This is a genomic window from Candidatus Roseilinea sp. NK_OTU-006, assembly GCF_012931985.1.
Classification (GTDB): Bacteria; Chloroflexota; Anaerolineae; order J036; family Brachytrichaceae; genus JAAFGM01.
The window spans coordinates 1-57,671 of record NZ_JAAFGM010000003.1 but is presented as its reverse complement, the minus strand read 5'-3'; the positions used below and the strand labels follow the sequence as shown (position 1 = coordinate 57,671).

Sequence of the window (57,671 nt, the reverse complement as noted above, 5' to 3'; positions counted from 1 at the left end):
TTCTCGTTCGGCTTCCCGGAGCGCTGCGAAGCCACGGTGGAATTGCACGGCGGCGCGGAGATCGAGCGCGCCGTAGTCCGGCACGCCGGCGCCGAATGCGGCCAAGGCGCGCACACCGCCTTCCTTCAGCTCGCCGCCGAGATGTTACATCTGCCGGTCGAGAAGATCGAGTTGGTGCTCAGCGACACTGCGACCAGCGGCAGCAGCGGCAGCGCGTCCGCCTCGCGCCTGACGTTCATGGCGGCGCACGCCATCCAGGGCGCGATCGCCGCGGCCCTGGACAAATGGCGTGACGAGGAGCGGCCGGCCATCGCGCATTACGTCTACCGCCCGCGCCCTACGACGCCGATGGACGAAGCGACCGGCCAGGGCGATCCGAACATTACCTATGGCTACGTCGCACAATACGCCGAGGTCGCAGTGGACGTAGAAACCGGCCACGTCCGCGTGCAGCGCATCGTATGCGCCGACGACGTAGGGCGAGCCGTCAACCCGCAACAGGTCATTGGGCAGATCGAAGGCGGCGTGGTGCAGGCGCTGGGCTGGACCAGCCTGGAGAACTTTGTCATGCGCGACGGACATGTGCTGTCTTCGCACTTCAGCACCTACCTGATCCCCTCGGTGCTCGACGTGCCCGATCGCGTTGAGGCGGTGCTCGTGGAGAACCCCGACCCGCAGGGTGTGCTGGGCATCCGCGGCATGGCCGAGATGCCGTTCCTCGTCGTCGCGCCGGCAGTCATCGCCGCGATCCACGACGCGACCGGTGTGTGGATCAACGATCTGCCGGTCACGCCGGAACGGCTGCGCCGAGCGCTCAAAGCGGCGCGCTAACATGCCGACGCCGCGCTGCGCCTCTCCCTTGCCAACCACAGATGCCGACTGAAAGCGATCGCCCGATCATCCCCCCCACGCTCGCCGCTGCGGCTGCTGCTGTGCGCGCCGGCACCTGCTCACCGGTCGCCCTGGTCGAAGATGCCCTTGCGCGCGTCGCGCGTTTCCAAGACTTGAACACAATTGCCTTCCTCGACGCCGACCGCGCCCTGGCCGAAGCGCGCGTGCTTGAACGAGAAGCGCGCAGCGGGCCTATCCGTGGCCCGCTACATGGCGTGCCGATCACGGTCAAGGATCTGTTCAACGTGCGCGGCATGCCCACGAAAGCCGGCGCGAATGCGCCGCTGCCGCCTATCGAACCCGACGAGGCAATTGCCGTGACACGGCTGCGCGAAGCCGGCGCGATCATCCTCGCCAAAACCAACATGCAGGAGATCGCGCTGGGGTTGAACGGGGAGAACCCCTGGACCGGCGACGTGAAGAACCCGCACGATCCGGCGCACCAAGCAGGCGGTTCGTCGTCCGGCTCGGCGGCTGCGACGGCGATCGGCATTGGCTATGGCTCTTTGGGCAGCGACACCGCCGGCTCGATCCGCTTGCCGGCCTCGTTTTGCGGCGTGGTAGGCTTCAAGCCATCGTTTGGCGCAGTCTCGCTCGAAGGTGCGCTGGCGCTGATCCCCAGTTGCGATCATGCCGGGCCGATCACCCGCACGGTGGCCGATGCCGCGACGATGTTCGCGGTCCTGTCGGCTCGCCGCGGCGCTCCGCCGGCTCTGTGGGACTTCGGCGATGGCGCGCCGCGCTTCGTCGTTCCGCGCGCCTATCTGGCAGGCGCGCTGACGCCCGATGTGCGCGCTGCGTTCGAGGCGTTCGTCGCGCGCCTGGAGGCCGTCGGCGCATCGGTCGCCGATGTCATGCTGGACATCGGCAACGCCGGCGAGGCTTTCCTGCCTTTGCGCGCGGAGTCGGTGATGGTGCATCGCCGCGCGCTGGAGACGCAGCCGGAGGCGTTCGCGCCCGGCGTGCGCGAAGCGCTGATGCGCGGCTATCAGTTCAGCGCAGTGCAGTACTTGGAGGCTAAACAGCGCCAGGGGGAAATGCGCGCGGCGCTCCACCGTGCGCTGCAAGACGCCGATGCCCTGTTGATGCCATCAGCGCCATGCGTCGCCCCGCTGCGCGGTACGGTGGAGATCGGCTTGGAATCTGGCGCGAAGAACCTGCGCCAGGCGATCCTGCACCTGACCGCGCCGGCGGCCTTTGCCGGCGTGCCGGCGCTGTCGCTGCCGTTCGCACAGTGCGATGGGTTGCCGGTCGGCGTCCAGGTGATCACACCCTTCGGCGAAGATGAACGGGCGCTGCATGTTGGCGCGTGGATCGAACGCGCGCTGGTGGAGTGACCGGCTCACTTGGGCGGGCTGGCGGTGCGCCGCACGCCTAACATGTCGGCACGATGCAAGACGACAGCCCAACTTTCATGCGACCGCATCGCCTGGTGCGAGGGTGGAAATGAGCATCTCGCCTGGGTAAACTTCGCGCTGCATCACTGCGTCTTGAACGGGCACATCGGCGAACTGAGCGATCAATCGAGCGCCATCTACGACAAGTGATCCGGGGCATCCCCTGGCGCGCCGTTACAATCGAGGTTGGGGATGCGCGCGCGGATTGTTCGTTTGGCGCTTTTCGTGCTTGGCCTGGCCACCGGCGCAACGCTGGCCGTGCGCTGGGTTACACGCCGCGCTGCGCTCATCACGCCGCCGGCTTGCGCGCCCCTGTTGCTCAGCCCGCTGCGCATGGCCTACCGCGCGCCATCGCGACTCTTGCGCTTCCTCGAGCCGAAGCCCGACTGGACGGTGCTGGACCTGGGCTGCGGCAACGGCGCGTTCACGCTGCCGCTCGCGCGCTATGTGCGCCGCATACACGCGGTGGACGTGCAGCCGGCAATGGTGGCAGCCTTGCGCCGCCGCCTGTGCCGGGCGGGCCTCGATAATGTCGTCGTGCACGTTGCGCCGGCCACCCGACTGCCGTTCGAGGCGCACACCTTCGACGCGGTGCTGATGATCTCTGTCCTGCCGATGTTGCACGACCGCAGCGCCGCGCTGAGCGAAGCGCGGCGCGTGCTCAAGCCGGACGGTGTCCTCATCGTCGGCGAAGAGTGGATCGAGCCGGAATATGTCGGTTGGCGCACGGTGATGCGCTGGGCCGAAAGCGCCGGATTCACGCTGCGTGCGCATACGTCGAACCCACTGTGCTACACGTTGAAGTTGGTTCAGAGGTCAGAGGTCAGAAGTCAGAATCCAGAAGTCAGAGGTCAGAAGTCAGAATCCAGAAGTCAGAGTCCAGAAGTCAGAGTCCAGAGTCCAGAGCCGAGCGCATAGCCCTCAACAGCTCACAGTTCGTAGCTCGCGGCTCGTAGCTCACAGCTTCTCACAATGAGCTTGAACCTCAGCTTCGATCCGCTCACGAATCCGGCCTCGCTCTGCTTGAGCGCGCCCATCCTGGCGCTGTTCGCCTTCCTGGGCTATGTGGCCGTCGCGTTCATCAAGGACCAGGCCGACGCGCGACAGCAGCAAACCCGCACGGAGGCGGCGCTGGCGACGTTCAGGGTAGATCGGATGTCGCAGGCCGAATTTCGCCAGTTTGTGGCCGGCCTGCTGCAGAAGCAGGGCTACACTGTGCGGCTTCCGCCGGGCCATGACGAGGCCGAGCGAGACTCTGGGCTGGAGTTAATCGCCGTCAAAGACCGGGCGTCGTATGTCGTCTGCGCCGTGCGCTACAACAAGCCACTCTCGCCCGGAACGATCCGCTATGCCAACGACCGCCGGGCGCGCTACGCATGCGACGCGGCGATGGTGATTACCAACGGCGCCTTTGGCGCGGATGCGCGCAAGTTGGCCCAGGAGACTGGCTGCGCCCTGGTCGGCCGCGCGGAGTTAGCCGGCTGGGTCGCAGGGGAGGAGGCTCAGTGACCGCTCGCCTGCGCCCGCACCAGCGCAGCGTAGTAGCCTCCCGGCTTGTTCACCAGCGTCTGGTGGTTGCCCACTTCGACAATTCGGCCGTGCTTGAGCACCACGATCTGATCGGCCTTGCGGATGGTCGAGAGGCGATGGGCAATCACGATGGCCGTCCGCCGGCCGTGCGGCGAATCTGCGGCTGCCATCAGCTTTTCAAACGCATCTTGAATCAGCCGTTCGGTCTCGGTATCCACCGCGGAGGTCGCTTCGTCCAGCACGATCACGCGCGGGTTGGCCAGGATGGCGCGCGCAATCGAGAGGAGCTGGCGCTGGCCGACGGAGAACTGCGAGCCGCGTTCATGCGCCACCGTCTCGTAGCCGTCGCTCAGTTGCATGATGAAGTCATGACAGTTTGCTTGCTTAGCCGCGGCGATCACCTCTTCCATCGTGGCGTCGGGACGACCGTAGCGGATGTTGTTAGCGATGGTGTCGCTAAAGATGAACGGCTCTTGCAACACCACGCCGATCTGCGAACGGAGCGATTGCTGCGTGACTGCGCGCACATCGTAGCCATCCACCGTGATGCGCCCGCCGGTCACGTCGTAGAAGCGGCACACCAGGCTGGCCAGCGTTGTCTTGCCGGAGCCGGTTTGCCCGACCAGGGCGACCAGTTGCCCCGGCTCAATACGCAGCGAAACATCCTCCAGGACGTTGCGCGATTCGTCGTAGCCAAAATCCACATGGTCGAAGACGATCTCGCCTTTGATGGGCGGCAGGGTGACGGCATTGGGCGCATCGGTGATCGTCGGCTGGGTGTCCAGCAACTGGAACACCTTGTCGGCCGAGGCCAACGTGGCCTGCAGCACCACGTACATGTTGGTGAGCGTGCTGATCGGCGCCCACAGGTTGTTGATGTAGGCCGTGAAGGCGACCAGGGTGCCGACGGTGAGCGCTTCGCCGCCGACGCCGAGCCGGTTGGCCGCGATGAACAGCACGATGACCAGCGCGACCGAGCGCGTGATTTCCACCAGCGGCGAGAACCACGATTGCAATCCGATCACCTTCATCCACTCGGTCACCACGCGCTGGTTGGCCGCCTGAAATTGTCCGAGGTTGACGTTCTCGCGGACGAACGCCTGGATGACGCGCATGCCGGCGATGTTCTCGGCGAGGAAGATGTTGAAGCGCGTCATGTTCTCGCGCACGCGCTCCCACCCCTCGTATAGCCGTGGGCGCATATACAAGCCGATTGCGGTGAGCACCGGCAACATGCACAGCGCAATCAGCGTAAGCATCGGGTTGATGGCGAACATCAGCACGATCACAATCAGGCCGGACATCACGTCGTTGACCACGTTGGCCACTTGGTTGGTGAGGAAGTCGTTCAGCGTGCTGGCGTCGCTGATGAAGCGCGTCATGGTCTTGCCGACCGGCTCGTTCTCGTGAAACTTGAAGGACAGACCGGCGACATGGCGGAAGAGCTGCCGGCGCAGGTTAACCAGAATGTCCCAGCTAATGCGCTGGATCAGTTGCGACCGCACATACACCCCGCCCCAGTTCACGGCGTGCATCACCACCGCCAGGAACAGCAGCGGCAAAAAGCCATCCGGGTTGCCGACGGCGATGTGCTCATCAATCAACTTGCGGTCAACGAATGGGTAGAGCTGCGCCAGCGTGACACACACGACGTAGATGCCCAGGGTGACCAGCATGCGGAGGCGATAGGGCCGCAGGTATGAGAACAGCCGGCTCAGTGTGTGATGCGGCGGCGAAGAGGGCGGTTCGTCCTGGTCGGCGCGCCCGAGGGGTTTGGCCAAACTGCGGAGCATCACAATCCTAACAAATGCCCACCGTCTGTGGGGCGGTGGGGAGTGTCTCACTCATGGTCTCGGCGGCGCTCATGCGCTGCATCTCCAACACGTGGCGGTAGTAGCCGCTGCTGCGGGCCAGCTCGGCGTGCGTGCCCTGCTCGACGATCCGTCCCTCGCGCAGCACGATGATGCGATCGGCCTGCTCCACAGTGGATAGTCGGTGGGCGATGAGGATGGTCGTCCGGCCGCGCATGACTGTGCGGATGGCGGCCTGCAGCAGCTTCTCGGTCTCGGCATCCACCGCCGACATCGAGTCGTCCAGGATCAAAATGCGCGGGTCGAGCAGGATGGCGCGGGCGATGGCGATGCGCTGGCGTTGCCCGCCGGATAGCCCGATGCCGCGCTCGCCGATCTTGGTGTCGTAGCCGTCCGGCAACTGGACGATGAAATCGTGCGCCTGCGCCAGTTTTGCGGCGCGTTCAATCGCTTCGCGCGGCGCGTCGGGTCGGCCAAAGGCGATGTTCTCGGCGATCGAGGCCGAGAATAGCAGCGCATCCTGCGCCACCATACCGATCTGCCGGCGCAGATCAGCCAAATCGAGCGTGCGCACGTCATGTCCATCCACCAGCACCCGGCCGGCCCTCGGGTCGTAGAAGCGCCCGATCAGGTGCACCAGTGTGCTCTTGCCGCTGCCGGTCGCGCCCACCACGGCGAGCGACGAGCCGGCGGGGATGCGCAAGTTGATATCCCGCAGCGTGTTCGCCCGCGACGTGGGGTAGCGGAAGCTCACCTGCTCGAATTCGATCTCTCCGCGCAGTTCACCGCTCAGGCGCTGTGGGCGCGCCGGGCTGCGGATCGTCACCGGCTCGTCGAGCAGCTCGAAGATGCGCACCGACGCCGTCGCCGTTTGGCTGAAGGCGTTGAGCTGCGTGCCGAGCGCATTCACTGCGCCGAGCAGCAGCAGGCTCAAGCTGATCGCTGCGACCAGCGCGCCCAGGCTCAGGCTGCCGGCCATCACCATGTACCCGCCCACCCCGATCATCAAGAGTTGCATAAAGCGACCGATGCTGCCGATCACGGCCCAGCGTCTGTTCCACAGGTCGTTGATGCGTAGGCTACCGGCGCGCACCTCGGCCACGGTCGCCATGAACTTGTGTTCCTCCTGCGCCTCTTGCGCGAACGCTTTGACCACTTTCACGCCGGCCAAGCTGTCCTGCAAGGTCGCCGACATCTTGGCAAAGCGTTGATGCTGAAGCGCCCAGGGCTCGCTCAGGCGGCGATGCGCCGCATACATGGCGAGGCCGGAGGCGACCATCGGCCCTGCAGCAAGCAGCGCCAAAATCACGCTCTGCTCAAACAGAGCAACAGTCGCCAGCACGATCGTCATCGCATGATTGAGCGACTCGACCAGGATTTGGGATAGGAAGATGCGCGTGCTCTCCACGTCGCTGCTCACCCGGCTCATCAGCCGGCCGGTCTGCTCCTTGTCGTAGAAGCTGTAGGGAAGCACGAGCAGCTTGCGGTACAACGCCGCGCGTACGTCGGTCATCACCAGTTGGCCGAGTTTGTTCTGCCCATACGAATAGAAGTAGGTCGCCGCTGCGCGCGCGCCGGTGACGAGCAACAGCAAGGCCAAATAGGGCAACAATAGCTCGAGCCGCTGTGCGCCGATCACATCGTCCACGATGGCCTTGATGACCAGCGGCGCGACGGTCAGCATTGCCGAGAGGAAGAAGTTGACGAGAACCAGGGCGATAACGAGCTTCCGATGCGGTTTTAGGAAGGCGAGCAGCCGGAGCATACGGGGATATCAACCTCGAACGCCGGCGATTATAGGGAGGATGCGCGGAATCTGCCAGGGGTTAACGCAATACTCAGCTTACTGCATATCATGGAGAACTGGCAGCATGCGTTGAGATTCAGGAGGTGACTAAAAATGTCGCGCACAACGATAGGTTTCGGTATCGCATTGATCGTCGCCGGTTTGGGCGGATACCTGCTGGGCGGCGCCTCCAGCTTCACCGCGCTGATCCCCGCGCTATTTGGCCTGGCGCTGGTTGGATTGGGCTGGTGGGCTGGTCGGGGCAACGAAAAGACCGCCATGCACATCGCGGCGGTCGTCGGCCTAATTGGGACGTTGGCGCCGCTATCGCGCATCATCCCCGGCCTGACCGCCGGCGGCGAACTGGGCGTCGCGTTCTGGTCGAACGTCGCGATGTTCGTGATCAGCGGTGCGTTCTTCGCCCTGTGCGTGAAGTCGTTCGTAGATGCCCGTCGGGCGCGCGCAGCGACGGCGAAATAACCGCAGCACTCACAAGGCGGACGAATCCGCAGGCAACCCGCAGCGATGCTAGCCTCATGTCGGCTTCGCTGCGGGTTGTACAAGTCTCCGGTCGCTGGCTAACCTCGCTCGTCTGCTCTCGCTGAGTCCGGCGTCATGCCTGGGCAGACGCCACCTTTGCCAGCGCGCGATGTCGCCAGACCAGCAGCGCCGCCGCGCCGCAGATCGCCAGGAATGACAGCACATGCACCACGTTGAACGGCGTGCCCGGGAAGAACCACGAGTCGGTGCGCAGGAACTCGAGGAAGAACCGACCCAGCGGATACCAGATGGCATACATGAGGATCAAGTCGCCATCGCGCAGTTGCTTCTCGAACCGGCGCGAGATGATGTTCAGCAGCGCAAATCCCACCAGGTTCCAGATCGCCTCATAGAGGAACAGCGGGTGGAAGCGCGTGCTCTCCGGATAGCGCATTAGATCGTCGAACGGCGGGATGCGATGGGGCGGGTCAATCCGCAGGCCCCACGGCAGCGTTGTGGGCGGCCCGTAGAGTTCCTGGTTGATGAAGTTGCCCAGCCGGGCGATGGCTTGGCCGAGCGGCATGCCCAACGCAGCGCCGTCGAGGTAAATCGCCGCCGGCAAGTTCCGCCGGCGCGTGTAAAGCAGCAGCGCAAGCGCGCCGCCGATGAACCCGCCGAAGATATGCAACCCGCCTCCCATCACGTTGAGGATTTCGAGCGGGTGGGTCAGGTAACGCTCGATGCCGTTCGGCCCGCGCGGCGATTGGATGAACACGTAGTACAGCCGCGCGCCGATCACCGCACCGACCAGCACCCAAAGCAACCCGTCCCACACGTTGCTGCTGCGCTGCGCTTTGCGCTCCACGTAGCGTGCAGCGATCGCCGCAGCGACGATGAACGCGGTCACCATCAGCACGCCATACCAGCGCAGCGAGAGCGGACCGATCTCGATCAACACAGGGCCAACCGGTGGATACATCGCATTCACTCCAGATAACCCAAATCCCTCAAGCGGTTCAGCACGAGCGGATCGTCGCTCGTCACGGCTTGTTCTGCCGCTTGGCGCCCCGACTGCCGTAGCGCGAACGCGCGCAGGCGCTCTCGCAGCGCCTCAACCTGCACCGGCAGTTTGTCGCACAGGTTCTCCATCTCGCCGGGATCGCGCGACAGGTCATACAGTTCGAAGCGATCAGCGCCGGTCTGGATGAGCTTATAGCGCCCGCTGCATACAGCGATGCGCCGCTGATCCGCGCCGCGCCGGCGGGCCAGCTCCGGCTTGCGGCGTATGAGCATGTGCTGTACGTTCAGCGGCAAGATGGCTTCGGAGAACGCCTCGCCCTGCTCCGGGTCACTTGCACCGACGTTCACCAGCGAGAGCGCCCGCTCTACCGGAGAGGCGACGCCAGCAGCGGCGAGCGCCGTGTGGAACAACCGTCGCGACGATACGAAATGGTCCACGCCCGTCCCAGGCGCAAATTCGCCCGTCGGGTCACGCACGAGCAGCGGCACATGGATCAATTCGTTGTAGAGCGAGATGGTATGGCCGACCAGTTGCCGCTCGCCCAGGTGCTCGCCGTGGTCGGATGTGACGATGAACAGCGTACGCTCGAGCGCGCCACTTGCGCGCAGTCGGTCGAAGAACGCGCCGACCATTTCATCCTGCCAAGCCGCCTGCGCGTCGTACATGCCGTCCAACAGCGCTTTATGCTCCGGCGCGATCTCCTCTTCCAGCGGCGCGAGCCATCCGAAAGCATCGCTGTTGAAGCGGCGCAGATACGCTTGCAGCTCACGATTGCGGAAGAACTGCGGGGCGAAGCGCTCCACCAGCCGGCGCGGCGCGTGATACGGCATGTGCGTATCCATCAGATTGATGAAACAAAAGACCGGCTGGCGCGGCGAAAGCCCCTCGCGCCGGATGAGCAGGTGGGCAGCGTCGCTGAGTGAACGCGCCGAATTGCCCTTCAAGCTCAGCGCCGCCTGCCAGATTGGGAAGAAGAGCGGCGTGAACGACAGCTCGGTCAGCCGCTCCGAATTTGCAACGACGCCCTGCACGCTGGAGACGGATTCGGCGAATTTACGCTTGAACCATTGCCGGTATTTGTCCAGCAGCCCGGACTGCGGGCTGGCCTGATTGGGATGCGTAGTGATCAGGCCGACGTAGTTGAGGAAGCTCTGGAAGCCGCGCCGCAGCCCATTGTTCACCACGCCGACGAGCGGGTTGTTGCAAAAGGCGGCCGTGAAATAGCCACCGTCACACAGGCGCTCGGCCAGCGTGGGCAGCGCATCGGCGAGCACGCTGGTCGTTTGGAACATGCCGTGGACGGACGGATACTCGCCCGTAAAGAGCGAGGCGTGCGCCGGAATGCTCCATTGCGCAGGCGCGATAGCCCATTCGAAGCGCGTGCATTCTTGGGCGAATGCGTCGAGGTTCGGCGAGGTGGGGGTGGGGTAGCCGAGGCAAGCGAAACGATCTACCCTGCGCGTGTCGAGCACGAGCAGCACAATATCGGGTTGGCGACGAGCCATGTGGCGGGAAGTATAGGCATGTTGTGTTTAAGCGGATTTAATATGGGTGCATTCGTGTATAGGGGCAACGGGCGCATGGTCGAGCGCGGACTCCGTTCCCGCACCTCGATATGCCGCGAATGGGGCCGAGCGCGCCCTCGCGAACACGTCTCCCTTATTTTGGCGAATGCGCCCTCTAATCCACCGGCGGGGGGCGGATATAGAATTCGCCAGCGTGAAGCTGCCATCCTTCTTCCGGCGTTCGCCCCCGCGCGTCTTTGTCGTGGGGCTGGACTGCGCCGCGCCCGAGCTGGTGTTCGACCGCTGGCGCGACGATTTGCCGAATCTCTCGCGCCTGGCCGCCGGCGGCGTATGGGGCGAGCTAAAGTCGTGCATCCCGGCGATCACCGTGCCGGCGTGGAGTTCGATGCTCTCTTCGCGCGATCCTGGTGTGCTCGGCATCTACGGCTTTCGCAATCGCGCCGACACGTCCTATGGGCGCATGTTCACGGCGAACGCGGAGCACGTCAAAGAGAAGCGCGTGTGGGATTACCTGACCGAGGCCGGCAAGCGCAGCGTGGTCATCGGCGTTCCGCAGACCTTTCCGGTGAAGCCGCTCAACGGCTGTCTGATCTCAGACTTCCTGACGCCGGGCCGGCACAGCCCGTTCGCCTATCCCCCCCGCCTGAAAGACGAGGTGCTGCGCATCGCGCCGGACTACGCGTTCGACGTCAACGAGTTCCGCACCGAGGACAAAGATTGGCTGCTCCGACAGATCTACGCGATGACCGAAGCGCGCTTCAAGGTGGTGGACGCGCTGCTGAGGAGTGAGCCGTGGGACTTCTTCATGGTGATGGAGATCGGTGTGGATCGCATTCATCATGGCTTCTGGCGCTACCATGACCCGCGCCACTGGCGTTACCAAGCCGGCAATCCCTACGAGCGCGCCATTCACGATTACTACGTCTATCTGGACGCCAAGATCGGCGCGTGGCTAGCGATGCTCCCTGAGGATGCCATCGTGCTGGTGGTGTCCGACCACGGTGCGAAGCGTCTGGACGGCGGCATCTGCCTGAACGAGTGGCTGTGGCGCGAAGGCTACCTGGCGTTGAAGGAAGCGCCGCAGCCAGGCCAGATCGTCACGCTGGAGAAGCTGATCGAGCGCGACGCGGTGGACTGGTCACGCACACGGGCCTGGGGCAGCGGCGGCTACTATGGGCGCGTCTTCCTCAACGTGCAAGGCCGCGAGCCGGAAGGCGCAGTTGCCCTCACCGAGTATGAGGCCGTGCGCGACGAATTGGCGGAGAAACTCGCGGCGATCCCAAATCATCGCGGCGAGGCCATCGGCACGCGCGTTTTCAAACCGCAGGAAATCTACCAGCAGGTCAACGGCGTCGCGCCGGACCTCATCGTGTATTTCGGCGATTTGTTGTGGCGCTCGGTCGGCTCGCTGGGCCACGGCCGCATTTACACCTTCGAGAACGACACCGGGCCGGACGATTGCAACCATGCGCAGAATGGGCTGTTTATCTGGCGCGACCCGCGCCGGCCCGGCAACGGTCGCAAGGTTGAGGGCGCGCAATTGATGGACATCGCGCCGACCGTGCTCCGCGCGTTGGGCCTGTCGGTGCCCGGGCACATGCAAGGGAGGGCGCTGATCTGATCAGCGGCCGCGCCCGCCGAACACGCGGTTGACCTCGAAGACGTTCCTGACCTGCTTGAGCCTGTTCATCACCGGCGTGACCTGATCGGCGCTGGCCAGCTCCGCCTTGAGCCACACCTGAACTTCGCCGTGTTGCAGGTCGCGCTTGGCAATGCTCACGTCGGTGATGTTGATCTTGTTCTCGGCCAGCACGTGGGTCAGCTCGGCCAACAGGCCGGTGCGCTCGGCAGCGATGACCATGAATTGCACAGGATACGTTTCGTCGGGATGGCCGACGTAGACGACCTCGATCAAGCGCTCTTGCTCGGCGTTCAAGATGTTCTTGCAGTCGCGCCTGTGCACCTTGACGCCCTGGCCGCGCGTGACGTAGCCGATCACCTCATCGCCGGGCAGCGGGTTGCAGCACTGCGCCGGCGTGCAATACATGCCGTGTACGCCGGCGACGATGAACTGACCGCCCTTTGTCAGGGTGTCGCCGTTGCGCTTGGGCCGGATCAGGTTGGTCAAGCCGGCCAGGCCGGGCAGCCGTTCCTCGCGCTGCTTCTGCCGGCGGCGCTCCTCCTCCAGCACGCGCGACGACACGCTCATCAGCGTGATGGTGCCGTAACCCACCTTCTCCAGGAAGTCATCCTCTTTGCCGGGCTCGACCTTGAACAGGCGATACACGTCGGCCAATTTCATCCAGTCCGACACGCCTATGCGCTTGAGTTCACGCTCGATCATCTCGCGGCCGGCGGCGATGTTTTGCGCGCGGTCTTGTCTGCGGAACCACTGGCGCACCTTGTTTCGCGCCGCCGAGGTCGCGATATAGGACGGGTCGTGCAGCCAGTCGCGGCTGGGCTGGGCGTTCGGCCGGGTGATCACTTCGACCTGGTCGCCGTTCTTGAGCTTGTAGGTCAGCGGCTCCATGCGCCCGTTGACTTTTGCGCCTCGGCAATGGTCGCCGATCTCGGTATGGATGCGGTAGGCAAAGTCAATGATGGTAGAGCCAGCGGGCAGTTCGATCAGCTTGCCTTTGGGAGTGAAGCAGAAGACGGTGTCCTTGAACTGGTCGGTCTTCAGCGCGTCCACGAACGACGCGGCGTCTTCCGCCTCGCTGCCGATGGACTTGATGGCCTCGCGCAGTTGCTCGATGTGTTTTTGATATGCGCCGCTGATCTGCGCGTCGTCTTTGTAGAGCCAGTGGGCGGCCACACCGTACTCGGCGGCCCGGTGCATCGCCCGCGTGCGGATTTGCACCTCCAGCGTCTTGCCGTCCTCGGTGATCACCGCGGTGTGCAGGCTTTGGTAGCGGTTGTCCTTCGGCACGGCGATGTAGTCGTCGAACTCACCGGGGATGGGCTTCCACAGGCGATGCACGATGCCGAGCACGATGTAGCAGGTCTGCACGGCCGGCTGGGCCATCAATTGCGCTTGCTCCGCCAGCTTGCGTTCGCGGTTCTTCGCAGCGCGATCCTGCTGCGCCTCTTTCTGCAGCTCGTTGACGATCGCATCCACGTTCACTTCGCTGCCCTCGTCGTCCACCGGCAGGTCGGGCTGCGGCTCGGACTCGGGCGCTTCGTCGCTGCCATCTTCGATGATGACGCGGATGGCTTGTGTGTCGTTGATCTGGTCGAACGAGGTGTGCTTACGCTGCATCTTGCGCCAGATGCTGTAGATCTGCTTGGCGCGGCCGGTAATTTCGACATGGTAGATGCCGGCCTCGGCCAGCGCGTCGCGCAGCGCCAGAATGTAACGGCGCACCCGTCGTTCGCGCTCCTCGGCGCCGGCTTCGACCATGCGCGAGAGGAAGGCATACTGCTCGGGGTCGGCGTAGCGGAAGCCCAAGTCTTCGAGCTGCGTTTTCCACTCCCAGATGCCCAGGCGGTTGGCCAGCGGCGCGTAGATGTCCAGCGTCTCACGCGCGATGCGGCGCTGCTTCTCCGGCGGCAGCGCGTCCAGCGTATACATGTTGTGCAGCCGGTCGGCCAGCTTGATCAACACCACGCGCACGTCCTCGGCCAACCCCAGCATCATCTTGCGCAGGCTTTCGGCGTCGCGCTCGGTGCGGTAGTTGAACGTCTGCGACGCTTCATCTTTTGCGCCTTCGCCGACGGTGAACTCGCGCTTGATGCCTTCGCGCTTGCTGAGCTTCGTCACAGCATCCACGAGCTTGGCGATCTCATCGCCAAACTGGGCGCGGATGTCGTCCACCGTGACCGACGTATCTTCTGCCACGTCGTGCAGCAGCGCCGCCGCAACAGTCGGAGGATCGAGCTTGGTCTGGGCGAGGATGCCCGCCACGGCTAGTGGGTGCGTGATATACGGCTCGCCGGTCGAGCGCTTCTGGTCAATATGCGCAGCTTCGGCCAAGCGGTAGGCACGCTCGACGAGCACAAGGTCTGCGCTGCTGCTCCTTGGCGCCATCAGCCTGAGCAGCTCATCGAGAGATTGGACCGTACGGTGCTCCTCCATCGTGCTTGGGCGCCTCGCTCGCCTTTCACACCCTCTATTCTAATCCTCAAATGTCGTAGTGGTATCCTCCTGCCCATGAGCGTTACCTATGGCTTCGAGCTGGTCCGCGAAGAGACCCTCGCCGAGATCAACTCGACGGCGCGGCTTTATCGCCACGTCAAGACCGGCGCCCAGTTGCTTTCGTTGATTAACGACGACGAGAACAAAGTCTTCGGCATTGCATTTGCTACGCCGCCGCAGGATTCGACCGGCCTCCCTCACATCCTCGAACATAGCGTGCTGTGCGGCTCGCGCAAGTATCCGGTCAAGGAGCCGTTCATCGAGCTGGCCAAAGGGTCGCTGAACACCTTCCTGAACGCGATGACCTATCCCGACCGCACCATTTACCCGGTCGCCAGCCAGAACGTCAAAGACCTCTACAACCTGATAGACGTGTACCTCGACGCGGTGTTCTACCCGCGCATCACGCCATGGACGCTCATGCAGGAAGGCTGGCATTATGAGCTGGAAGAACCGAATCAGCCATTGCAGTTCAAGGGCGTCGTCTTCAATGAGATGAAAGGGGCTTATTCGTCGCCCGACAACGTGCTTGCCCGCACGATCCAGCACACGCTCTTCCCCGATACCGTCTATCGGTTCGACTCCGGCGGCGACCCGGCCGTCATTCCCGACCTGACCTACGCGCAGTTCAAGAAGTTCCACGAGACATACTATCACCCCTCCAACGCGCGCATCGTCTTCTACGGCAACGACGACCCGGAAGAGCGGCTGCGCTATCTGGATGCCTGGTTGAGCGCGTTTGACCGCATCGAGGTGAAGCCGGAGATCGGCTTACAACCGCGCTGGCAGGCGCCGCGACGTATCGTCGAGCGCTACGATGCCGGCGACGAGCCGCAGACCAAGCGCGGCATGGTTTCGATCAATTGGCTGCTGACCGACGAAAGGGACCCGGAGATGACGCTCGCCCTCAACATTCTGTCGCACATGCTGGTGGGCACGCCGGCCTCGCCCTTGCGCAAGGCGCTGATCGACAGCGGGCTTGGCGAGAACTTGACCAGCAGCGGCTATGATGATGAGCTGCGCCAGTCCACGTTCTCCGTCGGATTGAAAGGCATGAATCCTGCGGACGCCGATAAGCTGGAGCAACTCGTGCTCGACACCCTGTCCAAGCTGGCCCGCGACGGGTTCGCGCCGGATCAGGTTGAGGCCTCGGTCAATACCGTTGAGTTCCGTCTGCGCGAGAGCAACTTCGGCAGCTTTCCGCGCGGTATCGTCTTCATGACCATGGCGCTGCGAACCTGGCTCTACGGCGGCGATCCGTTTGCGCTGTTGGCCTTCGAGCGGCCGCTGCAGTCCATCAAGGCGCGCCTGGGGCGCGGCGAACCGGTCTTCACCGACTTGATCCAAAAATACTTCCTCGATAACCCGCATCGCACGACGGTGATCCTGATCCCCGACGCAACCATACGCCAGGAACTGGCCGCCAAAGAGCGCGCCCGGCTGGATGCAGCGCGCGCACAAATGAGCGACGCCGACCTTCAGCGCATCCTCGCCGACACTCAGACGCTCAAGGCAATGCAGCTCACGCCCGACCCGCCCGAGGCGCTGGCGGCCATCCCTTCGCTCAAGCTCAGCGACCTGGATCGGAAGAATAAAGTAATCCCGATTGAGATCTTCAAAGAGGCAGACGGCACGACCATCCTCTATCACGACCTGTTCACGAACGGCATCGTCTACCTGGATCTTGGCTTCGATCTGCGCGCCCTGCCTCCCGAAGACGTGCCGTATGCTGCGCTCATCGGCCGCGTCCTGTTGCAGATGGGCACCGATAAGGAAGATTTCGTCAAGCTGCTGCAGCGCATTGGGCGCAAGACCGGCGGCATCAGCTCCAGCACGTTGAACACCATCTCGCGCGAGGGTCGCCAACCCGTCGGACGCTTCTTCCTGCGCGCCAAGAGCACCGTCGCCCAGTTCGACGACCTGCTCGACATCCTGCGCGACGTGCTGCTGAACGCCCGACTCGACAACCGCGAACGCTTCAAACAGATCGTGCTGGAGAACAAGGCCAGCATAGAGGGCGGCCTCGTCCCCAGCGGCCATGCGTTTGTCAACGTTCGCCTGCGGTCGGTTTTTAGCCAGACCGACTGGGCTGCCGAGCAGATCGGCGGTGTGAGCCAGCTCTTCTTCTTGCGCCGGCTGGCCGAACAAGTGGAGCGCGACTGGGACGGGGTGCTGGCCCGGCTGACGCGCGTGCGCGACCGGCTGATCACGCGCCAGGGCATGGTCGCCAACGTCACGCTCGACGCGGCGAACTGGTCTCAACTCCAACCCAAACTTTCCGCCTTCATTGACCAACTCCCCACTTCCCACTCTCCACTTTTCGATTGGCCCGACGGCGGCGAAGCCGGCAACGAAGGTCTGACCATCCCAGCGCAGGTCAACTATGTGGGCAAAGGTGCAGACCTCTATGCCCTCGGCCATCGGCTCAGTGGGACATGGCTGCCGGTGCAGAACTACCTGCGCACCGGCTACCTGTGGGAGCGCGTGCGTATGCAGGGTGGCGCCTACGGCGGCTTCTGCACCTTCGACACGCGCAGCGGCGCATGGACCTTCCTCTCGTATCGCGACCCCAACCTGCTCGGCACGATTCGCAACTACGACGGCGCCGCCGCTTTCCTGCGTCAGCACCCACCCAGCGAAGCGGAGGTGACGCGCACCATCATCGGCGTGATCGGCGATATAGACGATTACATGCTGCCCGACGCCAAGGGCTTCACTTCGATGGTGCGTTACCTGGCCAGCGATAGCGAGGAAGCGCGCCAGCGCATCCGCGATGAGGTGCTTGGCACCACGCCGCAGGATTTCGTGCGTTTCGCCGACATCCTGGACGATGTGAGCGCGCGCGGCCGCGTTGTGGTGATGGGTGCGTCGCAGAACATCGAAAGCGCCAACGCTGAGATGGGCAATGCCTGGCTGCGCGTCAGCAGGGTGCTATAGGCCGGTGAGTGATTCGCCGCGGGCGCGATCTGTGGTTGGCTCAAGGCGCAGCCACCCGCTCCATCGCTCACCCCTTCGGCAAATGCATCGGCATCACCAGGTGGAAGAAGTGGTCATCGCCGAGGGCGCGGATGACCGCCGGGCTGCGCGGCTGGGTGGTCTCGATTGCCGTCTGCGGCGTATCCACCGCAGAGAAGGCTTCGATCAGATACCTGACGTTGAAACCAATCTCGATCTCGTTGCCGACGACGGTCGCCTCTAGCTCGCTCTGGTTATCGCCGGTCTCGTCGGCGCGGGCGACCACGGTCACTTTGCCCGGTTCGAGTTCCTCGCCCGGCTTGATGAGCACGCGCACGGTATCGAGCGAATCGCGGGCGAAGATGCTGGCTTGTCGGCACGCTTTCAGCATCTCGGCGGTGTTCACGATCGTGCGCGTGTCGTGGCGCTTCGGGATGATCGGCTCGTAGTCGGGGAACTTCTGATCAATCAACTGCGCGACGACGTCCACGTCTTTCATGTGGAAGAGCACCTGGCCGTGCGAGGGCGTGATGCTGATGGCCACCGGCTCGTCCTGGTCGCCCATGACGCGCCCCACTTCCACCAGCGCTTTGGCCGGGATGAGGATCGTGCGCGGTTCGCCCACCGGCTCCTTCAATCGGTCGGATCGCACGCTCAGACGAAACCCATCCGTCGCCGCCATGGTGATCTTGTCGCCTTCCAGCTTGGTGAGCACGCCGGTCAGCGTTGGGCGGCTCTCGTCGGTGGCCGCCGCGAACACCACTTGGGCGATCATCTTCTTCAGCACAGCCGGCTCGATGCATGCGGCAGCGCCCTCTTGAAAGGTTGGGATGATCGGGAACTCTTGCGCGTCAATGCCCTTGATGTTGGCGTCGGTGCGGCCGCTGTGCACTCGCAGCGTCTGCGTGCGGATGTTCAGCTCGAGGTCTACCCGATCGGCAGGCAGCAGGGCGACCAGGTCGGTGAATGTGCGCGCCGGCACGGTGATCGCCCCCTCGTCCTCCACCTTCGCGCCGATCCAACAGCTAATCCCCAGCTCGAGGTTGGTGGCTGCGATCTTCAAGCGCCCGTGGTCGGTGGCAAGCACGATGTGCGTAAGCACAGGTAGCGTGGCCGTTCGTGGGGCGACGGCGCGGCTGACGATGCTCAACCCGCGCGCGAGGTTTTCCTGCAGGCACGAGACTTTCATTCATGCTTCCTTGGGTTAGGGATGCACACCTGCGTGCAGGTGCAAGCACGAGATTATAGAACAGCGCAAGAGGCGCGAAGCTTCGGGCTGCGCCACGCGACCCGTTCCAACCGCCTGGCAATGGTATAACACGCGCGGATTCGGTGAGCTTTTAGGCGACATCGAACCAGGAGGAGAAAGCGCACTGTGTGGAAGGAGTTCCGAGAGTTTATCGCCCGCGGCAACGTTGTGGATTTGGCCGTCGGTTTGGTCATGGGGGCTGCGTTCGGGGCGATCGTGCACTCACTCGTCAACGACATCGTCATGCCCCCCATCGGGCTGATCCTGGGTGGCGTCAACTTCTCCAATTTGTTCATCGCGCTCGATGGGAAGCAGTACGTCTCGCTCGCCGCTGCGCAGGCGGCCGACGCGCCGGTGATCGCCTGGGGGCGCTTTCTCCAGACGGTGATCAACTTCCTGGTCATCGCCGTTGCGATGTTCTTTCTCGTGCGCGCAGCGAACAAGATTTACAAGCGGCCGGCCCCGCCGCCTGCTGAACCGCCGGCGGAAGTCAAGCTGCTCACCGAAATTCGCGACCTGCTCAAGAAGGATTGAGCCTTAAGCGGACTGGGTGCCGCGCCGAGCGGCCGGTCTGACCACGCCCGACAGCATCTGCACCTGCGCTGCCATATCGTCCGACGTGATGATGGATTCGCCGACCAGGACTGCCTGGGCGCCCATGGCGGCGACGCGCGCAACATCGTCGGCGGTGAAGATGCCGCTCTCGGAGACAAGCGTGCAACTGTCCGCTTGTGAGCCGGCGCTGAGGATGCGCGCCGCACATCGCGCCGTGGCCTCAATGTCGGTGGCGAAGGTGCGCAAGTCGCGGTTGTTGACGCCGATCACGCGCGCGCCGACGGCCAGCGCGCGGTCGGTCTCATGCTCGTCATGCACTTCGACCAGCGGCGTCAAGCCAAGTTCGCGCGCGAGCGCGAACAGGTCGCGCAGCGCAGCGTCATCGAGCGCGGCAGCGATCAACAGCACCGCATCGGCGCCGGCTGCGCGCGCCTCATAGACCTGATAGGGATCGAGGATGAAATCTTTGCGCAACAGCGGCACATCCACCACAGCGCGCACCTCCCGCAGATGATCCAGCGCCCCTTTGAAGAAGCGTTCATCGGTCAACACACTGATGGCCGATGCGCCGTGGGTGGCATAGATGCGCGCCAGCGCTTCCGGCCGAAACGCGCCCCGCGCCAGTTCCCCTTTGGAAGGCGAGGCGCGCTTGATCTCGGCAATGAGCGCGACCCGCCCATCGGCTCGGCGCAGCGCCGCGGCGAAGTCGCGCGTGGGCGCGCCGGCGGTTTCGGCTAGGCGACGCACTTCGGCCGGCGGCATCTGACGTTTGCGTTGAGGCAGTTCGTCATTCCGCTTGTGTTCGATGATGGTCTCCAGGATCGAGCGATTGTCGCGATGCATGATGATTGCGTCTGAACGGGCGATATGTTGGCAATGGTAACATCGCGCGTTGAACCGTGAACGACGCACTTCATCCGCCACCGATCGAGCTGGATGGTTGCCGGCGCATTGGCATACTGGCTGACACGCACATCCCACACCGATTGAAAGCGATGCCGCCGCAGGTGTACGAGCTGTTGCGCGGCAGCGATGTCATCTTGCATGCGGGCGATCTGGAGACGCCGGATATCCTGCCGCCGCTGCAGGCGATCGCGCCGACCTACGCCGTGCGCGGCAACTTGCACTGGCAGTTCAGCACCGGCCTGCACGACCAAGACCTGCCGCTGTGCGTGACGCTGCGCGCAGGCCGGCACGTCATCTGGGTGACGCACGGCCATATCAGCTTCGCCCACTCCGTGCTCGACAAGTTCGCCGGTATCGGTGGACGACACTCGCTCTCCCGCATCAACGAAAAATTGATCGCCCGGCTGGCTCGCCTGAAGCCCCCCGAAGCAACCGTTGTCGTGTTCGGACACTCGCATATGAGCTGCGCCGTGCGGCGGGGCGGCGCGTTATATTTCAACCCCGGCGCCATCTCTGCCTCGGCGGAGCTGCGCTCCAAAGAGTCGCCGCGCATCGGATGGCTGACCTTGCACGAGGATGGGCGCGTGGACTACGAATGGCAGGCGCTCGACGCGCTCACAACGCCTGACGCTGAGGAACCGATGCGGAATTTGCCATGATCCCGCTCAAACTCGAACTGAAGAACTTCATGGCCTACCGCGACATGGCGCCGCTGGACTTCAGCGGGCTGCACGTCGCAGTGCTCACCGGCGAGAATGGCGCCGGCAAGAGCACGCTGCTCGATGCGATCACCTGGGCGCTCTGGGGCCAGGCCCGCGCCAAGCGCGACGATGAGCTGATCCACCAAGGCGCGACCGAGATGCGCGTCGCCCTCACCTTCAGCGAAGGCCCGCATGTCTACCAGGTGGTGCGCACGCGCAAGATCGGCAAAGCCGCCAAAGGCAAAGCGCCGACCTCCAGCGGCACGCTGGACTTCTTTGTGAAAACCGCCGACAACGGCTGGACCATGCTCACCGAAGCGCGCATCGCCGACACTCAAGAGAAGATCATCCGCACACTCAATCTGACATACGAGACGTTCATCAACTCGGCGTACCTCAAACAGGGGCGCGCCGACGAATTTACGCTGAAGCCGCCGGCCCAGCGCAAAGCCGTGTTGAGCGAAATTCTCAACCTGGACATTTGGCAAGCCTACGAGGCGCGCGCCAGGGATCGCCTCGCCGCGCTAGAAGGCGAGCAACTCAAGCTCAAGGCCGAACTCGACCAGGCCGAAGCCGAGATCGCCCGATTGCCCGAATACGAGCGCGCGCTGCGCGAAGCGCAGACCGTCGCGCACGAGGCGGAACGCGTCCTGCAGCAGGCCGAGGCAGACATGACCGAGATCGAGCGCCAACGCGAACGCGCCCGGACGCTGCGCGCGCAGCAGGCGCAGATCGCAGCTCGCCTGCGCACCTTGCAGGCGGACCTCGATAAGCTGCGCGCCGAGCGCGAACAGCACGTGGCGTTGCTCGAGCAATACCAGAACACCCTACGCCAACGTGAAGAGATCGAGCGGGGTTTCGCGGAGTTGGAGCAGGCCCGTGCATCGAACGAGGCGCTCAACGTGAAGCTGGCCAGCATGGCCGGCCTGAACGAGCGCAAATACGCCGCCGAACGGGCCATCGCCGAGGCGCGCCATGTGCTCGAGCGCGACCTGGCCGACGCGCGCCGCCGGCTGAATGAGCTGCGCCAATTGGCCGCCGACCAGTCGCTGGAAGTAAAGCAACGCGAGGTGAGTGAACACCTCGCCCAAATGGAGGCGGCTCGGCGTGAGCGTGACGAACAGCAGCGCCAACTGAGCGAGGCGCGTGAGCAGCAGGGCGAAGCGAAAGCGCAGAACGAAACGCTGCGCCAAGAGATGCGCGAACTCAAGACGCGCATTGACGCGCTCAGCAGCGTCGGCGCCATCTGCCCGACCTGCGGGCGCGAGTTGTCTGAGGAAGACCGCGCTCGCTTGCTGGCGGAATGGCAGGCGCGCGGCAAGGAACGCGGCGACGCTTACCGCGCCAACGAAGCGCGCATCAAGCAACTCAACGAGCGACGCGCCCAACTCGAAGCGCGGATCGCTGAGCTTGACCACGTGCTGCGCGACCTGCCGGCGCTGCAACGCGAACACGCCGCGCTGGCCGACCGCATCGCGTGCGCTCAGGAGGCCGAGGCACAACTGCCGGAAGCCGAAGCGGCTGTGGATGCATTAGCCGCGCGGCTGGAGCAGCAGGACTACGCACGCGATGCGCATCACACGCTGGCGCAGGTGACACAAGCACTCGCCCAGTTGGGCTACGACGCCGCCGCGCACAACCGGCTACGCCAAGACATCCAGACCCGCTTGGCCCCCTACGCGGAACGCAAAGCACAACTCGACCGCGCCGAGATCGCCATCCAAAGTGAACAGCGCGCGCTCGAGACGCTCAACCTGCGCGAGGCGACACTGCTGGAACAAAAATCTAGCGAGGAGAAGTCGCTTGAAGAATTGCAGGCTGCGATCTCAAGTTGCGAGCGCGAGCTACAACGCGAACCACAGGCGCGGGCGACGTTAGAGCGCGCCCGCGACGATTTCTTGCGCGCGCAACGCCGGGTGGGCGAAGCGAATCAGCGCGTGCAGTCGGCGCAGGCCATGCGCAGCGTGCGCGACCGGCTGGACGCCGAACTGACCGCTTGCAAGAAGCAACAAGCCCGCTTTGAGGAACTGCGCGTCGCTTTTGGCAGGAACGGCGTGCCGGCCATGATCATCGAGAGCGTGCTGCCGGAGCTGGAGGCTGCAGCCAATGCCCTACTGGGCCGCATGACCAACGGCCGGATGAACGTGCGCTTCGAGACGCAGCGGCTGACGCAAAAAGGCGAGACCAGCGAGACGCTCGAAATTCGCATCAGCGACGAACTGGGCGAGCGCGCCTACGAGATGTTCAGCGGCGGCGAGGCCTTCCGGGTGAACTTTGCCATTCGCATTGCGCTGAGCCGGCTGCTGGCCCACCGTGCCAACGCCCGGCTGCAGACCTTGTTCATAGATGAAGGCTTCGGCACACAGGACGCCCAAGGGCGCGAGCGACTGATCGAAGCCATCAAGGCGATCGAGGACGACTTCGAGCGCATCTTCGTCATCACTCACATTGATGAGCTGAAGGACGCCTTCCCCGCGCAGATCGAGGTGCGCAAGACCCCGCGCGGCAGTATCGCCCGTGTGGTGTAGGCGCGACCTGCGCTCCGCCATGCGCTTGTCTCGAGCGCGTATAGAATCGCGGCCATGCACGCACCCATCGTCTCCATCGCTGCGCTCCCGCAACACGTCGGCCAGGCCGTCACGCTGCGCGGCTGGCTCTATAACAAAACCGGCAAGGGTAAGCTGGCCTTCCTTCAGGTGCGCGACGGCACCGGCATCTGCCAATGCGTAGTCTTTCGCCCGAATGTTGGCGACGAGATTTTTGCCATCGCCGACAAGTTACCGCAGGAAAGCAGCCTGATCGTGACCGGCGCCGTCCGCGCCGATGCCCGCGCGCCAGGCGTGCCGGGCGGCTATGAGCTGGACGTGCAATCGCTCGAGGTCGTCCAGCGCGCCGAGGATTACCCCATCGGCCCCAAAGAACACGGTGTTGAATTTTTGATGGATCACCGCCACCTGTGGATTCGCTCGTCCCGACAATGGGCGGTGCTGCGCGTGCGCGCCACAGTCATGCGCGCCATCCGCGCTTGGTTGGACGGCCACGGCTTCATCGAAGTGAGCACGCCTATCCTTACCCCCAGCGCTGCCGAAGGCACGACAAACCTGTTCGAGGTGGCCTACTTCGATGAGAAAGCCTATCTGGCGCAAACCGGCCAGCTCTACAACGAAGCCAACATCTTCGCCTTCGGCCGCGTGTATTGCTTCGGGCCGACCTTCCGCGCCGAGAAGAGCAAGACCCGCCGCCACCTGACCGAATTCTGGATGGTGGAGCCGGAAATCGCGTTCTGCGACCTCGAGCAGCTCCTGGAGATCGAGGAGCAGTTCGTCAGCTACGTGGTGCAGACCTGCCTGCGCGAGAACGCCAACGAGCTCAAGCTGCTCGGCCGCGACGTGGGCCGGCTACAGCGCGTCGCGCCGCCCTTCCCGCGCATCACCTATGATGACGCCGTGCGGACGCTGCAGGAGATGCACGTGCGGATGAAGGCCGGCGAGACCGTCACCGCTTACGACGGGACGCCGCTGCAGGGCATCGAGGACCCGGACCTGCTGCGCATCGAGTGGGGCACGGATTTCGGCAGCCCGCACGAGACGGCGCTGACGCAGCTCTACGATAAGCCGGTGTTCGTCACCGGCTTCCCCAGCGCGGTGAAGGCGTTTTATATGGAACCGTATCCTGACCGGCCGGAAGTGTGCAAGAGCGCCGACTTACTCGCCCCGGAAGGCTACGGCGAAATCATCGGCGGCAGCGAGCGCATCAGCGATGGCGCGCTGCTCGAGCGACGCATCCGCGAACACGGTTTGCCGATGGAGCCCTACAAGTGGTATGTCGAGCTGCGCAAATACGGCAGCGTGCCGCACAGCGGATTCGGCTTAGGGGTGGAGCGCACGGTGGCGTGGATTTGCGGCATTGAACACGTGCGTGAGGCATCGCCGTTCCCGCGCCTGCTCAACCGCCTGTATCCATGAAGCGGGCCAGGGGCTGGTCGCGCCAAACACGCAGGCCGCCGAGGATGGCCATCCCGGCGGCCTGCGCGCTTTGTGCGCTGTTTACCGTGTGTGCCGCTTACCCACGCTGAATCCACGCCATGGCTTTGTCGGCCAGCCGGTCCAGCGCGCGCACGCTCATTTCGACGTGCTCCAACTTGGTGTCCTCGATGGGGTTGTGGGAGATGCCGCGCAGGCTCTGCACAAACATCATCACGGTGGGCACGCCGGCGCGCGCCACTTCGGCGGCGTCGTGCAGCGGTCCGCTGGGAAGCTTATGCGCTTTGCCGGCCACTTCGACGCAACTGTCGTAGCACATCTTGATCAGGTCTTTGTTGAAAAGGATCGGCTCGATGTTCCAGATGTGGCTCCAGCTCACCTCGCACTTTTCCTCTTTGGCGAAGCGCTTGCTGGCCTTGACGGCGTCGTTGTACATGCGCGCCAGCTTGCTCGCGCTCAGGTTGCGCTGGTCGAGGGTGATGTCGCACTCGCCAACGACGGCGGTGACGATGCCGGGCTTGGTGACGCAACTGCCGACGGTGCACACGCCGCCGTACTTGTGGGCAATCGGGCGGATCTCCAGCGCCAGCTTGGCCGCAGCAGCCAGCGCGTCGCGTCGCTTGTCCATCGGCGTGCTGCCGGAGTGGGCCGCCTGGCCGATGAACTTGATGGCATGGCGCTCGACGCCAAACGTGCCAAGCACGGCGCCCAGCGGCAACCCCAGGCTTTCCAACACCGGCCCTTGCTCGATGTGCAGCTCCAAGTAAGCGGCGGCATTCTTCAGCTCTTTCTTGCTTTTGCCCATTTGGTCAATGTCCACACCGCAGCGCCGCAGGGCGTCTTCGAGCCGGATGCCGTCTTTGTCGGTGCGGTTGCGGTCTGCGTTGGGCGTGGCGTGACCGCTGCAGGCGCTGGAGCCGAGCAGGCTGCGCCCGAAGCGCGCGCCTTCCTCATCTGCCCAGTCCACCAGCCGCACGGTGATCGGCGGCCTCCCCTGGTACTGATCGTTGATGCGCCGCAACACTTCCAGGCCGGCAAGCACATTCAAGCAGCCGTCCAGCCAACCGCCATTCGGCACGCTGTCCATGTGCCCGCCGATCAGCAGTGCTTTCTTGCTCTTGCCGGGCAGGGTATACCAGGTGTTGCCGGCTTCGTCGTTGTGAATCTCTAAGGGCATGCCGCTGGCCTTTTCGCGCAGCCAATCGCGCGCCTTCAGCCAGGTATCGGTCCATGCCACGCGCATCGCGCCGCCGGTGTTGGGGTCGCTGGTCAACGCGCGCAGCTCTTGCAATTCTTGGATGGTGCGTTTAGGGTCGAGAGCACTCATAGCGGGCATTCTAGCGCCGCGCCTGCCGGCTGAAAAGCGCACGAGCGGACAGTCCAGAGCTTACGCATCACATCAGGGGGTAATCACGGCGATGAGTGATGAGACACTTTGAGCCATCACATTGCCGGACGGGCAAGCCAAACAGATTCCAGACTTCCGTCGCGATCTGGGAAAGCGTTACCCATTGTGGTATGTGACGTCCTGGCGATCATCGCTGTCGTGGGCAGTGCCGATAAGCGAAACATGTGCCAACTCCAGAGGCGCGGGGGCGCGTGTGTGTGCGCTCAAAGGCAACCATGCGCGGCGGTGTGGAGCGCTCCGCGAGAAGACAACGCCTGCGTGCACGCAACGATGACTTCCGGCGGTCTTGGCTTTCGCTGCGTAAAACCTTACAATTTCTGATGCGTACACCCTGGGTCAAGCGCCTGGCTGGATGGCGTTGGATGCGTGAAGCCGTGCAGGACAATGTCGTTACAGGCACGGCGTTTCAAGAGACAATGGACGGTCACCATGCGATCGCGTCACAAAATCTCCCTCGCCCTTTGCCTGAGCTTAGTCGGCTTGGCTTTAATTCTCCTCACCCTCGGCCAGGCTGAAGGACAAGAGGAAGAAGCGCTGCTTCAGCGTCCTGTGCCCCTGGGCGCCGAGCTTGGGATAGCCGGCGTTCATACCTCCGCGGGCGCCGTCGTCATCAACGAAGTGGCCTGGGGCGGCACTGCTGCCAACGCTGCCCACGAGTGGATTGAACTCTACAACACCACCGACCAGCCCATCTCCCTGGACGGCTGGCAGCTTGTCTCCTCCGACGGCGGGCCCAGCATCACCCTCAGCGGGATCATCCCGGTCTTCGGCTACTACCTTATCGAACGTGGCACCGACCAGGCCATCTCCGATACACCTGCCGATTGGGTCGGCAATTTCGGCTCCGGCCTGAGCAACTCGGGCGAAATCCTCACGCTCACCACTCCCCTGGGCCAGGTCATAGACACCGCCAATGGCAACGGGGGCGCATGGCCCGCCGGCTCTAGCGGAGCAGGCTATCGCTCCATGGAGCGCATAGACCCCGCCGCACCTGACACCGACGCCAACTGGGCCTCCAACGACGGCCTTACCCGCAACGGCCTGGACGCCTCGGGTAATCCTATCAACGGGACGCCGAAAGCCCGCAACTCCATCTCCCGCGCCGACCTGGTGGTGGAGAAATCCGCGCCTGCGCCGGCCCGCCCCGGCGGACTGGTGACCTACACCCTGTTGGTGCGGAACGCTTACTCGCTCACCGCTGCCGCCGTCCATCTTACCGACACGCTTCCGACAGAACTGGCCTTTATGACTCAGACCTCACCCTACACTTTCACTCAGCTCGGCCTCGCCACGCTGGTCTGGGAGATGGGCGACCTCCCCCCCGCCGCAACTTCTGCCCTCATCACCGTCACCGCGCAGGTCACGGAGACGCCGGGGGCAGCGGTGATCACCAATGCCGCCGAGGCTACCACCGCCACGCCGGAGGTGACAACAACGAACAACTTTGCCCAGGCTGTCACCCAGATTCAGCCCTCTGCGCCGGCGCTGACGTTGGCCCGCAGCGGCCCGCCGGTCATCCTGGCCGGCGCGGCCTTCAGCGCTGTCTTCAGCCTGGGCAATACTGGCGACCTGACCGCCTCCGCTGTTGTCCTCACCGACGCGCTGCCGGCGGAAGTAGATTTCATCACGCAGACTGCGCCCTTGCCCTTCAGCCGGCCTGCGCCAGACCTCCTCCGCTGGGATGTGGGCGACCTCCCACCCGGTGCGTCCATCCTCATCACGGTCGCACTGCGTGCCGGGGCAGCCCTCTCCGGCACGCCGGCCCTCGTCGCCACTGCAACCGAATCGAGCGGAGGGATCGCCACCGCGTCCTGGAGCGCGCCCGTCCTTCCCGCCGTCCGTCTCTATGCGCTGGCCCCTGTCAATTACTCTGGGGGCGGCGAAGCAGCAGCCCTGGCCAACCTCGGCTCATACACGGCCACTCTTGCCGGCTGGTGTCTGGACGATGCTCCGGCCTCCACCTCCCGCGTCTGCTTCCCCGCCGGGGCTGAAATCGGTCCCGGCCGCGTCCTTTGGTTGGCCCAGAACGGCGACAGCTTCTACCCGATTTGGGGCTTTGATGCGGATTGGGCCGACAGCGTAAGCGAGCGCTCGCTCCCGTCCCTCCCGGGCTCTTGGCCCGGCTTCACCGATGGCGGCGAGGCGGCCTATCTGGTCTCCGGCACGACTGTGGTGGACGCGCTGGCCTATGGCAGCGGCTCTGCCACCCAGGGCTGGGACGGCCCGGCCATTCCCTACCCGTACCCTGGCTTTGCCCCCGGACAGGTCCTCTACCGCAAACTGGACCCTGCCACCGGCTTCCCCGTCCCCGACACCGACCGAGCTGCTGACTGGGCTCAGGACCCCGCTGATCCCCTATTGGGTCGCAAACTCCGCTACCCCGGCTGGGACTTGGAAGACCTCTTCTTCCCCGCCGAAATCACTGCATCGGCGCGGGTGACGGTCGCCGTCGTCCCCGAGGGTGCTCTTTCCCTCACCCGCCAGACCATTAGCGCAGCGCGGCATTCCCTGAAGATCGCGGCCTACACCCTGGAGAGCATCCCCCTCTACGAGGCGATCCGCGAGCGCATCCAGGCTGGGGTGATGGTGACCATCCTCCTAGAGAGCGCGCCCACCGGCGGAATGTCGCTCGATGAGAAGTGGATCGCGCAGCGGTTGCACACCCCACCCAATTCCACGGTGTACTTCATCGGGCAGAGGGGCGCGCGTTACCGCTTCCACCATGCCAAGTACATCCTGGTGGACGACCGCCTGGCGTTGGTCAGCACCGACAACTTCACCGAGCGCTCCATGCCTTCGGATCTCATCGTCAACGGCACAGCGGGCCACCGAGGCTTCCTGTTAGCGACGGATAGCCCCGGCGTCGTGGCTCGGCTGGTGGACCTCTTCCGACGGGACGCCGACCCGACCCACGCAGACATCGTGCTGTACGATGATGCCACCCACGCACCACCCGCCGGCTACGTCCCCCTGCCCCCACCTGATTGGACTACCTACACGGCGCCCTTCAGCCAATTGCTGGCGACGACCGCGACTACCCTCACTGTCCTACACGGTCCCGAGCATCTCCTCCGCCCCGACGACGGCCTGCTGGGGTTGCTGAGCCGAGCCGGCGCGGGGAATTCGGTCGCCGCGATGCAACTGAACGAGTCAGTCACGTGGACCGCTGGAGTGGGGGATGTCGGGCTGAATCCCCGCATAGCAGCGATGGTGGCAGCGGCCCGCCGGGGTGCAGCGGTGCGGCTGTTGCTGGACAAGTACTACGACACCGGCGCCAACCTCGCCGCTTGCCTGTATCTGAACGGCCTGGCCCGGGCGGAGTCCATCCTCCTCTCCTGTCGCCTGGGGAACGTGACAGGGCTGGGCGTTCACGCCAAGGCCTTCTTCGTGCGGGTCGGTGGCGAGAAGTGGGCGCATATCGGCAGCGTCAACGGCACCGAGACGTCCAACAAAGCCAACCGCGAGTTGGCGCTGCAACTGGCCTCTGCCGAGGCCTACGACTTTCTGATGAACGTTTTTGAGCACGACTGGGCGCGCGCGCACGCGCCGCTGGTCTTTCCCCTATATCTCCCAATGGCGATGTTGGACTACCTCCCTCCGGCTGACTACCCGTTGGTGAGCGAAGTCTTCATCAACCCCGTCGGCCCTGACGCGGGGTACGAGTGGATAGAACTCCACAACCCCGGCCCGACGGTGAGCATCGCCGGCTGGACGATCGGGGATGCCGTCAACATCGGGGATTATGGGGACGGCCGATACGCCTTGCCGTCGGGAGCGCAACTCCTAAGGGGGCAGGTGATGCTGCTGGCAGCCTGCGCGACGAACTTCGCCCGCGCTTACGGCTTCAACCCAGCCTATGAGTGGACGGACTGCGACCTGCTGGTGCCGGACCTGATTCCGGTGAGCGCCTGGGACGGTTTCGGCCTGGCGCTGGGAAACGCGCAAGATGAGGTCTTGCTGCTGAGGCCCGACGGCGCGCCGGTGGATAGCGCGGCCTGGGGCGGGGAGCCGCGCGCAAATGTGATCCCCTTCCCATTGGCCCCAGAGGACGCCTTCCCGTGGGGGGCGTCGCTCAAGCGCTACCCGCCCGGCAGCGACCGAGACAACTGCGCGCGGGATTTCTACGTCAGTTGGTCACCCTCTCCTGGCCGGGTGACAGGGGAGTAGGGCAGGAACAAACTGTGCGCTAGCTCATCGTCCCAGGAGCGGTTTTATCCTCCCCCGCCAAGGATTGCCTTTTGGGGCCTGCAAAAATGTGCCGTCCCACAAAGCGCTCGTACAAGTCGCTCCCGCTGCGGACATTTGGTCTAGGCTTGGCAACGAACTCACTGCCTTTCACCCGGGGCCGGCAATGCGGATGGCGACGCAAGCCGGCCGGGTTATCAGCTCGGCGTATTGGCCCCGGCAGCGCCCGCGCACACGGTCTATGGCTTATCCCGCTGGGGCATCACTTCACGGCGTTGGCGTGGGCGGCGGTGTGAGCGTGGGCGGCGGCGTAATCGTTGGCTCTGGCTCCACAAAGTCCTCGCGTTTGGCGTTTACGATGTCCTCGACGATGAAGCTGTTCACCAGCACATACCAGGGCGAATTACTCGCCTTGACGACATAGGCGCTGTCGCTCTCTTGCTTCGCGCCGATCTGCAACACCAGCGGCGCCAAGCTGGACAGGTCGGACTTGAGCGTGAGCGTGAGGGTTGCCGTCGGCCGGTCGAAGCCATACGCCGGCTTGGGGGTCTTGCCCAGCGGGCGCACCATGTAGAGCGACGACACGCGGCTGAGGATGGTCTCCAAGCGGCTAGGGTTGAAGCGCTCGCCGGCTGCCAGCCCCTTGAACTCCCAAACGTCGCTCACGTTGCGCTGGAACTGAAGCGTGCCGCTGATGTTGGCAAGTGCAACCTGCCCCACTGCCGATTCGGTGACAGTGAAGTAAGTGGTGTTGATCCAGCTTCCCAGGTCGCTCGGCACATCGTACGTGGCCAGCTTCGGGGTGAGGAAGACATCATCCGAGCCGCCCAGGCGCACGTGCGAGCTGCCGCCGCGCGCCGAGCCGAGGAACAACGTCCGGTCGCCGGCCTTCGTGGTCAGGTCCACACGCCGCGCGAAGTTCTCTTCGCTCACTTGCAAGCGCGCGTGGCTGGTCGCCGTCGTCGCCACCGGCTGACCCACTTGGATGCCGGCCAACTTATCCAGCAGCTCGGTGACCTTTGTCGCGTTCACCGGAAAGTCTTCGACATCCGGCAGCACCCAAGCATCGCCCTGTTTAGCGATGTGCACACGACGATCGGGCCGTTCCTGGATGGTCAAAGCCGTCACGTCGGCTGCGGTGACCTGAGTCATCAGCGGCTTCAGCGTGCGGTTAGACGCCTGCGCAGGGAGCACGAGCGCGATGGCCGTCACGACAATCTGGACGGCCAGCAAGATGGCGAGAATCTGGTTGCGGCGATTCATCGTTTATCTTCCCTCCTTTTGCGGCGCACGAACGTCGCCGGCGCGGATTGGGACGGTCGCCGGCGCAAGTTGCATGGGCGGCTCGGCGCGCTGGCGCAACTGCCAGATCAAGCCGATCGCGAACAACGCGGCCACCACCACAGCGTAGTTGGCGATCTCCCACGCGCGACGCTCCCCTTCGGTCAACGGGCGCAATGCGCGCGTCACCGTGCCGCGCGTGCGGATGTCCAGCAAGTCCAACTCTTCCACCGTCCAGTCGGCCACGTTTTGCATGAATTGCAAGTTGTTCAAGTAACGTTGTTGGCCGAGCTGCGCCGAGAGGTTCAGCAGCGCATCGTTCAAGAAGTCGGCGCTGCCGATGACCACCAGGCGCGCTGTGTCGGGCGATTGCTCGACGGTGGCGCCGACCGGGCGCACCGGCGCTGGCGTCGGCGTAGGCTCGGGCGTAGCGCCTGGCGCAGGCGTCGGGGCCGGCGTGGGTGTGGCCTGCAAAGGCGAGGGCTTGCCCTTGAAGAAACTCTCGAAGCTCCCCTGAATGGCAACGGCTAGATTGCGCGATTTGCGCTCGCCCTCCACTGGAAAGCCAAATTCGGGGTAAGTCTGAAAGTCGGGCTGAACGTTCGTGTTGTTGCGCACCCAGGATTGATCGGTGGAGCGGAGCAGCAACGTCACCTTGCGATTCGCGTTCTTCTGCTCATCCACCTCGATCGGCGAGACGAAATTCATCGTGACAGCCGGCAGCCGCGATACAATCGGGCTGGCGCGATCCATGCCGTTGGGACGCACATCCACGAAGAACGGGTAATTCACCGCTTGGATCTCGCGCACGATCAAACCGCCGATGTTGCGGTTGACCTCCACCGGGAATGGCTCGTTCTGCGGATCCATCACCAGGCCGCTGCCGAGCCTCACCCCGTAGTGCGCCAGCATCTCGGCCAGCCCGCTCTGCACCGGCTCGAGGATGGGCGAGCCGAAGCCGAGCATCAGCGCGTAGTTGCCGCCGGCGATGACCACCGCGCCGCCTTGCATCAGGTACTGGTCAATGGCGTAGCGCGCTTTGTCGTCCAGGTTGCGCGGGCCGATGACGAGAAGCGCATTCACGTCGGGCGGCACCTGGCCGGTGGAGAGGTCCACGTCGCGCACAGTATATTCGCGGCTCAGTTGCTCGCGAATGAGCTGCCAGGGGTTTGGGTTCGGTGCGCCGAACATGCTGGGCGGCGCGGGCGGCGTCCACAAACCGATGACGTTGAGGAAACCACCGACGTTGCGCTTCAATGCCGACTCCAGCGCGGTGCGAATGGATGACTCGGTGAACTCGCCTTCGGGATAGATGGGCTGGGTCTTGTCGTCTATCTCCAACAGCATGTTCAGGTAAAACGACTCCAAGCCGAAAAGCGAGACCGGTGTGGGGCGCAAGCCGTAGCGTTCGGCTAGTATCTGACGGGTGAAGGTCACGTTGGGCTGGTCGGGATCCACCACTTTGTATTCGAACTTGCCGCCGGATTTTTGCTGCAGCTCTTGGGCCACCTTCTCCATCAGCGCCGGCACGTCCTTGAACGCCTCGGGCAGCGTCTGGCGAGTGACGAGGATGGTCAGGCGGGCCGGCTGCTGGAGCGCAGCGAAGACCGACTCGACGCCGCGGAAGCCGCTGGTCACCTTTTTGATGGCGCGGGTGAGGTCGTATTCGAGGTTGCGCAGGCGCACGTCGACTGTGCCGTCGCGGCGCTGCTCCACCTCGATCAAGTCGCGGAAGTTCAACACGGTGCTTTGGTCGCCGTAGCGCACCAGGATGTCGAAGTAGGTGTTAATGATGGACGCCTCGTAACGGCCGGCCACTTGCACCGGCGTAGGCTGGATGCCATACGTGCGCGCGGCCTCCGCCTCCAGGTTCGGGTCGGTGATCGGGTCCACTACCTCGGCGGTGACGCGCCCCCGCCCGGCAATCTGGTATTCCTGAAGCAAGTCGCGCACGCGCGGCGTCAGCGGGGCCAGCAGCGGGTGGGTCTTCTCGCTGATGTAGGCACGGATGAGCAGCGGCTCCTGCAGGTCGGCGAGCAAATTCAGCGTGGCCGCCGAGAGGCTGAACTCGCGCTGGGCGGTCAAGTCGGCGCGCAGGGCCTGCAGCGGACCCATCCATGCGTTCACGGCGATCAGGTTCAGCGCGACCAGGCCGCTCGTCAAGTGGGCGGCGCGCCGATATTCGGCCGAGCGCGGGCCGGCGCTCCAGCGCTTGCGGTCCAGCGACCAAGCGTTCAGCGTGAGGAAGACCAGCGCCAGGGTGACGTAGTAAACCAGGTCGCGCAGGTCAATCACGCCGCGCTCGATGCTCTCGAAGCGGCTGCCGGTGCCCAGCGCGCGGAAGAACTCGGCCGTGCTGCCGCTCACGAAATCCACCACCAGGGGACTGCCGATCAAGTAAAACGCCCCGCCCACTAAGGCGGTGAGAATCAAGGCGACGATCTGGTTATCGGTGCGTGAGGAGACGAACAAGCCGATCGCAGCATAGGCCGAGGCCATCAACAGCGCCGCGATGTAGCCGCCAATCACCGGGCCCCAGTCCAGGTTGCCCAACAGCGCCACGGTGAGCGTGAGCGGCAAGGTGAGCGCCAGCGCCAGCGCCACAAGCCCCATCACCGCCAGGAACTTGCCGGCCACCAGTTGCCCGGCGGGCACCGGCAGGGTCAGCAGCATCTCCAGCGAGCCGCTGCGTTGCTCCTCGCTCCACTGGCGCATGGTGAGCGCCGCGACGAGGAAGATGAGCAGCAGCGGCATCCAGCGGAACAAGGGGCGCATCTCGGCCACGCCCCGGGCGAAGAACGTCTCGACCCAGAAGAAGACGAGCAGGCTCGCCGCCAGAAACACGCCGATGAAGATCAACGCCTGCGGTGAGCTGAAGTAGTTGTTCCATTCTTTGCGCGCAATCGCCAGGATGGTCTTCATACGCAATATCTCCATGTGATGCTCAACCCCGTTGAAATGCTCGCGTCTGGATGGGCTGCGCGTCAGCCGCGCGTGGCCAGCTCGTTGAACACGCTCTCCAGCGTGCGCGTGTCGGCGCGTAGTTCGCGCAGCGGCCAGCTCATTTGCGTCGCGGCTGCGTAGAGCGCCGGGCACAGGTCCACATCGCCTTCGCCGTACACGCGATACTGTGGCGCGCCGTTGGCCGCCGGCAGCGCCTCCACGCGCTTCACGCCGCGAATGCTGCGCAGCGCCTTGTCGAAATCAGCGACCGGCCGCTGCAACGCAACGATGGCGTTGTGGGTGGCGGCCAAATCGGCCAGCCGCGCATCGGCCTTGATCTCGCCATTCATAATGATGATCGCGCGGTGACAGACTGCCTCAACTTCCGGCAGGATATGGCTGGAGAAGAGGACGGTGCTGTTTTGCGCCAACCGGCGGATGAGCTGCCGGATCTCTGCCAGTTGCGTCGGGTCCAGGCCGATCGTTGGCTCGTCGAGGATGAGCAAGCGCGGCTTGTGCAGGATAGCCTGGGCCAGGCCGACGCGCTGGCGCATGCCTTTGCTCAGCTTGCCGATCGGCCGGTTGAGGAAGCCGGCGATATCGGTGGCATACACCGCCTCGGAGATATATTCCAGTTGTTTATCTTCGGGGATGCGGCGCAGGTCGGCCATCATTCTGAGATACGCCTGGACGGTCATGTCGGGATATAGCGGCGTATTCTCGGGCAGGTAGCCCAGGCGCGCCTGTACTTCCAGCCGCTGAGTGAGCACATCCAGGCCGTCCACCTCGACGATGCCCTCGTCCGGCTGCAGATAGCCGGTGAGGATTTTGATGATGGTGGACTTGCCGGCGCCGTTTGGCCCGAGCAGGCCGACGATCTCGCCGGCGGCCACCTGAAAGCTCACGCCGCGAAGCGCCTGGATTGCGCCATAAGACTTCTTCAAGCCTTCAACATGGATCATAACTATCCTCCAGTATGCTCTGCGTCTTACCTTTTGCGAGCCGCCTTCAACTCCCGACCGATAAGCCGACCGCATGATCTGAGACGGCGGGAAGTGCGGCTAAGTTGGGCGAAGGCTGCGCCTTCACCCCTCCGGCAGGGCTTTTTGCCTCGGCTCTGATCAGCCGTAACGATCCAACAGCATATATAGGCGCATGTTTAAAAGCGCGCTGAGAGCCGTGTTACGCTTTCTTCACGCGCAAGCGCATCGTGATTAGGTTACACCCAAGCGCGGAAGCATGCTCAAGCAGGATTAGATGTGCATTGGATACCTGCGCAGATGACGCCGTCTTGCAGACGGAGGGCATAAATTTACGCCTCGGCCAGCTCCCAGATTGTGCCGGCCGGCAGCTCGAAGAACGCGCGGCGCAGCCGGCTGTCCAGCGAAAACGCCTGCGACCTGCGCTCATCGGCGGCGGAGAGGACGGAATCCATTAGGATGGGCGCGGTTGATCGGCTGTTGACGATCTGAGCATTGCCATCTACGATGTGCGGCGCTTCCGATGGGCGGATCGGAAATCCGCGATTGGAAATCCGCAATCCCAGACGCGATGTCAACGATGCACCTCACCTTCGTCATTGGCGGCGCGCGCAGCGGCAAAAGCGCCTTTGCGCAGGAATTGGCGCAACGATGCGGCGGGGACGCCGTTTGCTACGTGGCGACGCTACGCGAGGACGTCGCCGATGCAGAGATGCAGCAGCGCATCCGGCGACACCGCGCCAACCGGCCGGAAACCTGGCCGACCGTGACGCTGGACGACCGCTGGCGCGCGCAATTGCGCGCAATTAACGGCGCGCGGGTCATCTTGCTCGATTGCCTGTCGCTTTTCGTCGGCGGCGCGCTCTTCATGGGCAGCCACCTGCCGGCCAACGCCGAGGACGAGGCTGCCGCGCTGGTGGGCGACCTGCTCGCGGCCATGCGCGACTCAAGCGCTCATTGGATCGTCGTCAGCAACGAGGTCGGCATGAGCATCGTGCCCGAGCATCCGGCTGCGCGGGCCTATCGCGACGCGCTCGGGCGGGCTAACCAGATGGTCATGCGCGCCGCCGACGAAGCCTACTTCCTCGTCGCCGGCGCGCCGCTGCGCGTGAAGTGAAGCGGGCCAAACGCGCGACGCCTGCATCCGCAGCCTACTTCTTCTTTCCTAACTGCACGCTGCGCTCGTAGGCGGCCCACACCGCTTTGGAGATCACCGTGCGGAAGGCGCCCTTTTCGAGCTGGTAGAGCGCCGCTGCAGTCGTGCCGCCCGGCGAAGTGACCTGGTTGCGCAGTTGCGCCGCGTGCAGCTTAGAAGCAGCGGCGTACTCGATGCTTCCCCGGATGGTCTGAATCACCAGCCGCTCGGCGATGGGCCGCGAGAAGCCCATGTGGACGCCGGCGTCTATCAGTGCTTCCATGAACAAGAAAACATAAGCTGGGCCGGTGCCGCTGAGCGCCGTCGCCATGTCCAGGTACTGTTCATCCTCGACGAAAATTTCTTCTCCCATCGCCTTGAGGATCTGTATGGCTTGCTCGCGCTGCACGTCGGTGACTGCATCGGTGCACGTCCAAACCGAGATGCCCTGGCCGATCTGCGCTGGCGTATTGGGCATCGCGCGAACGATGTGCTGGTGGCCGCCTAGCCCTTCGCGCAGCGTCGCGATGGAGATGCCGGCGGCGATCGAGAAGATCAGCGCCTCCGGCCGGATCGCGCCGCGCAGGTCTTCAAGCACCTCATCCATCACCTGAGGCTTGACGGCGAGCACGACCACATCGGCGTGGTGCGCGCAACTGGCGTTGTCGGCGTAGGCATGCACGTGATACTGGTCGCTGACCAGGGCGCGCCGGTCGGTGTTCGGCTCGGAGAGCGTGATTTGAGCGGGCTGCAATGTACCGGAGCGAAGCAGGCTTTTGATGATCGCCTCGCCCATCACCCCACCGCCTATGAAAGCAACCTGTGAATCGAAGAGCATAATTTTGTGAATCTCCTGTGGATGACTGAACCTCCGGCGCGCGCCCTCAGGCCGCGCGCCGAGAAAGACTCGATTCGGCAGAAGCCGTGTACAGGCAGGCCAACTATAATAGCCTTGGTTATACCGTGCATCCCGGCACCCGACAACGGATTCCACACGCGCGCAGGCGGAGGGCCTGCCAACCGCCTTGCGCGCCAATCCAAGATGGGGGCATCGGCGTACTGCCCGGACAACCGACTGGTTGATGAGGACTGAGACATGCCAAGCATCATAGACCGATTCCTTGGGTTATTCTCGCTTGACCTGGGGATTGACTTGGGCACAGCCAACACCCTCGTTGCCGTTCGCGGACAGGGCATTGTGATCAACGAGCCTTCATGGGTCGCTATCAATCGCAAAACGCGCCAGGTGCTTGCCGTCGGTGCCGAAGCTAAGGAGATGGTAGGCCGCACACCCGCCAAGATTGTCGCCATTCGTCCGCTGCGCGACGGCGTGATTTCCGACTTTGAGGTCACCGAGGCGATGCTGGATTACTTCATTCGCAAGGCGCACAGTCGCAACCTGTTCAACGTGCCTCGGCCGCGCGTGGTGATCGGCATCCCCTCTGGCGTGACGGAAGTGGAGAAGCGCGCAGTGTACGACGCAGCGCTCTCCGCCGGTGCGCGCGAGGTCTATCTGATCGAAGAGCCGATGGCCGCAGCGATTGGCGCTGGCCTGCCGGTGACTGAAGCGCACGGTTCGATGGTGGTGGACATCGGCGGCGGCACGACTGAAGTCGCCGTGTTCTCCCTAGGCGGCATCGTGGTCAGCCGATCCATCCGCGTCGCCGGCGACGAGATGGACGAGGACATTATCAACTACGCGCGGCAGAAATACAATTTGTTGATCGGCGAGCGCATGGCCGAGAAAATCAAGATCGCGATTGGCTCCGCCTTTTCACTGCCCGAAGAGAAGACGATGACGCTGCGCGGGCGCAACCTGGTGACGGGCCTGCCGGAATCGGTCGAGGTCTCCTCGATCGAGATCCGCGAGGCATTGTCGAACTCGGTCAACACCATCGTTGAGACGGTGCGCAGCACGCTGGACGAGACGCCGCCGGAGCTGGTGAGCGACCTGATGGAGACCGGCATCGCACTGGCCGGCGGCGGTGCGCTGCTGCAGGGGCTAGTTGAGCGCATCGCCGACGAGACCAACATCCACACCTGGGTCGCCGAGGATGCGCTCACCTGCGTCGCGCGTGGCGCAGAAGCAGTGTTGGCAAACTTGGATGAACTGCGCCAGGTGCTGGTCGGGTTGGAGCGCAACAGCACCTCGCGGTCGGCGACGAGCATCGCCAGGCGCGTCGCCTAAACGCCGGCGGGCGGCAACGACACGTTGCGCACGGCTGAAGCGCTATGAGGCGTCCCCGTTCGTATTCGCCTATCCTAGCCCTCGGGCTTCTAGCAATCAGCGTGATCTTGCTCTTGTTGGGCTTTCTCGCTCAGACGCCAATCGCCCAGGGGCCCCTCTCGGTGGTCATCGGACCCATCCAGCAGGTGATGAGCAACGCCAGGCGCGTCATCAACGACTTCTTCCGCTCGACCGGCGAACTGATAGATCTGCGCGCTCGCGCCGAAGCGCTTCAGCGCGAGGTGACCGCGCTGCGAGCGGAGAACGTGCGCCTGCGCGAATTTCAGGCGGAGGTCCAACAGTACCGCGACTTGCTCAACTTCGCCAACGACAACCCTGCTTATGAGCTGGTGGGGGCCGACGTGATCGGCATTGCCGATGCAATCCGCTGCAAGGGCAAAGCGCCAACCATGCCGGATGCGGGCAAGTGCGCCAACGTCATTGCGGGCGACGTCAGCCCATTCGTGCGCTACATCACCATAGACGTGGGGGAGCGCGACGGCATCCAGGTCGGCATGCCGGTCGTCGCCGGCGGATTAGCCTTGGTGGGGCGGGTGGGCGAAGTGAGCTACGCCACGTCACAGGTGCAATTGCTCACCGATCCGGCGTCGTTCATCAACGTCCGGCTGATCGAATCGCGCGCCTCGGGCACCGTAGCCGGCACGAGCGAAGGGATACTCCTATTGCAGAATGTGCCGCAAGGCGAAGCATTAAAACCGGGCGACTTGATCGTGACCAGCGGACTGGGCGGCACGTTACCTCAAGCGTTGCCGGTGGGCGTCGTCGAGCGCGTGATCAGCCAGGATGTCGAGACGACGCGCCAAGCGATCGTGCGCCCTGGCGTGGATTTCGATAAGCTCGAGGTCGTGCTGGTCATCACGCGGCCGCTCGCCTCGCAGGCCCGCCCGCCGACCCCCACGCCATAGCCAAGCCCCACAACGGAAACCGCTCCGAGCGCAGCACGGACGTGATCCGATGCCCGGAGCGGCGATGCGGAGTGTTCAGCTCAAATGCGGGCGGATCTTCGCCATGAGTTGCTCTTTGGGGCGATAGCCGACGAGGCGCTCCACCGGTTCGCCATTCTTGAACAAAATCAACGTCGGAATGCTCATCACGCCGAACCTCATCGCTGTTTCGCCGTTCGCGTCCACATCGAGTTTGCCGACGGTCAATTTACCGGCGTTCTCCTCCGCGATCTGCTCGACGATCGGCGCGATCATCTTGCAAGGGCCGCACCACTCCGCCCAGAAATCCACGAGCACCACGCCCTTGCGCTTCTCCACCATCTCTTCAAAGTTGGTATCGGTCAGAACGACTGGTTTTGCCATGATTCCATTTCTCCTGAGTTCGGTGAACCGGTAATCCGTAGCTCCGGGGCCCCGGCCGTCTACTTTCATGCACCCGTCATCATACCGCAAGAAGATCAGCGGAGTGTGAGAGGCGGCCAGGGCACTGCCGGCATGGATTGTGCAGGCATTGCCTCGCCCGGTGGAGAAATGCGCTCAGCGGCGGCGTTCCAAAGCTGCTCGCGCTATAGTTGACATGAACCCATCATGAACGCGAATCCAATCACGCTGCGATGCGGCCGGGCGCGCATTCACCTGCTCAGCGATGGCGTCGCCTACTGGGACGGCGGCGGCGCCTTCGGGCTGGTGCCGCGCGTCCGGTGGATGAACCTGTTGCCCCCCGACGACCTCAACCGCGTCCCGCAAGAATTGCGCTGCGTGCTGATCGAGGCCGACGGCAAGCGCATCTTGGTGGACTGCGGCGTCGGCGACAAGCCGAATGACCTGATCGCGACTCAGTACGACGTGCGACGGCCACACGGCACGCTCCTGGACGACCTCGCGCGGCGCGGCCTGCGCCCGGCAGACATTGACATCGTGATCCTCACCCACCTGCACGGCGACCATGCCGGCTGGGCGACGACGTTGGACGCGCACACACGGCCCATAGGCGAAGCAGCAGCGTCGGCGCACGACCCTGCGCCGACGTTCACCAACGCGCGCTACTACGTGCAGCGCCAGGAATACGTGGACGCGACCCATCCGAACGAGCGCACGCGCAACACCTACTTCGCCGAGAACTTCGTGCCGCTCATGCGCCACGGCGTGTTGACGATGCTGGACGGCGAGGCGCAAATCACCGCCTCGGTGCGCGTGGTGCCCACACCCGGCCACACCGCTGGCCACCAAAGCGTGATCGTGGAATCCACCTCCACAGACGAGACGGCCCCGCCCGTGTTCCTCATCGGCGACATGGCGCCATTTATGATCCATTTCGAGCGCTTGCCCTGGGTCACGGCCTACGACGTGCTGCCCATGGTGACGATCGAGACCAAACGGCGCTGGCAGGGCTGGGCATTCGAGCGAGGCGCTGCGCTCATCTCCTGCCATGACACCCGCCACCCCGTGGGCCGTTTGGCGCGCAACGACAGGGGATTGTTCTCGGTCATCCCGCTCGAAACGGGAGGGGCGGCCGAATGAGACTGAACCGCAAACGCCGGGCTGCGCACGCGTGGCTCGCCTTCAGCCTGCTCGTGCTCACCGCGTGCGCCAACGTGCAGCCCCAACGGGTGATCGTGGCATGGCACACCCTGAGCGGCGCGCGCGAACGCGCCCTCTTGCGTCTTGTTGATCGGTGGAACCAGACCAACGGCGAGGGCGTCGTCATTGTGCCCGAGCGTCGCGATCCCGCAGCGCAGCATCGCGCTTTGCTGGAGGGCGCCGCAGCAAGTTTATTGCCCGACCTCGTGCTCGTCCAGCCGGCGGAAGCGGCACTCTACGCACAGCGCGGGCTGCTGGCTCCACTCGATCCGTTCGCCGACAGCGAAGACGCGACGATACACTGGGACGCCGCCGACCGGGCCGACCTGTTCCCGTTTGTGCAACAGGCAGGGCGAGCGCCACAAGGACAATTGCTGGGCGTGCCGTTCGGCGGCGAGATGCAGGTGATGCTGCGCAACCGAGACTGGATGGGTTCGCTGGGGCAGGCCGAGATGCCGGCGGATTGGGAGACATTCGGCAAGGTCTGCGACGGCGCGACCGATCGCATTGCCGGCACAACGTGCTTTGGCTTCGACCCGAACGCCCCCTCGGCCGAGGACTGGCTGTATGCGCATGGCGCGCCGATCTACGACCCGCTGACCCAACAAGTGCAAATTGCTTCAGCCAACGTGGTATCAGCGCTCGAAGCGCTGCTCAACTACTTGCAGTCGGGACGTGCATACCGGACGATCACGCCGGAGCGAAGCCGCGACGAATTCGCCGCGGCGCGCGTGCTGCTGGCGTTCACTTCGACCGAGCATCTGCGCGACTTCGTGCAGACGGTGCGCGAACGCAGCAACTTCGGCCTGGACGTAGGCACATGGCCTTCGGCGACGAACTCACCCAGCGTTTCGATCCGTGCGCCGTTGTGGGTGGTCCTGAGGAAGACCGACGACCGCCGGCGCGCTGCGTGGAAGTTCATCCGCTGGCTGTTGGAGGCGGAACAGACCGCGCAGTGGGCGATGGAAGCCGAGGAGATTCCGGCGCGCATCTCCGCGCTCGCCGCGATGGATCTGAACCCCGAAGAGCCGCTCGACGCGCTGCGCATTCAAGCGCTGCGGCAGATTGCGCCGGTCGCCCGGCCGGCGCCGTTGCTGAGCGGCTGGCCGTGCGTGCAGGCGGAGCTGTCGAACGCGCTGCGTCAGATCATTGAGGGTCAGCCGCTGGAGGACATGCTCCCGCTGGCGCAGATGCGCGCCCAGAGCCTGCTCAACGCCGACTGTACGCAGCGATGATGCCCGCCCTCGCTGCGCCGGCGCTCCCGTCAGTCCGTTTGCTTGCGCGATCAGGGGGTCTGGCGCACAATGGAGCGCATGAATTTCGTGGTTTTTGCCGGCGGTGTGGGCGGCGCGAAGCTTGCCGACGGCATGGCGCGCAGCATGGATGATGCGTCGCTGACGATCATCGTCAACACCGCCGACGACTTCGAACTCTACGGCTTGCACATCTCGCCGGATCTTGACACGGTGATGTACACGCTGGCCGGCATCGCCAATCCCGAGACTGGCTGGGGGATCGCAGGCGACACTTTTCACAACTTTGACATGCTCGCGCGATATGGCGCGTCGCCTTGGTTTCACATCGGCGATCGCGACATGGCCACTCATCTGCTGCGCACGCAGATGCTGCGCGACGGCGCAACGTTGGCCGAAGCGACACGAATCCTATCCGAACGCCTGGGCGTCACGGCGCGCATCCTGCCCATGACAAACGATCGCGTGCGCACGGTCGTGGACACCGAGGAGGGCCTGTATCACTTCCAGGAATACTTCGTCAAGCTGCACTGGCAACCCGAAGTGCGCAGCTTGATTTATGAGGGGGCAGGGGAAGCGGAGCCGTTGCCCGCTGCGTTGCGCGCCATCGAGACAGCCGACACGATCGTCATTGCGCCATCCAACCTATACCTGAGCATAGACCCGATCTTGGCGGTTCCGGGCATGCGCGATGCGCTGCTGAACGCCAGCGCGCCGATCATCGCCGTCACGCCGATCATCGGCGGTGAGGCGGTGAAAGGGCCAGCGGCCAAACTGATGCGCGAGCTGGGCGACGAACCCTCGGCTGCTGCTGTCGCCCAGCACTATGCCGAGTTCCTCAACGGGTTCGTGCTCGACGAGCGCGACGCTGAGCTTCAACCGCGCATCGAGGCGATGGGGATGGGCGTACTGCTGGCCGACACGCTCATGCGCAATGCCGATGACCGCGCGCGGCTGGCGTGCGAAGTCGTCACTTTCGCCGACCGGCTGCGCCCGGAGAAGATGGGCGGCTGCAAGCTCAACCTATCTTTGCCGCCGCAAAAACAACCTGTCCGATCCACGGATGCAAATCGGTGATGCTGACCGCCATCCAACCGCCTCCCGCGTCACTGCATTTATCCCGGTCAAGCCGCTCAACGATGGCAAGTCGCGCCTGAGCGGAAAGCTCGACTTGGCGCACCGAATCGAGCTGACGCGCAGCTCGCTGCGCCGCATTGTGCACACGTTGCAGTCCACGCCGGGCGTCGGCGACATCATCGTCATCAGCCGCGACGCGCGCGTGGCGGCGTGGGCCGAATGCTGGCGCGTCGGGCATATGCGCGAGCACCGGCGCGGGCTGAACGCGGCGCTGCGCGAAGCACGCGCGCGCTATGCGCGCGCTTCGGCTGTGTTGGTGCTGCCCTCTGACCTGGCAGCGTTGAGCCTCACGGACGTGCAGGGCATGCTCGCGGCGGCGCAGCACGCCGGCGAGCGCTGCGTCGTCATCGCACCCGACCGACACGGCCGCGGCACAAATGCGCTTCTGCTCAAGCCACCTGACGTCATTGACTTCGACTTTGGGGCGAACAGCGCGCTGCGCCACGCCCGGCGCGCCCTCGCACATGGCATACAACCGATCTGGTTTCGCTCGGATTCAATTTGCCTCGACCTCGATTCGCCGGACGACCTGGACTTGTATCTGGATCAGTGGTGATTGTCACAGACGTCCTAACGCCTGCTGATAGGCTTCGGGTGTATCCACATCGAGCAGCACTTCGTCGGTGTTGACCAGGATGTGAGCGACGGCCTGGGGATGAGCGTGCAACAACGCGCGCATCTGCGCGCCGTCCGGCAACGCCAGGGCCATCGGCCACCATCGCCGCGCTATAAGCACGGGATGCCCGCGCGCGGCGCCGAACTTGGGGGCGATGATTTCGCCGCAGCCCTGGACAAACGCTTGTTGCATGCGCCGGAACAGCCACGTCGGCAGCAGAGGCTGGTCGCCGGGCACGATGAACGCCGCCTCGACATCCGTGCCCTCCAAGCGAGCCAGGCCAACCTTGATCGAAGAGAGCATCTCCCCTTCGCGGTAGCGCGGGTTGTGCGCGAAGGTCACGGGCAGCCCAGCAAGCGCCGCTTCGATGCGCTCGCGCTGGTGACCGGTTACGACAACGAGAGGCGCGACGCCGGCGTCGCGCGCGGCCCGCACCGCGCAGTGAATCACCGCGCCATCTTTGAAAGGCAACAAGAGCTTGTTGACGCCGCGATGGCGCGACGAGGTTCCGGCGGCCAGGACGATGGCCGCCACCGGCCCGGGTCGCGCTGCCTTGCATGGCAAGGCTTCAGACATGCGTTTACGCTCCCCGTTTTGCTCCTTCAAGGCTTGCGAGCACGACGCGCGCACAGGCATCCCAGGAGAAGCGCGCCAAATTGCGGCGCCCGGCTTCGATCAGCCGCGCGCGCATTGCCTCGTCGCCGAGGATCATCTCCAGCGCGCGCGCAATCGCCTCGACGTCGAACGGGTCAAACAGCAGCGCCGCTTCGCCGGCGACTTCCGGCAGCGACGAGATGTTGCTGCACGCGACCGGCACGCCGACCGATTGCGCCTCGAGCACCGGAAAGCCAAAGCCTTCGTGCAGCGAGGGGAAGACGTACGCCCGCGCGTGGCGCATCAATGCCGCTTTCTCGATCTCGCTCACGTACCCCGCGAAGACGACCGAGGCGCGCACACCGGCCGCTTCAACCTCCGCGCGCGGGTCTTCGCGGCCCCACCCGCGCCCACCGGCCAGCACCAGGCGAATCTCCGACGCACCGGATCGGCCCACGAAGCGCGCCCAGGCTTGGATCAGGCGGCGCAGGTTCTTGCGCGGCTGAAGCGTGCCGATGTGCAGCACATACGGCTGCCCGCCATCCAGCCCGAACTTGGCCAGCGCGCGGCGCGCCTCGTCCTCCCGCACGGCTACCGGCAGCAACGGGCCGGGATGGGCCACGACGACGCGATCATCGGCGACGCCCCTGCCGTAGAAGTAGATCACGTCGCGTCGGGTGGCTTCAGAGTCGGCGATGATGACATCGGCGCAGCGCACCGAAAGCCGCGTGCCGAGGTCGAGATACCAGCGCTGGACCGGCGGATGCGCATTCGGGAAGCGCCGATAGCCTACGTCGTGCACGGTGACCACGGTATGGATGCGCCGTCGCGCCGACGGGCGAATGAAGGATATCGGCAGCACATGCGCCGGCACAAACAGCGCATCGGGCGGGCACGCGCGCAGCTCGCGCGCCAGCCCAAGGTGCGTCCACAGCCGGCGGCGGGAGATGACGACCGGCTGAATGCCGTCTGACCGGCGAAGCAGAAGCCAGGGGGCGCGCTCGTCGGGTGCCTCGCGCAGATAGAGGCGAAAGCAATGCTGCGGCGCGATGCCCAGGAGCGCGGCGATGATTTCGCGCGAGTAACGCTCGGTTCCGGTCGGACGCGCGCCGGTCGCGCGGCTGGCATCAATACCGATCCACACCCCATGATTATCATCGAATCGCGCTCGGCCGGGTGACGGGCGGCGCACCGGCGTGGGGGATCATCGCCGACTTCACAGACCGACCCTTTGAAGACGCTCCCTCAGCCGCCGCCTGCGACGACGAACTTCACGCAAACCGGCTTGGGGACGTGAAACTGATCGCGCGTTGAGAGCTGGCCGGTTGCTTCGTCCACTGTGCAGAGCGTCACGGCGTTGCTTTCCTGGTTGGCGATCCACATGAAGCGGCCGGTGGGATCCAGCGCGAAGTTGCGCGGCCAGCGCCCATGCGTCGGCGCCTGGCCGCGCGGCGATAGCCGACCGTCGTCCGCGATGGCGAAGATGGCGATGCTGTCATGTCCGCGGTTTGAGCCGTACAGGAAGCGCCCCGCTGGCGCGATGTGCACATCGGCGCCGTAGCTGGTCTGCGCGTAGCCTTCCGGCAGCGTGGAGATCGTCTGCAGCGCGCGCAGCGCGCCGCACTCGGCGTCGTAGGCGAACGCGGTCACCGTGTTGTCCAGCTCGTTGATGACGTAGGCGAAGCGACCGCCGGGATGAAAGGTGAAGTGGCGCGGGCCGGCGCCCGGTTTCACCGGCGCGAACGCCGGCTCGTTGGGCGTCAGCTTGCCGCGCTCGGCGTCGAAGCGATAGATCATCACCCGGTCTAGACCGAGATCGGCGACGAAGGCGAAGCGATTGGCCGGATCGAGGATGACCGAGTGCGCGTGCGGCCCCTCTTGTCGCTGCGGGTTGACGCTGGCGCCGTGATGCTGCACGAAGTCGCTGGCTTCGGCCAGTGATCCATCTGCATTGATCGGCAGCACGGCGACGCTGCCGCTGCCGTAGTTGGCGACGAGGACCCATCGCCCGGTCGCGTCCACACTCAGGTGGCACGGCCCCGAGCCGACCGAGGATTGCTGGTTGAGCATGCGGAGCGTGCCGGTTTGCGCTTCGATGGCGAATGCGCTCACTGCGCCGGCCGGTTTGCCGCCGAAGTCCCCCACCTCGCTCACGGCGTATAGGAAGCGCCGCGAAGGATGGATGGCCAGGAACGACGGATTGGACAAGCCCTCGGTTGCGCCGAGCGACTGCGCCGTCCCACGTTCCGCGTCGAAGCGGAAGACAAAAATTCCCTCGCGCCGGCCGTTGGTGTAGGTGCCGACGAAGGCATAGCATGTTGGGGATGCCATGGCCCCTTTATATCACCAGGCCGACCGACCACCGCCGCTGGGATTCATGCGGTGTGAGCGTGCCCATCGCGTCGGCGAGAAGCGGTTGCGCCTTGGCTGCTTTGCGCAACCAAGGCGCTTGACATGCCCAGGACAGGATTTGAACCTGCAAGCCTTTCGGCACTACCCCCTCAAGATAGCGTGTCTGCCAATTCCACCACCTGGGCGCGTGAGCAAATTATATCAGCCCAGGCGCGGCGCATCAATCATTCGCGGGGGGAATTGCAGGGCTTACGCACCACAGTCAGAATCACGGTGATGAGTGACGAGACACCTTAGCCATGTCGCCTTCTGGCGAGCGCGCACCTCACTGCATCGGCGGCTGAGGGCGTGGTGCGCCCGGAAGCGGCCCGCAACGAGATTGCGGCGTTGCCTGAAGCGCTCAAGCAGGTCACGCGGCGCGGGCGTGGGGTGGTCCGCCGACGCGGCGCATCCGCAAAAGCGAAACGCGCGCCGCAACCAGCAGCGCAGGGGCGAGTATGGGTTTGCGCTCAAAGGCAATCATGCGCGGCGGAGGTAGATGCCTGGCCGAAGCGGGGGCGGTGGGGGATGTGCGCGCGGGCGGCGTGTGGGCCAGACCGAACGGGAGCAAGTGTAACCAGTCTGAAAGCAGGATGTGCAGCACTTTGCGCGTGCGGCGCGCACTGGGTGCTGGATGTGGTGTCCGGCGAAGACCTCAGCCGAGTGCACGCCGGGCGGAGCGCGGAGAACTGCGCGGTCTTGCGTCGGGTGGCGCTGAGCGTCCTCAATTGGAGGCGAGCGCGGGAGCAAGGCCAGACACCTGCGCGTAGCCCGCGGCGATGACTTCCTGCTCACAGTCCTAGCTTACGCCGCGCAGAACCTTAAAGCTTCTGATGCGTAAGCCCTGCACACGGCGGCGCCGTTCGCACGCGCCAGAGGGTTTCCTTCGCAGCGAGGCGTGAAGCACGAAAGGCACACCCACAGTCGCCGAATTTGCGACTCGGCCTTGCTACTGTATAGCCAAAGCAAGCCAGCCGGAGATATGCCGCTATGTTCGGTGATAAGCAGACGAAGCATCAGCGCCTGAGGAAGCTCGTCGCCATCCTGAGCGAGCGCGAGGCCAGCGCCGAGGAGCTGGCCGGCTGCTTGGGAGTGAGCAAAACGACGATTTACGACGATTTGCTCGTTTTAGAGAAGCTCGGGGAGTTGCCATGCGAACACAAGGGGCGTTTCAGCCTGTTGCGCAAATGGTTCCCGCCTTCGCGACGCAACTCATCGCTTCGCTGCGCAGCAAAGTTGCCATTTTCCGCTCCCCGATCTGCTAAAACTTAGACATGCTGGCCTCAAAACGTGCGACGCAACTGGTTGAACTGGCTGAGTATCTTTGCCGGGCCGGTCGGTGGGTGACGATTCAGGAGCTGACCGAGCGTTTCGCTTGCCATCGCTCCAAGGTCTTTCGGATGCTGCGCGACCTGGAGCATGAATGTGGTGTGCTGCTGGAGCGCGGACGCCTGGGGGTGTATCTGCCGCCCCAGAATTACAAGCTGAATGTGCGGCTGGGCTTACAGGAGGTGATGGCGCTCTTCTTGGCCGCGCGCACCCATGCCTATCAGCAGGATAAGCGCCTCCCGGCCACCGCGCGCGCCCTGTTCGCCCTGTCCCAGGCCACCCAAGGAATCGCGCCGGTCCTGGCGGCTCACATTCGGCGCACGGCGGAGATTTGCGATCAACGCGATGCGCACGATGAAACCTATGTCCAGGTGTTGAACGCATTGACCGAAGCGTGGGAGCGACGCTGGCGGGTGCTGGTGCACTACAAGAACACAGGGGATTTGGCGCGCCCGTTCGACGTGTACTTCATTGAGCCAAGCCCGCTGGGCACGCGCCTAACCTATGTCTTTGGCTTCGACCATTCCCGCAACAAGCTGCGCACCTTCGCCGTGGAGCGCATCCTTCGCGTCACGCGCACCTCGGAGCAGTACACCATCCCGCCTGACTTCGATCCCTACGCCTTGCTGGCGCGGGCATGGGGGGTGAACTGGGGAGATGGGACGGCTGAGCCTACCGAGGTTCACCTGCGCTTTCGCCCCGGTGCGGCCGCCGAGCGCGTGCAAGAGAGCTGCTGGCACCCCACCCAACGCATCGTCCCACGGGCGGATGGAGGGTGCGATTTTCATGTGCGCGTGAGCGAGCCGATGGAGATGCTGCCCTGGATTCGCCAGTGGGGGCCGGATTGCGAAGTGCTCGCTCCGCTGGCGTTGCGTCAGCGGGTTGCCGAGAGCCTCAGCGCCGCAGCAAAAATCTATGCGTAGGAGGTGGAAATACATGTGGTGTGCACGGGGTATAATATTCAAGAAATGTGAATTATTAAATTTATAACTAAATCTTAATAAATGAAGGATTTAGATACGTGTTCGCGCTTTAAAAAAACTACATGATATAATCAAGGCCATGAGCAAGAAAATGAGCTTTGAGTGCTTCTTCGAAAAAGCAACAGGCAACCTGCCCTACGACTATCAAGCGCGGCTGGCCGAGGCCGCCCCTTGGCCCGCCCTGCTGGAGGCGCCCACCGGCGCCGGCAAGACCGAGGCCATTGTGCTGGCATGGCTATGGCGCCGGCGCTATGCAGGTGACGAAATCCGCAAGCAAACACCGCGCCGGCTGGTTTATTGCTTGCCGATGCGCGTGCTGGTGGAGCAAACCGAAGAGCGCGTGCGGCGCTGGCACGCCACTGCCCAACTCGAAGAGCACAACGATGGCCGCCTGACGCTGCGGCTGTGGACGAGTGGGCTGGGCGAGATACAGCGCTGGGTGATGCAGTACGGCAGCCACGCGCAGGTGCTCGCGCCCGAATCGCTGCGGCGGGCCGTGGCCGAGGAGGCGCGGAAGACGGCCGCGCTATACGCGGGAAAGTGAACATTAGGTGCACCGAGGAGGGGTAAAACTCCTCGCAAACCTTTGTCAATCAAATAGAGAGAGAAGGAGGGCTTTCAGATGAACTCGCTCACGCTCGACAGATTGAAAGAGATCGTCTCAGGGAATGCCGCTGCCCTGCGGCGCGTGGTGGAGTTGCAACCCGCCGGCGGGCCAGGGGCGAAGGTGTTTCCGCCTACCTACGAAGGCGGCAAATACGCCACTGAAAAGCGCCGGATTAATGGTGAGCTTGTGGACTGCGTGCTGCTTGACTCAGTGCAATCACAAGCGAATCGAATGGAGTTGGCGCTGCAAGAGGCCGTAGACGAGAGGCGAATTTCGCTGCCGGTAATCACTGTGGATTTCTCCGACACGGGGGCCTGGTTCATCGGCAGGGTCACAAGTCTTGAGGCTCCACACCGCATCGCCGACGCGATTTTGCGCGACAGCAACTGGGATGATGGCAAGGGAAAGAAAGTGCCGTTTCGCAAGACGCCTGCGGGGGCGGCGTTGGACGCCGCGAGCCTGCAAAATGCCACGGCGCTGTTTGGGTATTGCCCAACCGCGCTGGTGTTTGGCATGTGGGACTCCACCGGCGCACGCGGCGGACTGGGAGTCAAATTCCCGCGCGCCATTGTTTCCGAGATCATCGGTATCGGTGCAGTGCCCGGCCAGCGCACGGGTGGCCGTCTTGATCCGCTGCAAATCAGCTCGAAAGCGGGGCCGGTTTATGAGACGGAGGACGGTGACTGGACCCTTGACCCTACCAAAGCGAAGCGCAAGAAGGATAAGCATGGGAACGAAGTTCCTGCTCTCTATGGCGAAAAGGGCAAGCCATCCGAGATCAATCACGGGAATGTCACGCCATCTCTGGTCGTCCAAAAAGACAACAGAGACCAACCGATTCTGGATGAGTTCGACAAACCTATACCCATCGGCGGCTTCACCATTGACCGCGCCCAGCAAATCACCGTGATTTCGCTTCCGGCCCTGCGTCGCCTGCGCTTCCCGGTGAACGGCAACAACAATGCCGATCTCCCCGGCCGCGTGGCGCTCACTGCGCTCGCCTTATGCGCGGCAACGTTGAGCAGCGAGAAAGGCTACAACCTGCGCTCGCAATGTGACCTGGTTGCCTCCGGTGTGCCGCAGTGGGAAATTCCAGGTCAGAACGAGGCTTTCTCTTTGAACGCCGAGGATGCGGTGAAACTTTTCAATCAGGCCGTCAAAGAAGCGCAGAACGCCGGTTTGCCCTGGAACGCAGCCGGCATGAAATTAACGCCGCGCGACGATCTGGTCGAGATGGTTCTTCGCAGCCGTGAGCGCGGCGGTGAGGAGCAGGGCGAGGAGGAGGCGTGATGTTCTCCATCGCCATCCGTTATCTGTGCGGCTGGGCCTCCGCCGCATCCAACAAGAAAGAGGAGCCGGAATGGCCCCCACACCCCGATCGTGTGTTCATGGCGCTGGTGGCGGCCTGGGCTGAAACGGGAGCCGACTCGGATGAGGAGAACTGCTTGCTTTTTTTGCAAGCGCTGCATGCCCCCAAAATTAGCGCTTCATTGAACTACGAGCTTCATGCAGCAAGCACTATCTTTAGGCGCGACTTAAATGCCGAGGAACGTGCGCCTGTGCCTGTATATGTGCCGGCAAATGGCGACCGGAGAGAGATGAAATCTCTCATCAAACTGATGCCGTCCGAGCGCAAACGCAACAAACGATACTTCCCCGCCGTCATCCCCGAAAGCGACACGGTGTACCTCATCTGGCCGGGTGCGGAACTGCCCGCCGAACACCGCGCCGCGCTGGAGCGGCTGTGCGCCAAAGTGGGCTACCTGGGCGACACCTCCTCGTTGGTGCAGATGTGGGTGGAGGACAACCCGCCGCCGCCCACGCTGGTGCCGACCGACGAGCGCCACTACTCCCGCCGCCTGCGCGTGTTCCGCACGCTTGGCGAACTGACGACAGATTACGAACGCGATAAAGAGGCCGGCGAGTATCGCCCGCGCACGTTCAAGTGGGGCTACTACCGAGAACCAGAAGAGGAGAAGGCACCCACACCTTCTTCGCACTTTGCCGAACTGCTGGTGCTGCGCCGCACCGCCGGCCCGACGCTGGACATCACCGATGCGCTCTGGCTGGCGAAAACCCTGCGCGATGCCGCCATCAGCCTGTGGGAAAAGCACATCGGACCGCCCGTCCCGGAATGGCTCAGCGGCCACACGTCGGAAGGGGAACGCAGCCGCCGCGAGAACGGCCATCTGGCCTTTGTGGCCCTGCCGAACGTGGGCCACGAACACGCCGATGGCGAGCTGAAAGGCGTGGCGCTGGCCATTCCGCAAGACGTGACCAAAGACGAACAGACTAAGCTGCTGGACGCGCTCTTTCCGTGGGATGAGCAGACCAACGAAGCCCGGCCGCTGGAACTGACTCTGGGCCGCCTCGGGGTGTGGCGGCTCGAACAGGAGACCAGCTCGTTCCCGCGCATGGTCACGCTGCGCAAGTCCGTGTGGCTCGGCCCCGCCGAACGCTGGGCCACTGTCACGCCGATTGTGCTCGACCGCTACCCGAAGAAGGGCGAAAGCGAAGCCGAGGAGATGGTCGCTGCGGCGTGTGAACGTATCGCCCTGCCGCGCCCGCGTGAAGTCGTGCTCATGCCCGGTTCGCTGTTCACCGCCGTTCCCCCGGCCAGACGCTTCCCAGCCCTGCCGAAAAAATTCGGCAAGACGCGCGACCAGCACACCCACGCGCTGTTGATTTTCGATCAGCCGGTGCGCGGGCCGGTGCTGTTGGGCGCAGGGCGCTACCGTGGTTACGGTCTATGCCGCCCCTATCGTTCGGGAGGTGACGAATGACGACGTTGACGCCGGAGCGCTTCGCCAAGTTCTTTTCCGAACTGCACAAGACCGAGGCGTTCACGCCCGAACCGTTCCCGTGGCAGAAGCGGCTGGCCGCGAAAGTGTTGGCGGGAGAATGGCCCCAAACAGTGAAACTGCCCACCGCCAGCGGCAAGACAGCACTGATTGATGTGTGGGTCTATGCGCTGGCGGCGCAGGCCGCTCTGCCCGCCTGCCAGCGCACCACCCCGCGCCGTATGGCCTTCGTGGTGGACCGGCGCGTGATCGTGGACGAGGCGCACAAGCGAGCCGAGAAAATCGCCAGGCGACTGGCCGAGGCAAAGAACGGCATCCTGAAGGAAGTGGCGGATGCCCTGCTCAGCCTGGCCGGCCCGGATTCGACTGTTCCCCTGCAATGCTTTCAACTGCGCGGTGGCATGTACCGCGACGACGACTGGGCGCGCACCCCTACCCAGCCCACGCTCATCACCAGCACCGTTGACCAGATCGGCTCGCGCCTGCTCTTTCGCAGTTACGGCTTCGTTAGCGGTTTCACTTATCCTATCCACGCCGGATTGGCAGCGTTCGACATGCTCATCGTGCTGGACGAGGCCCACTGCTCCCAGCCGTTCTACCAAACCGCCAGCGCAATCGCGCGTTACCGCAAGTGCGCCGAAACGCCCCTGCCCGGCCCGTTCCACTTCGTCACCATGACGGCTACGCCGCCGGAAGAAGCGGGCGAGCCGTTCGAGCTGGACGATGAGGATCGAAACCACCCGATCCTTTCGCGTCGGCTGAACGCTTCCAAGCCGACCCTCCTGCTTGCGCCGGTGGGCAATGCTGAAGATGACAAATCGAAACTGCGCGAAGCGCTGGTGAGCGCGATGGTGGAACAGGCCGAGAGGCTGGCAAACAATGGGCTGAAAGCCATCGGCATCATGGTCAATCGCGTGGCGACGGCCAAAGCCGTTCACGCCGCGCTGGCAGCCAAAGGTCACAAATCGCTCCTGCTCATTGGGCGCATGCGGCCCTTCGACCGCGACCTCGTTCAGCGCGGGGCCGACTTCGAGCTGCTGCTGGCCGACAAGAGCGAGACGCGCCAACTCGAGGCGCCGGTGTTCGTGGTGGCCACCCAAACCCTTGAAGTGGGCGCCAATCTGGACTTCGACGGGCTGGTGAGCGAGTGTGCAAGTCTGGACGCCCTACGCCAGCGCTTTGGCCGCCTCAACCGCATGGGGCGCAAGATTCCGGCGGAAGCGGAAGGCGTGCTGGTGATTCAAGCCAGCCAGGCCAAAGACTCCAAAGATGACCCGGTGTATGGCGCGGCGCTGGCGGAGACCTGGAAGTGGCTGAACACCTTGTCAGCGGGCGAGAAGCCTGCCAAAGGCAAGGGCGGCAAGAAGTCAAAAGCCGCCAAAGGCGACAAGCGCGTGGACTTGGGCATTGCCGCGCTCCAGCCGCACCTCGACGCGCTGGACAAGGACAAAAAAGAAGACCGCAACTCGCTCTTGCAGGACTCGCTCAATGCGCCGGTGATGCTCCCCGCGCACATTGACGCCTGGGCGCAGACCTCGCCGATGCCCCTGCCCACGCCCGATGTGTCCATCTTCCTGCACGGCCCGCAGCGCGGCCAGGCCGAAGTGCAATTGGTGTGGCGGGCAGACCTGCCAGAGTTAAGCGAGCAAAACGAAGATCCGTGCATTGATACCGTCGCCCTCTGCCCACCGACTTCCGTCGAGGCCCTGCAAGCGCCACTGTATCTGGTGAAGCGCTGGCTCCGCCAAAAGGACCGCGCCGCCGATGATAGCCTGGCCGATGTGGAAAGTGCGCGCCTGATTGAAGATCGCGACTCGAACAAGCATGGCCGCTACGTGCTTATCTGGCGCGGCCCAAAGAACAAGAAGCGAGGCCGCGAACGTCTCGGCGGCCAGGGTGAAAGGATGGAGAGCCGCGTCACCAACAACCCGGACGACATCCTGCCGGGCGACACGGTGGTCATTCCCGCTGAGTATGGCGGCTGGGACCTCTTCGGCCATCTACTCAACCCGGAGCGGCCCGACATCGCCGAGGCCGCGCGCTTTCAGGCCCGCCGACACCTGGTGTTCCGCCTTCATCCGAAGCTACTGGCCTACTTGCCCGACGGCTCGGCGCGAAGTGCGCTGCTGGAAGCCGCCAATGCCGAGGACAAGCCTGACCTCGAAGAAGTCAAAACGGCTTTTGAAGAACTGGCGCAATCCGGGCCGGAGCATCTGCGTGAACTGTTCAAGGCGCTGGCAGGCGCGCAACTCAAGGCCGAGGAGTATCCGGCTCGCGATGAACAAGCCGCCCCTGGCTGGGTGATCACCGGAAGACTCCCCTCGCCCCCAACTAAGGCAGGAAACGAGCCGACGCTTGCAGAAGAGGATGACGAACTCTCGCTTAATGGATTTGTGACGCTCAAACAGCACGTTGACGGAGTGACCAACCTGGCCGTGCAGTTCGCCAAGCAGTGCGGCCTGCCGGACGAACTGGTGGAAGATTTTCGACTGGCCGGCCAATTCCACGATGCAGGCAAGGCCGATCCGCGCTTTCAGGACTGGCTATATGGCTGTATGAATGCACGCTACGTGCGCGGGCGCAGCAAACTCATCGCCAAAGCCAAAGCGAGAACCGAAGCCCGCAAGTGGGAAGCGAAAGCCGAAAGCGGCTACCCCGACGGCGCGCGCCACGAACTGCTCTCGGTCAGCCTGATTCAAAACAACGAACACCTGAAAGCGCAGGCGCACGATTGGGACCTGGTGCTCCACCTCATCGCCAGCCATCACGGGCGCTGCCGCCCCTTTGCGCCGGTGGTGGACGACCCCAAGCCGGAGACGGTGGAAGTGGAGCTCTACGGCCACACACTCCGCGGCGCGACGCGCACCGGCTTGGAACAGCTGGACAGCGGCGTGGCCGAGCGCTTCTGGAAACTGACCCGAAAATACGGCTGGTGGGGGCTGGCTTATCTGGAAACCATCTTCCGGCTGGCCGACCACCGCCAGAGTCAAAAGGATATGGGCAAGTGAACTATGGCAACAGTTGAACTCACCCTCACCGGCCCCGATGGGGCCAACCCGCTGGGCTTTCTGTGCGCGCTGGGCATCCTGCGCACGTTGAGCAATGCCTGGCCCGACTCCGAAGTGAAAATGAAGTGGCAACAAATCGGCGCACCCTGGCGGCCCGTTCTGCGCGCCAGCCATGCCGATTTGGATGGCAGGGACGAGGTCGGCCAAAAGGCGGTGATCGTCAATGCCATCTTCGAGGAGTTGAAAAGGATGGAAAAGCATCCGGCTCAGTGTTGCCCGACGAGCGAGAACACGTCGCCCTCCAGGCCGTCGTTGAAAAGGATGGAAAAGCATCCGGCTCAGTGTTGGAATGACACGCACGACATCCCGCCCGAAAAGTACCGCGAGTACGCGTCCAAGGCGAGAGACCTTTTCTTCCGCGCAAGCAATGCCGATCATCGGCCAGCGGAGTGGGCAGCAGCATTGGCATGTGATGTAGTCACCGATGGCGAACATGTTGAGGACACAGCTTTCCGAACGATGAGCGGCCAGGGCCACCAGCACTTTCTTAAGCAGATACGCTCTCTACAGGAAAGGTTGGAGAAGAAACACATTGACGAGGCGCTCTTTGGTTGGCAGTATCAGGACGAGAAGCTCAATTTACGCTTCGATCCAAGCGAGGACCGTCGTCATGCCTTACGCTGGAAAAGCCCTGACAAAGACCCCATCAAGACAGTTTGGGGCGCCAATCGTTTGGCAGCAGAAGGGTTGCCTCTGTGCCCCGTCTTTCCGGCAGGAACCAAACTGAAGACGACGGGCTTTCGCGGTTCCGGCAAAGACGATACTTTCTGGACATGGCCGATTTGGAGTGGTTTCTTGAGCGTCGCGGTGGTGCGCTCCATCCTCGCCTTGCCGGCCCTGCAGGCCGACAAGCCACCACGCGGCGAGTTGTCACCGCTCGGGATCGTGGAGGTCTATCGCACACAACGAATTACTGTTGGTAAATATCGGGCATTTACCCCGCCAATAGCAATTTAGCGCGCAGCTCTCGGCAACTTTTGCCACTTCGGCCTCGGCTTGTTCGTGCCCGCCGGCCACTAACCCACTGCCATGTCCGACGACGCCCTGCTCGCCCCGCCCGACCTCGTCCCGGCCCGCATGGTCAACGAATACGCCTATTGCCCGCGCCTGGCCTACCTGGAGTGGGTGCAGGGCGACTGGGCCGACAACGCCGACACCGCCGACGGTCGTTACAAACACCGGCGCGTAGATCACACCGCCGGCCAGCTTTCCCCGCCTGCCCCAGACCCCAGCACAGCCGGGGAAGACGGCGACCGCATCC

The 57,671-nt window shown here is 64.0% G+C and carries 44 protein-coding genes and 1 tRNA gene (1 of these 45 running past the window's edge); 27 read left to right on the top strand and 18 right to left on the bottom strand.

The genetic code is table 11. The annotated features are described in order from the left end of the window. The 4 genes from GXH28_RS02850 to GXH28_RS02835 form a co-directional block, all read left to right on the top strand. Nucleotides 1–831: the end of a xanthine dehydrogenase family protein molybdopterin-binding subunit gene (locus tag GXH28_RS02850; RefSeq protein ID WP_169237502.1), read on the top strand. 1,407 nt of this gene lie to the left of the window's left edge; 831 of the gene's 2,238 nt are visible here — the last part of the coding sequence; the start codon falls outside the window, past its left edge; it ends in the stop codon at nucleotides 829–831. A gap of 41 nt (nucleotides 832–872) precedes the next feature. After that, a complete protein-coding gene (locus GXH28_RS02845) occupies nucleotides 873–2,228 on the top strand; it encodes an amidase (RefSeq protein ID WP_169237501.1) in 1,356 nt (451 codons plus the stop codon). A gap of 252 nt (nucleotides 2,229–2,480) precedes the next feature. Further along, on the top strand, nucleotides 2,481–3,206 hold the full coding sequence (locus tag GXH28_RS02840) for a class I SAM-dependent methyltransferase (RefSeq protein ID WP_169237500.1): 726 nt from the start codon (nucleotides 2,481–2,483) through the stop codon (nucleotides 3,204–3,206). A 54-nt stretch (nucleotides 3,207–3,260) separates the two neighbouring features. Continuing rightward, nucleotides 3,261–3,797: a restriction endonuclease gene (locus GXH28_RS02835; RefSeq protein ID WP_169237499.1), complete on the top strand. Its 537-nt coding sequence runs from the start codon at nucleotides 3,261–3,263 to the stop codon at nucleotides 3,795–3,797. Here GXH28_RS02835 and GXH28_RS02830 read toward each other — a convergent pair. After that, nucleotides 3,791–5,599, bottom strand: a complete 1,809-nt coding sequence (locus GXH28_RS02830; protein ID WP_169237498.1) for an ABC transporter ATP-binding protein — start codon at nucleotides 5,597–5,599, stop codon at nucleotides 3,791–3,793. The two genes, GXH28_RS02835 and GXH28_RS02830, sit on opposite strands and share 7 nt — an antisense overlap. Nucleotides 5,600–5,618: 19 nt before the next feature. After that, nucleotides 5,619–7,394 carry an ABC transporter ATP-binding protein gene (locus GXH28_RS02825; RefSeq protein WP_169237497.1) on the bottom strand — a complete coding sequence of 592 codons (1,776 nt, stop codon included), beginning with the start codon at nucleotides 7,392–7,394 and terminating at the stop codon, nucleotides 5,619–5,621. A gap of 135 nt (nucleotides 7,395–7,529) precedes the next feature. Here GXH28_RS02825 and GXH28_RS02820 point away from each other — a divergent pair, with 135 nt between their 5' ends. After that, nucleotides 7,530–7,895 carry a hypothetical protein gene (locus tag GXH28_RS02820; protein WP_169237496.1) on the top strand — a complete coding sequence of 122 codons (366 nt, stop codon included), beginning with the start codon at nucleotides 7,530–7,532 and terminating at the stop codon, nucleotides 7,893–7,895. A gap of 133 nt (nucleotides 7,896–8,028) precedes the next feature. Here GXH28_RS02820 and lgt read toward each other — a convergent pair whose 3' ends face one another. Beyond that, a complete protein-coding gene (gene lgt / locus GXH28_RS02815; RefSeq protein WP_169237495.1) occupies nucleotides 8,029–8,874 on the bottom strand; it encodes a prolipoprotein diacylglyceryl transferase in 846 nt (281 codons plus the stop codon). 5 nt (nucleotides 8,875–8,879) lie between these two features. Beyond that, the gene (locus GXH28_RS02810) at nucleotides 8,880–10,421 is read right to left on the bottom strand and encodes a sulfatase-like hydrolase/transferase (protein WP_169237494.1); all 1,542 of its coding nucleotides are present in this window, start codon (nucleotides 10,419–10,421) and stop codon (nucleotides 8,880–8,882) included. Nucleotides 10,422–10,635: 214 nt separating this feature from the next. Here GXH28_RS02810 and GXH28_RS02805 point away from each other — a divergent pair, with 214 nt between their 5' ends. After that, complete coding sequence (locus GXH28_RS02805; protein WP_320447899.1) at nucleotides 10,636–12,063, top strand: alkaline phosphatase family protein; 1,428 nt, start codon at nucleotides 10,636–10,638, stop codon at nucleotides 12,061–12,063. Here the strand turns inward: GXH28_RS02805 and GXH28_RS02800 are convergent, their stop codons facing one another. Then, nucleotides 12,064–14,517 (bottom strand): RelA/SpoT family protein, encoded by a 2,454-nt coding sequence (locus GXH28_RS02800; RefSeq protein WP_169237492.1) that lies wholly within the window; start codon nucleotides 14,515–14,517, stop codon nucleotides 12,064–12,066. A 75-nt stretch (nucleotides 14,518–14,592) separates the two neighbouring features. Between GXH28_RS02800 and GXH28_RS02795 the strand changes: the two genes are divergently transcribed. Continuing rightward, complete coding sequence (locus tag GXH28_RS02795; protein ID WP_169237491.1) at nucleotides 14,593–17,514, top strand: insulinase family protein; 2,922 nt, start codon at nucleotides 14,593–14,595, stop codon at nucleotides 17,512–17,514. A 67-nt stretch (nucleotides 17,515–17,581) separates the two neighbouring features. On the opposite strand, the gene dnaN is transcribed toward GXH28_RS02795, so the two are convergent. After that, complete coding sequence (gene dnaN, locus GXH28_RS02790) at nucleotides 17,582–18,721, bottom strand: DNA polymerase III subunit beta (protein ID WP_169237490.1); 1,140 nt, start codon at nucleotides 18,719–18,721, stop codon at nucleotides 17,582–17,584. Nucleotides 18,722–18,907: 186 nt separating this feature from the next. On the opposite strand from dnaN, the gene mscL reads away from it, so the two are divergent. Further along, nucleotides 18,908–19,315, top strand: a complete 408-nt coding sequence (gene mscL, locus GXH28_RS02785) for a large conductance mechanosensitive channel protein MscL (RefSeq protein WP_169237489.1) — start codon at nucleotides 18,908–18,910, stop codon at nucleotides 19,313–19,315. A gap of 3 nt (nucleotides 19,316–19,318) precedes the next feature. Here mscL and trpC read toward each other — a convergent pair whose 3' ends face one another. Then, nucleotides 19,319–20,179: an indole-3-glycerol phosphate synthase TrpC gene (gene trpC / locus GXH28_RS02780; protein ID WP_169237488.1), complete on the bottom strand. Its 861-nt coding sequence runs from the start codon at nucleotides 20,177–20,179 to the stop codon at nucleotides 19,319–19,321. A 56-nt stretch (nucleotides 20,180–20,235) separates the two neighbouring features. On the opposite strand from trpC, the gene GXH28_RS02775 reads away from it, so the two are divergent. Genes GXH28_RS02775 through asnS form a run of 3 tightly spaced genes read left to right on the top strand, consistent with a single transcriptional unit; the run spans nucleotide 20,236 to nucleotide 24,908 of the window. Beyond that, on the top strand, nucleotides 20,236–20,901 hold the full coding sequence (locus GXH28_RS02775; RefSeq protein ID WP_169237487.1) for a metallophosphoesterase family protein: 666 nt from the start codon (nucleotides 20,236–20,238) through the stop codon (nucleotides 20,899–20,901). Next, nucleotides 20,898–23,471 (top strand): AAA family ATPase, encoded by a 2,574-nt coding sequence (locus tag GXH28_RS02770; RefSeq protein ID WP_169237486.1) that lies wholly within the window; start codon nucleotides 20,898–20,900, stop codon nucleotides 23,469–23,471. The genes GXH28_RS02775 and GXH28_RS02770 overlap by 4 nt, the downstream gene beginning before the upstream one ends. A gap of 54 nt (nucleotides 23,472–23,525) precedes the next feature. Further along, nucleotides 23,526–24,908 (top strand): asparagine--tRNA ligase, encoded by a 1,383-nt coding sequence (gene asnS / locus GXH28_RS02765; RefSeq protein ID WP_169237485.1) that lies wholly within the window; start codon nucleotides 23,526–23,528, stop codon nucleotides 24,906–24,908. Between the two features lie 97 nt (nucleotides 24,909–25,005). On the opposite strand, the gene GXH28_RS02760 is transcribed toward asnS, so the two are convergent. Beyond that, entirely contained in the window at nucleotides 25,006–26,253 is a 1,248-nt protein-coding gene (locus GXH28_RS02760) for a Zn-dependent hydrolase (RefSeq protein WP_169237484.1), read from the bottom strand. A gap of 510 nt (nucleotides 26,254–26,763) precedes the next feature. On the opposite strand from GXH28_RS02760, the gene GXH28_RS02755 reads away from it, so the two are divergent. Beyond that, nucleotides 26,764–30,501 (top strand): lamin tail domain-containing protein, encoded by a 3,738-nt coding sequence (locus GXH28_RS02755; RefSeq protein WP_169237483.1) that lies wholly within the window; start codon nucleotides 26,764–26,766, stop codon nucleotides 30,499–30,501. Between the two features lie 285 nt (nucleotides 30,502–30,786). Here GXH28_RS02755 and GXH28_RS02750 read toward each other — a convergent pair whose 3' ends face one another. The 4 genes from GXH28_RS02750 to GXH28_RS16600 all read right to left on the bottom strand — a co-directional run bounded on the left by GXH28_RS02750 (nucleotide 30,787) and on the right by GXH28_RS16600 (nucleotide 36,178). Next, nucleotides 30,787–31,782, bottom strand: a complete 996-nt coding sequence (locus GXH28_RS02750) for a DUF4340 domain-containing protein (RefSeq protein WP_169237482.1) — start codon at nucleotides 31,780–31,782, stop codon at nucleotides 30,787–30,789. Between the two features lie 3 nt (nucleotides 31,783–31,785). Further along, nucleotides 31,786–34,737, bottom strand: coding sequence for a Gldg family protein (locus GXH28_RS16725; RefSeq protein ID WP_169237481.1), 2,952 nt, complete (start codon nucleotides 34,735–34,737; stop codon nucleotides 31,786–31,788). Nucleotides 34,738–34,784: 47 nt separating this feature from the next. Beyond that, the gene (locus GXH28_RS02740) at nucleotides 34,785–35,687 is read right to left on the bottom strand and encodes an ABC transporter ATP-binding protein (protein ID WP_169237480.1); all 903 of its coding nucleotides are present in this window, start codon (nucleotides 35,685–35,687) and stop codon (nucleotides 34,785–34,787) included. A gap of 368 nt (nucleotides 35,688–36,055) precedes the next feature. After that, nucleotides 36,056–36,178 carry a hypothetical protein gene (locus GXH28_RS16600; RefSeq protein WP_255464503.1) on the bottom strand — a complete coding sequence of 41 codons (123 nt, stop codon included), beginning with the start codon at nucleotides 36,176–36,178 and terminating at the stop codon, nucleotides 36,056–36,058. A gap of 116 nt (nucleotides 36,179–36,294) precedes the next feature. On the opposite strand from GXH28_RS16600, the gene cobU reads away from it, so the two are divergent. After that, on the top strand, nucleotides 36,295–36,840 hold the full coding sequence (cobU, locus tag GXH28_RS02735; RefSeq protein WP_240550135.1) for a bifunctional adenosylcobinamide kinase/adenosylcobinamide-phosphate guanylyltransferase: 546 nt from the start codon (nucleotides 36,295–36,297) through the stop codon (nucleotides 36,838–36,840). 34 nt (nucleotides 36,841–36,874) lie between these two features. Here cobU and proC read toward each other — a convergent pair whose 3' ends face one another. Beyond that, nucleotides 36,875–37,696 carry a pyrroline-5-carboxylate reductase gene (gene proC, locus GXH28_RS02730; RefSeq protein ID WP_169237479.1) on the bottom strand — a complete coding sequence of 274 codons (822 nt, stop codon included), beginning with the start codon at nucleotides 37,694–37,696 and terminating at the stop codon, nucleotides 36,875–36,877. A gap of 258 nt (nucleotides 37,697–37,954) precedes the next feature. Between proC and GXH28_RS02725 the strand changes: the two genes are divergently transcribed. Together GXH28_RS02725 and mreC are read left to right on the top strand one after the other, a co-directional pair. Then, entirely contained in the window at nucleotides 37,955–39,046 is a 1,092-nt protein-coding gene (locus GXH28_RS02725; RefSeq protein ID WP_206156693.1) for a rod shape-determining protein, read from the top strand. 101 nt (nucleotides 39,047–39,147) lie between these two features. Beyond that, entirely contained in the window at nucleotides 39,148–40,011 is an 864-nt protein-coding gene (gene mreC / locus GXH28_RS02720; RefSeq protein WP_169237478.1) for a rod shape-determining protein MreC, read from the top strand. Nucleotides 40,012–40,086: 75 nt separating this feature from the next. Here the strand turns inward: mreC and trxA are convergent, their stop codons facing one another. After that, a complete protein-coding gene (gene trxA, locus GXH28_RS02715; RefSeq protein ID WP_169237630.1) occupies nucleotides 40,087–40,413 on the bottom strand; it encodes a thioredoxin in 327 nt (108 codons plus the stop codon). 225 nt (nucleotides 40,414–40,638) lie between these two features. Between trxA and GXH28_RS02710 the strand changes: the two genes are divergently transcribed. The 4 genes from GXH28_RS02710 to cofC all read left to right on the top strand — a co-directional run bounded on the left by GXH28_RS02710 (nucleotide 40,639) and on the right by cofC (nucleotide 44,577). After that, nucleotides 40,639–41,571, top strand: coding sequence for an MBL fold metallo-hydrolase (locus tag GXH28_RS02710; protein WP_169237477.1), 933 nt, complete (start codon nucleotides 40,639–40,641; stop codon nucleotides 41,569–41,571). Continuing rightward, the gene (locus GXH28_RS02705; RefSeq protein ID WP_169237476.1) at nucleotides 41,568–42,866 is read left to right on the top strand and encodes an ABC transporter substrate-binding protein; all 1,299 of its coding nucleotides are present in this window, start codon (nucleotides 41,568–41,570) and stop codon (nucleotides 42,864–42,866) included. The genes GXH28_RS02710 and GXH28_RS02705 overlap by 4 nt, the downstream gene beginning before the upstream one ends. 78 nt (nucleotides 42,867–42,944) lie before the next feature. After that, nucleotides 42,945–43,961: a 2-phospho-L-lactate transferase gene (cofD, locus tag GXH28_RS02700; protein ID WP_240550134.1), complete on the top strand. Its 1,017-nt coding sequence runs from the start codon at nucleotides 42,945–42,947 to the stop codon at nucleotides 43,959–43,961. After that, nucleotides 43,948–44,577 (top strand): 2-phospho-L-lactate guanylyltransferase, encoded by a 630-nt coding sequence (cofC, locus tag GXH28_RS02695; RefSeq protein ID WP_169237474.1) that lies wholly within the window; start codon nucleotides 43,948–43,950, stop codon nucleotides 44,575–44,577. Before cofD ends, cofC begins: the two co-directional genes overlap by 14 nt. A gap of 3 nt (nucleotides 44,578–44,580) precedes the next feature. On the opposite strand, the gene GXH28_RS02690 is transcribed toward cofC, so the two are convergent. The 4 genes from GXH28_RS02690 to GXH28_RS02675 all read right to left on the bottom strand — a co-directional run bounded on the left by GXH28_RS02690 (nucleotide 44,581) and on the right by GXH28_RS02675 (nucleotide 47,768). Further along, nucleotides 44,581–45,213, bottom strand: coding sequence for a nucleotidyltransferase family protein (locus GXH28_RS02690; protein ID WP_169237473.1), 633 nt, complete (start codon nucleotides 45,211–45,213; stop codon nucleotides 44,581–44,583). A gap of 4 nt (nucleotides 45,214–45,217) precedes the next feature. Continuing rightward, complete coding sequence (locus tag GXH28_RS02685; protein ID WP_169237472.1) at nucleotides 45,218–46,375, bottom strand: glycosyltransferase; 1,158 nt, start codon at nucleotides 46,373–46,375, stop codon at nucleotides 45,218–45,220. 101 nt (nucleotides 46,376–46,476) lie between these two features. Then, a complete protein-coding gene (locus GXH28_RS02680) occupies nucleotides 46,477–47,562 on the bottom strand; it encodes a lactonase family protein (RefSeq protein WP_169237471.1) in 1,086 nt (361 codons plus the stop codon). A 124-nt stretch (nucleotides 47,563–47,686) separates the two neighbouring features. Next, nucleotides 47,687–47,768 (bottom strand) — tRNA-Leu (locus GXH28_RS02675). Between the two features lie 844 nt (nucleotides 47,769–48,612). On the opposite strand from GXH28_RS02675, the gene GXH28_RS16930 reads away from it, so the two are divergent. The 8 genes from GXH28_RS16930 to GXH28_RS02635 all read left to right on the top strand — a co-directional run. Continuing rightward, a complete protein-coding gene (locus GXH28_RS16930; protein ID WP_169237470.1) occupies nucleotides 48,613–48,894 on the top strand; it encodes an HTH domain-containing protein in 282 nt (93 codons plus the stop codon). A gap of 2 nt (nucleotides 48,895–48,896) precedes the next feature. After that, entirely contained in the window at nucleotides 48,897–49,874 is a 978-nt protein-coding gene (locus GXH28_RS02665; protein ID WP_169237469.1) for a helix-turn-helix transcriptional regulator, read from the top strand. 139 nt (nucleotides 49,875–50,013) lie between these two features. Next, a complete protein-coding gene (locus GXH28_RS02660) occupies nucleotides 50,014–50,478 on the top strand; it encodes a DEAD/DEAH box helicase (RefSeq protein ID WP_240550133.1) in 465 nt (154 codons plus the stop codon). A 78-nt stretch (nucleotides 50,479–50,556) separates the two neighbouring features. Next, nucleotides 50,557–51,831 (top strand): type I-G CRISPR-associated RAMP protein Csb1/Cas7g, encoded by a 1,275-nt coding sequence (gene cas7g / locus GXH28_RS02655; RefSeq protein WP_169237468.1) that lies wholly within the window; start codon nucleotides 50,557–50,559, stop codon nucleotides 51,829–51,831. Then, nucleotides 51,831–53,324, top strand: a complete 1,494-nt coding sequence (csb2, locus tag GXH28_RS02650; protein WP_240550144.1) for a type I-G CRISPR-associated protein Csb2 — start codon at nucleotides 51,831–51,833, stop codon at nucleotides 53,322–53,324. Before cas7g ends, csb2 begins: the two co-directional genes overlap by 1 nt. Continuing rightward, nucleotides 53,321–56,350, top strand: coding sequence for a type I-G CRISPR-associated helicase/endonuclease Cas3g (cas3g, locus tag GXH28_RS02645; protein WP_169237466.1), 3,030 nt, complete (start codon nucleotides 53,321–53,323; stop codon nucleotides 56,348–56,350). Before csb2 ends, cas3g begins: the two co-directional genes overlap by 4 nt. Nucleotides 56,351–56,353: 3 nt before the next feature. After that, entirely contained in the window at nucleotides 56,354–57,367 is a 1,014-nt protein-coding gene (locus tag GXH28_RS02640; protein ID WP_169237465.1) for a type I-G CRISPR-associated protein, Cas3-extension family, read from the top strand. A gap of 72 nt (nucleotides 57,368–57,439) precedes the next feature. Beyond that, nucleotides 57,440–57,671, top strand: a 232-nt coding sequence (locus GXH28_RS02635; protein WP_445082637.1) for a CRISPR-associated protein Cas4, incomplete at its 3' end; no start/stop codon positions are given.

What these genes read in the sequence shown, in the direction of transcription:
- GXH28_RS02845 (WP_169237501.1), top strand. Translation starts at nt 873, where the DNA reads ATGCCGACTGAAAGCGATCGCCCGATCATCCCCCCCACGCTCGCCGCT.
- GXH28_RS02840 (WP_169237500.1), top strand. Translation starts at nt 2,481, where the DNA reads ATGCGCGCGCGGATTGTTCGTTTGGCGCTTTTCGTGCTTGGCCTGGCC.
- GXH28_RS02835 (WP_169237499.1), top strand. Translation starts at nt 3,261, where the DNA reads ATGAGCTTGAACCTCAGCTTCGATCCGCTCACGAATCCGGCCTCGCTC.
- GXH28_RS02825 (WP_169237497.1), bottom strand. Translation starts at nt 7,394, where the DNA reads ATGCTCCGGCTGCTCGCCTTCCTAAAACCGCATCGGAAGCTCGTTATC.
- GXH28_RS02820 (WP_169237496.1), top strand. Translation starts at nt 7,530, where the DNA reads ATGTCGCGCACAACGATAGGTTTCGGTATCGCATTGATCGTCGCCGGT.
- lgt (WP_169237495.1), bottom strand. Translation starts at nt 8,874, where the DNA reads ATGTATCCACCGGTTGGCCCTGTGTTGATCGAGATCGGTCCGCTCTCG.
- GXH28_RS02810 (WP_169237494.1), bottom strand. Translation starts at nt 10,421, where the DNA reads ATGGCTCGTCGCCAACCCGATATTGTGCTGCTCGTGCTCGACACGCGC.
- GXH28_RS02800 (WP_169237492.1), bottom strand. Translation starts at nt 14,517, where the DNA reads ATGGAGGAGCACCGTACGGTCCAATCTCTCGATGAGCTGCTCAGGCTG.
- GXH28_RS02795 (WP_169237491.1), top strand. Translation starts at nt 14,593, where the DNA reads ATGAGCGTTACCTATGGCTTCGAGCTGGTCCGCGAAGAGACCCTCGCC.
- dnaN (WP_169237490.1), bottom strand. Translation starts at nt 18,721, where the DNA reads ATGAAAGTCTCGTGCCTGCAGGAAAACCTCGCGCGCGGGTTGAGCATC.
- trpC (WP_169237488.1), bottom strand. Translation starts at nt 20,179, where the DNA reads ATGCATCGCGACAATCGCTCGATCCTGGAGACCATCATCGAACACAAG.
- GXH28_RS02770 (WP_169237486.1), top strand. Translation starts at nt 20,898, where the DNA reads ATGATCCCGCTCAAACTCGAACTGAAGAACTTCATGGCCTACCGCGAC.
- asnS (WP_169237485.1), top strand. Translation starts at nt 23,526, where the DNA reads ATGCACGCACCCATCGTCTCCATCGCTGCGCTCCCGCAACACGTCGGC.
- GXH28_RS02760 (WP_169237484.1), bottom strand. Translation starts at nt 26,253, where the DNA reads ATGAGTGCTCTCGACCCTAAACGCACCATCCAAGAATTGCAAGAGCTG.
- GXH28_RS02755 (WP_169237483.1), top strand. Translation starts at nt 26,764, where the DNA reads ATGCGATCGCGTCACAAAATCTCCCTCGCCCTTTGCCTGAGCTTAGTC.
- GXH28_RS02750 (WP_169237482.1), bottom strand. Translation starts at nt 31,782, where the DNA reads ATGAATCGCCGCAACCAGATTCTCGCCATCTTGCTGGCCGTCCAGATT.
- GXH28_RS16725 (WP_169237481.1), bottom strand. Translation starts at nt 34,737, where the DNA reads ATGGAGATATTGCGTATGAAGACCATCCTGGCGATTGCGCGCAAAGAA.
- GXH28_RS16600 (WP_255464503.1), bottom strand. Translation starts at nt 36,178, where the DNA reads ATGGATTCCGTCCTCTCCGCCGCCGATGAGCGCAGGTCGCAGGCGTTT.
- cobU (WP_240550135.1), top strand. Translation starts at nt 36,295, where the DNA reads ATGTCAACGATGCACCTCACCTTCGTCATTGGCGGCGCGCGCAGCGGC.
- proC (WP_169237479.1), bottom strand. Translation starts at nt 37,696, where the DNA reads ATGCTCTTCGATTCACAGGTTGCTTTCATAGGCGGTGGGGTGATGGGC.
- GXH28_RS02725 (WP_206156693.1), top strand. Translation starts at nt 37,955, where the DNA reads ATGCCAAGCATCATAGACCGATTCCTTGGGTTATTCTCGCTTGACCTG.
- trxA (WP_169237630.1), bottom strand. Translation starts at nt 40,413, where the DNA reads ATGGCAAAACCAGTCGTTCTGACCGATACCAACTTTGAAGAGATGGTG.
- GXH28_RS02710 (WP_169237477.1), top strand. Translation starts at nt 40,639, where the DNA reads ATGAACGCGAATCCAATCACGCTGCGATGCGGCCGGGCGCGCATTCAC.
- GXH28_RS02705 (WP_169237476.1), top strand. Translation starts at nt 41,568, where the DNA reads ATGAGACTGAACCGCAAACGCCGGGCTGCGCACGCGTGGCTCGCCTTC.
- cofD (WP_240550134.1), top strand. Translation starts at nt 42,945, where the DNA reads ATGAATTTCGTGGTTTTTGCCGGCGGTGTGGGCGGCGCGAAGCTTGCC.
- cofC (WP_169237474.1), top strand. Translation starts at nt 43,948, where the DNA reads ATGCAAATCGGTGATGCTGACCGCCATCCAACCGCCTCCCGCGTCACT.
- GXH28_RS02690 (WP_169237473.1), bottom strand. Translation starts at nt 45,213, where the DNA reads ATGTCTGAAGCCTTGCCATGCAAGGCAGCGCGACCCGGGCCGGTGGCG.
- GXH28_RS02680 (WP_169237471.1), bottom strand. Translation starts at nt 47,562, where the DNA reads ATGGCATCCCCAACATGCTATGCCTTCGTCGGCACCTACACCAACGGC.
- GXH28_RS16930 (WP_169237470.1), top strand. Translation starts at nt 48,613, where the DNA reads ATGTTCGGTGATAAGCAGACGAAGCATCAGCGCCTGAGGAAGCTCGTC.
- GXH28_RS02665 (WP_169237469.1), top strand. Translation starts at nt 48,897, where the DNA reads ATGCTGGCCTCAAAACGTGCGACGCAACTGGTTGAACTGGCTGAGTAT.
- GXH28_RS02660 (WP_240550133.1), top strand. Translation starts at nt 50,014, where the DNA reads ATGAGCAAGAAAATGAGCTTTGAGTGCTTCTTCGAAAAAGCAACAGGC.
- cas7g (WP_169237468.1), top strand. Translation starts at nt 50,557, where the DNA reads ATGAACTCGCTCACGCTCGACAGATTGAAAGAGATCGTCTCAGGGAAT.
- csb2 (WP_240550144.1), top strand. Translation starts at nt 51,831, where the DNA reads ATGTTCTCCATCGCCATCCGTTATCTGTGCGGCTGGGCCTCCGCCGCA.
- cas3g (WP_169237466.1), top strand. Translation starts at nt 53,321, where the DNA reads ATGACGACGTTGACGCCGGAGCGCTTCGCCAAGTTCTTTTCCGAACTG.
- GXH28_RS02640 (WP_169237465.1), top strand. Translation starts at nt 56,354, where the DNA reads ATGGCAACAGTTGAACTCACCCTCACCGGCCCCGATGGGGCCAACCCG.